The sequence below is a fragment of the Photobacterium sp. 270122K genome (assembly GCF_059941365.1).
Map to the genome: position 1 here is coordinate 114,326 of NZ_JBPOEN010000009.1, position 56,269 is coordinate 170,594.

Consider the following 56,269-nt stretch of genomic DNA (forward strand, 5'->3'; position numbering starts at 1 on the left):
GACATGAGCCGGACGGAAGTCGGCGACAGCGGCGCAACCAATAAAAATATCGCTCTGTGGGGCATGGGTATGCGCCGCTTGGAACATCTCTTCTGCGCTTTCAATGTCCACGCGCTCGACACCCGCGGGTGTGGCGAGATTCGTTGGGCCGCTGATCAAGATAACGTTCGCGCCTCGCTGTGCCGCTGCCGCCGCAATGGCGTAGCCCATCTTGCCGGAGCTGAGATTCGTCAGGTAGCGTACCGGATCAATCGCTTCGCGGGTCGGGCCTGCCGTAATGGTCAGTGTGATGCCCGCCAAGTCAGCCGGTTGGAAGAAGGCTTCGACCTGATGCACGAGCTGCATCGGCTCAAGCATACGACCCGGGCCGACATCGCCACAGGCCTGCTCGCCACTGGCCGGGCCCCAAATGGTGCACCCACGGCGGGCTAGCGTCGCGATATTGTCTTGTGTCGCGATGTTGCGGTACATCTGTTGGTTCATCGCAGGCGCGACTGCAATCGGTGCGTCGGTGGCTAAGCATAAGGTGGTGAGCAAGTCATTGCCCATGCCCGCTGCCATGCGTGCGATCAAATCGGCCGTCGCAGGGGCCAGCAACACCAAGTCAGCCCATTTGGCTAACTCAATGTGTCCCATCGAGGCTTCCGCCGCGGGATCCAATAAGCTGTCAGAGACCGGGCGACCCGAGACGGCTTGCATCGTAAGAGGGGTAATGAACTCTTTGGCGGCGTTGGTCATCACAACCTGCACTTGCGCGCCACGTTCAATCAGTCGGCGCGTGAGTTCGGCGCATTTGTAGGCGGCGATCCCACCGCTGATCCCAAGAAGTATTTTTTTCCCTGCCAGAGTCTGCATTGTTCTTGCCTGCTATCGATATCCGGAATATGAATGCGGCACACCTTACCATCAAAAAAAGGCGCTCACCAAAAGAAAGCATGCATCCTTGCGCCCGATCAAGCCTGAGATGAGCGGCATGATCGACGGCGACCAATCAGGTGAGGGTCTGTGATGTACGTGGCAGTTCGACGCATTATGTTGCGGTGCGAAGGGCGGTTTTTTTCGTGCTGGTTGCGATCTTGGGGGGGAAGGCTTGTTGATCATGCTCTCTGGGTATTAGCTGATTGCTATAAGGAGGGAGACATGTCACTCAAACTGTTACCGGAACAATCACGCCCCCGAGAAAAGTTATTAGCGCGGGGGGCAGGGGCACTCTCGGATGCGGAATTGCTGGCGATTTTTTTGCGCACCGGCATTACGGGGATGAATGCGATTGAGCTGGCCACGGATCTCTTGCACCAGTTTGGTTCGCTGCGGGCGTTATTGGCGGCCGACCAAACCGCGTTCTGTCAGTATAAAGGACTCGGGCCGGCCAAATTTGCCCAGTTGCAGGCGGTATTGGAGATGAGTCAGCGTCATTTAGAGGAAACCCTAAAAAAGGGGGATGCCTTAACCAGCCCGGATCATACCCGCCGTTATTTGTCGCAATTGTTGCGCGATCGCCATCGTGAAGCGTTTTATGTGCTGTTTCTCGATAACCAGCATCGGGTGCTTACCGGAGAGGTATTATTTGAAGGGACGATTGATGCGGCGAGCGTGTATCCGCGAGAAGTTGTAAAAAGATCACTGGAACTTAATGCAGCCGCGCTCATTTTAGCGCATAATCACCCGTCAGGCGTCGCTGAACCAAGTCAAGCTGATCGTCGAATTACCCAACGCATTAGTGATGCACTGGCGTTGGTCGATATTCGGGTTCTAGATCACTTTGTTGTCGGTGATGGAGAAATTACTTCATTCGCCGAGCGAGGATGGCTATAAAATAGCCAAAATTTGCCTAAAAAGTTGAGAAAGGACTGCTCGGGACTTGAGCAACTGGTTTTGACTTAGTATAATGCGCGACCTTTGATAGCTGTGGTTAGATGTGAAAAAATATTTTTTACATTGAATAAACCATGGTAGATATCGAGCTGAAACGATTTGGAGAAGACAGTAATGTCCCGAGTATGCCAAGTAACTGGCAAGCGTCCTGTAACGGGTAACAACCGTTCACACGCGCGCAATGCCACCAAGCGTCGTTTTCTGCCGAACCTGCAAACTCATCGTTTCTGGGTAGAAAGCGAAAAACGCTTCGTTAAACTACGTCTTACCGCTAAAGGTATGCGTATCATCGACAAGAAAGGCATTGATGTCGTTCTTGCAGAGATGCGTGTTCGCGGCGAGAACGTTTAAGAGGATTTGAAGAATGGCTAAAGGCATTCGTGAGAAGATCCGTCTAGTATCATCTGCTGGTACAGGCCACTTCTACACTACTGATAAAAACAAGCGTAACATGCCAGGCAAATTTGAGATCAAGAAATTTGATCCAGTAGTTCGCCAGCACGTTATGTACAAAGAAGCTAAAATCAAGTAATTGGTTTTATGTTTTTTTGATAAAAGCCCAGTTTATGCTGGGTTTTTTTATACCTAAAATTCCTCTTCACCTCTTCACCTCTTCACCTTCTTATTTTCAGCAACTCCCCCTGCTTTTTTCCTCTGACCATTAAGCGATTTTCTCACTATCTCGTATCTTGTTGTAACCATGCTATGATTTCCGCTCTGCTAACAGGAAGGGTATCGCCATGCGACTGTCACGTCGGGGATGGAACAATGTCATTATTTTTGCGGTGATTGCGTTTATCGCGATGATCCAATTACCCGAATGGGTGAAAAACCGTGCGACGTCCTCATCGTCATCCGCTGCTGACACGTCGACGGCGCTCACCCGTTTACTGCCCCTCGATGCCCAGCCTGAGCGGGTCGTCTTCCCGCAAACGACACTGACACACAGTGCATTAGGCTGGCAAGCTGCGCCGCTGGTGGCCTTGCCTGCACATACCTTGTTGTCGCATTGGTTAACGCTGGAAGGCACACCCGTGAGTGCGGATATCATGCAACAGCTAATGCCTCAGTTGTCGGCGCCTCGTCATGTCGAATTTGAGTTGGCAGGGCAACAGAGCGCCGTGTCGGTGACCGTTTATCAGTTGCCGCAGTTCTGGTTATTGCAAAACGGACAGGGCGAGTGGCTGGCCGTTTCCGTGGCGGAAGCGTACCTGTTTCCGTCTGCGACCCATTCATCAACTGTCAGTGAGTAAACCATGCCTGAATTACCGGAAGTCGAAGTGAGCCGCATGGGGATTACGCCGCATGTGTTGGATCAGCGTGTTACCCATGTGGTGGTGCGGAATCCGAAATTACGTTGGCCGATCCCTGAAGAACTGCATCTGATTGAGGGGCAGGTGATCCGCAGTGTGCGTCGTCGAGCGAAGTATTTGTTGCTGGATACCGATATTGGCACGGCCATCATTCATTTGGGGATGTCGGGTAGCCTGCGCGTGTTGCCCGCGGGGATCCCACCGGAGAAACATGATCACGTGGATCTCTGTTTGGCCAGTGGTGAGTTACTGCGTTACAACGATCCGCGCCGATTTGGGGCGTGGTTGTGGCAAGACAAAGACAGTGAACACAGCGTATTCGCCAAATTGGGGCCGGAACCGCTCAGTGATGATTTCAATGCTGAGTATCTGCAGCAAAAAGCGCAAGGTAAACGGACGGCGATCAAATCCTTCATTATGGACAATCACGTGGTGGTGGGGGTGGGAAATATTTATGCCAATGAATCGCTGTTTAGTGCAGGGATCCACCCGAAACGCGAAGCCGGTGACGTCTCTGCACAGCGTCTAGCGGTGTTGGTGGATGACATCAAAGCAGTGCTGGCGTTTGCCATTGAGCAAGGCGGCACCACGTTGAAAGACTTCAAAAATGCCGATGGTAAGCCGGGCTATTTCGCGCAAGAGCTGCAAGTGTATGGTAAGGCTGGGCAGCCCTGTCCACGCTGCGATAAGCCCTTGAGTGAGGCCAAAATCGGCCAACGCGCCAGTGTCTATTGCAGTGCTTGTCAGAAATAACAGCGCAATTACCTCGAGAGAAAAGCGAGGTGGATTCAGCGGCGCTTAACCCATAGCTCAATAATATTGATGCCGTTTTTCCTCTGCAAGCATACCCACCTCTCTGAGGCGGTGCTATGATCTTGTCATTGATGGTAATTTTTTGTGCTTTGAGTACATAGAGAAAGGTCGACCCCCATGATGAAATATCTGGTTACCGGCGCAGCTGGGTTCATTGGCAGTGCAGTTGTAGAACGTTTGTGTGCGATGGGACACGAAGTCGTCGGGATTGATAATCTCAACGATTACTACGAGGTGTCACTGAAGCAGGCGCGTCTGGCGCGTATCGCCCACCCACAGTTCACGTTCATTGAACTGGACTTGGCGGATCGTGATGGTATCGCGAACCTGTTTGCCGAGCAGCAGTTTACCCGTGTGATCCATTTAGCGGCACAAGCGGGCGTACGTTACTCCATTGATAACCCAATGGCGTATGCAGACAGTAACTTGGTGGGTCACCTGACGATTTTGGAAGGTTGTCGCCATCATAACATCGAGCATTTGGTGTATGCCTCTTCCAGCTCGGTATACGGCCTGAATCAGAAAATGCCGTTTGATACCGCAGATAGTGTCGATCACCCGATCTCACTGTACGCGGCGACCAAAAAGTCTAACGAGCTGATGGCACACACCTATTCTCACCTTTACGGTGTGCCAACCACCGGTTTGCGTTTCTTTACCGTGTACGGCCCGTGGGGACGTCCGGACATGGCGTTGTTCAAGTTCACTAACGCCATCATGGAAGGCAAAACTATTGATGTGTACAACAACGGTGACATGCGTCGTGACTTCACTTACATCGACGATATCGTAGAAGGCATACTCCGCATTCAGGCGGTGATCCCTGAGAAAAATAGCGATTGGACGGTGGAAACCGGTTCGCCAGCCACCAGTTCAGCACCGTACCGTGTGTATAACATTGGTCACGGTAGCCCAGTGAAATTAATGGACTTCATTGAAGCGCTGGAAGACGCACTAGGTATGGAAGCGAAGAAAAACTTCATGCCAATGCAGCCGGGTGACGTATATGCCACCTATGCCGATACGCAAGACTTGTTTGCGGCGACCGACTACCAACCCGCGGTGAAAGTGAAAGAAGGCGTGCAAGCCTTTGTGGACTGGTACCGCGCGTATTACCAGCGTTGATAGTGCGTTATTTCGCATGAGAAAAAGGAGGCTAATGCCTCCTTTTTTATGGGCGCTGGATTAGCGGCAAAAGTGACGTCGATGTTGGTATAACGTGCTTTATGGTAGTATTTGAAGGTTAAATTTATCCCGGAGAAAAAAATGAAACTGACTCTTCCTGAGTATGATCAGGCGCATGTACTGATTGTGGGCGATGTCATGTTGGATCGTTATTGGGGGGGGGCAACTGGCCGTATTTCCCCTGAAGCACCCGTGCCAGTTGTAAAAGTGGATCATATCGAAGAGCGTCCTGGTGGCGCGGCTAACGTGGCAATGAATATTGCATCACTTGGCGGTCATGCACATCTGATTGGTTTTACGGGGATTGATGAACCAGCGAAAGCGTTGTCAGAAAAACTTGGCTCCCTTGAGGTGCATTGTGATTTTGTAGCATTACCCAATTACCCGACTATCACGAAATTACGCGTGATGAGCCGTGGTCAGCAGATGATCCGCTTGGACTTTGAAGAAGGTTTTCATCAAGTACCGAGTAATATGATCTTGCCACGCATTGAGTCTGCTTTGCCTTCTGCTAGCGTGATGATTTTGTCGGATTACGCAAAAGGCGCGCTTGAGCATGTCCAGTTGATGATTCAGCAGGCGCGTCAGCAGGGTATCGCTGTACTTGTCGATCCGAAAGGCACCGATTTTGAACGTTATCGCGGTGCAACGTTGTTGACGCCTAACTTGTCAGAGTTCGAAGCCGTTGTGGGTATCGTTCGCTCTGACGAGGAGTTGGTGACGAAAGGACAAGCGTTGATCCAGCAGTATGATTTAAACGCGCTGTTGGTTACACGCAGTGAGCAGGGGATGACGTTGTTGCAGCGAGATCATGCTGAGCCCTTACACATGCCTACACAAGCAAAAGAAGTGTATGACGTTACTGGGGCTGGCGATACCGTGATTTCCGTTCTCGCCGCGTCTCTAGCTGCCGGTAAGCCATTAGCAGATGCATGTAAGTTAGCCAATGCCGCTGCAGGTGTTGTGGTTGGTAAACTGGGTACCTCGACGTTGTCGACGATTGAGTTAACAGATGCAATCCACGGTAGCCAAGACAGCGGATTTGGCGTAGTGACTGAGGCGCAATTGATACTCGCTGTTCAGGCAGCACGCGCCCGCGGTGAGCAGGTGGTGATGACCAATGGTTGCTTTGATATTTTACATGCAGGGCATGTGGCTTATTTAAATGAAGCGGCTAAATTAGGTGACCGACTGATTGTCGCGGTGAACTCGGACCGTTCCGTACAGGCGCTAAAAGGTCCAGGTCGCCCAGTGAACCCGGAAGATCGCCGTATGGCGGTGCTTGCGGGATTAGGGGCGGTGGATTGGGTGGTACCTTTTACGGAAGAAACGCCACAGCGACTGATTAGTGAAGTGTTGCCGACGATTTTGGTTAAAGGTGGGGACTATAAACCGGAAGATATCGCGGGTGGACAAGAGGTCATTGCTGCGGGTGGACGGGTTGAGGTCTTGCATTTTGTTGATGGTTGTTCGACGACAGAAATCATCCGTGCGATTAGGCAAAACCAAGAATAACAGCGGAGAAAAAGCCAGTGGTGACACTGGCTTTTTTGTGTTTAGGGTTATGGATTCAATTTAGCGTGTAAAGCATCAGTAATAACAGGATCGACAAACTGGCTCACATCCCCTTTGTGCAGGGCGACTTCTTTGACAATGGTAGAGGAGATAAAGGAGTTCTCTTCAGCCGGTGTCAGGAACACGGTTTCCAATTCTGGCATTAAGCGGCGGTTCATATTCGCGAGCTGAAATTCATATTCAAAGTCGGAGACCGCGCGTAGGCCCCGGACCAAGATGTTGGCTTGGTATTCTTTGGCAAAATCGACCAACAGGCCAGAGAAGCCAACTATCTCAACATTTGTTAGGTGTTGGGTGATCGCTTTGGCTAATGCCACTCGCTCTTCCAAATCAAACAAGGGTTTCTTACTGGGATTGAAGGCAATGCCAACCACCACATGATCAAACATGGCAGCAGCGCGTTCAATCAGATCAAGGTGACCATTGGTGATGGGATCAAAAGTGCCAGGATAAATTACACGTGTTGTCATAAGGAAAGGGATAGATAGTGATTGATGTTTTATATACTAACATAGTAGCTTATTAAAAATGAATCACATTAGAATTAGCAGAATGTACATGAAAAAGAACAAAGTAGTACTGCACATGAATCTGGCCTCCGGATTTGGAGGGGGCGAAGTGCAAACACTGAATTTAATTAAAAATATTTCAGAATTCCAACAGTTTATTTATGTGAAAAAAGGGAGCTTGTTTGAATCTGAGTGCCATCGCCAATGTGATGCCATTGACACAATATCACTTTATAAAGTTTTTAATTTGGCATGTAAATTGCGTTCTGATTTGATTATTCATGCGCATGACGGCAGAAGTGTACATCTTGCAAATTTGATGAAGTCACTCTTCGCATCCAAGGTTATTATTACTCGACGCATGGAGAAAAGAGTAAAAAATACATTTTTTTCGCGATTGCCATACTATCGTGCAGATAAACTAATTGGTGTAAGTCATGCAGTAAAAGATTCATTGGAATTCTCAAGAAAACAAACTTTAGTTATTCATGATTCATTTTCTAACCAGAAGGAAAATGATGCAGTGAATGATGACTTAAAAAAGTTCAAAGATAAGTTTGTTATTTCACATATTGCTAATTTATTACCAATTAAAAATCATGATATGACGATAAAAATTGCCAAAATATGTGAGAAAAAACATCCCAGTATTATTTTCTTACTGGTTGGTGATGGTAAAGAAAGAGATCGTTTAGAACAGTTGGCTGAAAGTGTGCCTAATGTTATTTTTTATGGGTTTACATCTTACGTCGGCTCAATATTAAAACATAGCAATTTACTTCTATTACCATCTCATAGCGAAGGGCTTGGATCAATTATTCTGGAAGGATATCAATATAATCTTCCTGTTATTGCCGCAAATGTGGGTGGTGTCTCAGATATTGTTGAGAATAACTGTACCGGCATTTTAATTACGCCTGGAGATACTGAGCAATATTTAATGGCGATTGACCGGTTTGTGAGTGATTCTGATTTTATGGCAAAATGCAAATCCAGAATCACTCAAGTTGTTAATCAATACTCACCAAAGGAAATTGCAGATAAATATATACGGGTTTATCATTTACTATGATGACTTTTCTCCCATAAGCATAAATGCTTGTTGAATGCAGAAAAAGAGGATAAAGCTGCAAGGATGAACCCAGCTTTTCCATTAAGGAATCCTCTTTTTATGAAATACATTTTAATAAAGCAACTTACTGCATGGGAAAAAGGAGAGAACAAGTTGGAGCGTTTCCCTCGTGAAAATCTATCTTCGCTCCATGATTTTGCATAACTGACCGACTTTGATAAGTAATGTGAAATATTATCGTATGGGTAATGAATAAGATCGCCGCCGAGAGGGATGATCTTGAAGTTATCCGTCATGACTTTCTCATGCACAAGAGCATTATTATACGTTGTCGATTGTGTTTTATAGAAACGAGCGACATTATCTGGGTACCAACCACAGTGACGAATCTCTGTATTTAAGAAGATACTTAATCGGTTAACCGTGTAGATCGTATCGTTTTGAGGTGCACGCAAAACCGTTTCAATCGATTGGCGTAATTCTGGCGTGACTTGCTCATCGGCATCGAGCCACAACACATAATCAGCTCGAATATACGCTTGTGCGCGTTGTCTTTGAGGACCAAAGCCTGGCCAATCTTCAGAGGTGTAAAACTTGTCAGTGTACTGGCGAGCAATGGTCTCGGTCTGATCGGTACTGCCAGAATCCAGGATCACGATTTCATCGACCCAATCTTTGACTGAGTCTAGACAAGACGCTAGATGCTGTTGTTCATTTTTTACAATCAGTGCCACACACAGTGTTGGCTTGGATGAAATACTCATAGTGTCTCGTCTATTTTCTCTTCTGAATAGGATGAGAAAGTGATGCCAGAAGATGATCGATCTGTGTACAGACAGCCTGTACCGTGATGTCTTGCATCAGTTCGCCGCCTTTTACCCGTGTGCCCCATGCCAGTTGAGAGACAGGCTTACCGTGCTGTTTTTCGGCATGTACGTGATACACATCCACCACATGCGCCTGACTATTGTAAGGGCCGGTGCGTGCCGGGTTACTGTGAGCGTATAAGCCAATGACCGGCGTGCCTTGGGTGGTGGCAATGTGTGCCGGACCGGAATCCGGCGCCAACACGATGCAGGCTTGCTTGCATAGGGCGACTAACTCAATCAGTGAAGTTTGCCCAATGAGGTTATGTACCGGCGTGTGGCAATGGGAAAGAATACGCTCACCGAGTTGTACTTCACGTGGTGCGGGTGAACCACACAGTACCACGTTCAGCCCTTGCTGATATGCGTAATCAGCTACTTGTGCATAGCGCTCGGGTAGCCAGTTACGTTCATCTTTACTGGCCGCAGGAGAGATGACAAGAGTGGGCGCGGTGATCTGTTCCTGCGCGAAGGCTAAGGCGTCAGCAGGCAAGGGAATATCCCAGTGGGGGGGGGCAAATGGCACGCCAAGATAGCGCGCAAATTCAGCCAGATTATCTAACACATGCGCGGTTTGTGTGTCAGGCAGTTTTTTATTGGTAAACAGCCATTGGCCTTCTTTCGCGCGTGCACGGGAAAAACCGACTTTATAGTGGGCGCGAATGCCGAATGATAAAAGACTGGCCCGTAAAGCGACCTGCATTAAGAGTAATGCATCAAATCGCTGGCCTTTGAGTGCTTGCCAAACGGATTGCATACCTTTCCAGCCGGCTTTTTTATCAAACACCACCACATCCACATTCGGCAGTGCCTGGATCAGTGGTGCTTCGACTTTGCCGACAATCCAGGTGATTTTGGTTTCCGGCCAGTGCTGTTGAATGGCCTGTACCACACTGATGGTATGGCAAACATCGCCAATCGCAGAGAGACGAAGGATGCAAAGGGAGGCCGGGGGTGTGGTAAATAAAGCCATAAACGTGCCTAATGAAAAAAGATAAGAGGAATTATGCAGTGCCCTCTAGCAATTGTAAAATAGCTTACGATCAGGATTGGAGAGACTGAAATGCAAGAAATTATTGAAAATAACCGCGCGATTTGGGTCGATCCACAATTGCTGGAGAGTGACAGGGCGCGGGATGCGTTTGATGCCGATTTTTGGCAGGCGCAATCTGCTATTATTGGCTCGGCACAAGGGCGAGGGACGACGTGGTTTGTGCGTGGCACGCAGTGTGATATGGCCTTACGTCACTACCGTCGTGGCGGGCTATTTGGCAAGGTCGTGAGTGATGCCTATTGGTTTACAGGGTGGAAACAGACTCGCAGCTACCAAGAAATGCAAATACTACAGCGGTTGGTTGAGGGTGGCGTGAATGTGCCGCGCCCTGTGGCTGCACAAGCAGTACGTTCAGGCCTGACGTATCAGGCGGATATCTTGGTTGAAAAAATCAATGGCAGTGAGGATCTTGTGGGCATATTACAGCGTCAGCCTATTGAAGCCGAACGCTGGCAGCAGATCGGTCAAATGATCCGTCGCATGCATGATTTGCAGGTCTGTCATACGGACTTAAATGCACACAACATTTTGTTAGATGCGCAACAACAGGTCTGGTTGATTGACTTTGATAAATGCTACCAACAGCAAGGCGAGCACTGGAAAGAGAAAAATTTAGCCCGTTTAAAGCGTTCTTTTATGAAAGAGGTGGGTCGTTTTCATATCCATTGGCAGGAAGCGGATTGGCAACTGCTGTGCCAAGGGTATGGCACAGCAGCGGTATAGCACTTAATGTGTCAGGTAGGGAGCGAGCCAGTGCAACGTTTTGTGGATGGCACCTTGGTTGTGTTTAACCACAGCTTCCCCTTGTTGGCCCATCTGTTGACGCTGTTCAGGCGCAGAAAATAACGCACAAATCTGTTCGCCAAGTTGTTGGCTATTTTGGCAAACCAACACGGCTCCCGCTTGGGAGAGTTGCTCGGTAATATCCGCAAAGTTGTAATAACTTGGACCTGTGAGCGTTGGCTTTGCCACCGCCGCGGGCTCCAACACGTTGTGCCCACCGACGCTATCACCTAACAGGCTGCCCCCAATGAAACAGACATCCGCGGCGGCAAGCATGATCAACATCTCGCCCATGGTATCGGCAAGGTAGATCTGTGTTGCGGGTGTCACGGTATCTTGAAGGCTGCGTCGGGCACAAATAAGCTGCCGCCGTTGGCAAAGGTGTGCGACCTGATCAAACCGTTCAGGGTGACGAGGGACAATGATCGCTATCACATCCGGATATTGCTGTTGGATGTGTTTATAGGCGTCCAACACGAGTTCATCTTCCCCTTTATGCGTGCTGGCAGCGATAAAAACAGGGCGTTGAGCACCTAATTGCTGACGCAAGACGTGTGCCGTATCGTGCAAAGACGCAGGAAGCGTTAAGTCGTATTTTATGGACCCTGTGATATGCACCTTGTCAGATGCTGCGCCAAGTGCAATAAAGCGTTCAGCATCATCCTGATGTAAACACAGGATCTTATCTAGAGGGGCTAACAGTTGCTGACTGAACGCGCGAGCACGCTGATAGCCTTGTGCAGAGCGTGCTGAGAGGCGTGCATTGATCACCACCGTGGGAATGCCGTGCTGTTTCACGGTGGTGAGGGTATTGAGCCACAGCTCTCTTTCTACGATGATAAAAAGTCGTGGCTGAATGGCTTTCAGAAAGCCGCGCACACACCAAGCAAAATCAATCGGCATGTAGCGGTGTTCCACGCCATTGCCTAATTTCATGATTTGCTCTGCCCCGGTACTCGTTGTGGTGGTCACCACAATCGGGATGTTAGGATACTGCTGCTGCAGCGCTTTGATCACAGGGATCACCGCAAGCGATTCTCCCACTGACGCCGCATGGATCCAAATAGGGTTAGTCGCAGACGACAGCGCCGGCGTGAGGCCCCAATGCTCTTTCCAGCGTGGCCCAAACGTCGGCTTTCCGGGTTTTTTACGGTATAAACCGAAGAGTAAAACCGGTGAAACTAACGTGAGCAGCAGCGTATAAAGGCAACGCATTAGCATGAGCTTGCCTGATGATGCTGTAAACGTTCGATCGCATCCAAAATACGTTGTGGCGCAAGGTCAACCAGGCATTTCTGGTGGCCAAGCGGGCATTCACGTTTAAAGCAGGGACGACATTCAATATCGGTATGCAAAATTTCAACGTGTTTGGCCAAAGGTGGCGTATAACCCGGTGTGGTTGAACCATACAATGCCACCACTTTACATCCGACGGCCGCTGACACATGCATCAACCCCGAATCGTTACTGACGACCGTATCGCAGGCCGCTAATAAATCGATCGCTTCAATAAGAGACGTACTGCCGGCGACGTTGTGGCAGTGTGCCTGAGCCTGCTCACTGAGCTTGGCTTTAATCTTGTCGGTGACTTCGCGATCTTTTTGTGAACCAAACAGCCAGACTTGGAAGCCTTGGTCGATCAGTTCCTGGGCTGCGGTGGCAAAATGCTCTTCAGGCCAGCGTTTGGCGGGGCCAAATTCGGCACCTGGACACAGGCCAATGGCGATACGGTCTGATGACAAACCGAATTTTTCCATCGCTTGCTGTTGATTGACTTTATCGACCTGTAAAGCAGGATGAGGCATATCCGTTAAACATCCGGAGCCGGTCATTTCCGCCGCAGGATGGGCGAGGGCGATGTAGCGTTCAATCATCAGATCAAAGGCTTTTTTGTTATTACGCAGATCGTTCAGAAGCCCGTAGCGCATTTCGCCTTTCCAGCCAATACGACAAGGAATACCACTGAAGAAGGGGATCAATGCGGATTTGGCTGAATTAGGCAGAATATACGCGCGATCGTACTGTTGGGTGCGTAACTGCTTGCCAAGCTGGTAGCGAGCGAGCAAGCTGACATCACCGTGGCCTAATGGCATTTCAATGGCTTGGTTGATTTCAACCATGCGTTCAAGGACGGGCTTACACCATCCCGGCGCCATCACATCAATCACCGCACCTGGGTGCATTTTTTTTAGTTCTGTGTAAAGACATTGTGACATAACCATGTCACCCACCCATGATGGACCTATGATGAGAATTTTCATAAAGCGACGTTATAAATGTTGTTAAGTCTCCATAGTTTACTAATTGGCCGATAAGTTTTCTTTGTTATTTTTGATTTTTTTCTGAGGAGAAGGGCAGAGAGTTGGGTTATTAGGGGGTAGAACGCCGCTCATGGGAAAAGTGCAGTACCTCATGAGGCGATGAGGTACTGCGGAGTGGTGCTAGCGTACTTGCAAGTTATGCGTTGCGAAACTCGTCGTATTCACTGGGAACGCCACAAAAAATGACGTCATCGCGTGCAATGAGGTGGTAGTGAATGGTTTTGCCTTGTTGAATCAGGTGATTGTAGAGTGGCGCAATATACAACTCGCCTTTTTCCCACTGAGACTGTGGCAAGTTGAGGTAATGTTCATACGCGGCCATAAAGTCGCAGCACTGAGCAAAATGGTACAAACCGGTACAGCATAGGTCTGAAATCGCACGTTTTTCAGCTGTTTCGATAACCTCGGTCGAATCTGACGAACGTGGTTTAGTAAAAGACCAGTTATCGCCGCTGCCTTGGAATACCTCTAAGTATCCCGCGCCCAGTTGGGTTAAGTCGGGATAGATAAAGCCTGGACGGAAGGTGTCAATGTTAAAGACAGTGATAGGCTGATCGTCAACCGGTAAATTTTGTAATCCCAGGTATACGGTTTCTGCCTGTCCACGGGTCTCTTCTTCGAGGGCCACAATGTGGAAGGACAAGATCCCGAGTTCGGTCGCTCGTTCTTTAACGAATGCCGGCGTGTCGTAGACATTGCGGACGATAAACACAAACGTCTCTGAGTGAAAGTAAGCACGGAAACTGTTGACCGCATGATCAAAAAGCGTCGCGCCTTTGGCTTCAAGCATGTATTTAGGCTGTGTGTAGCCCGCTTTGAAAAAACGAGAGCTTAGCCCCGCCATTGGAATAATGATCATTGTGTATATCCTACTAAGGTTTGATACAGTCGGAATGCATTGGCAAACAGTGCGTCTTGTCGTTGTTTGTCATCATCGTGCAGCGGTAGCATCGACAGGAACAGGTGAATTTGCATCGCATACAAATTCATTGGAGACAAATGACAGGTTTGGTTTACCGCTTCAACGAATAGTTGCTGAATGTCGCGCTGCTTTTCCAATCCAGCGATATCAAACTGAATGTTGTTATCCTGAATATTGACGTGATAATAGCCGGCAATGATCCAGTCATACATGCCTAAAACAGAATGACTCAGTTTGGCGACGTCATAACGGCTGTCACCAAAAATCGTCAGAACGTTATCGTGTGTTAAGCCACGCGGATCAATGGTCTTTATTCGGTTTGTTCTAAAATCATAGAGAATATTGCTGAAACAAAAATCACCATGCATGACAGTGTGAACGTCTTCATTTTGTGGTAACCATTGTTCGGTGGTTGCAAGGATCTCATTGATAGACACAGAAAGGTCATTAAATACCCATTTGTCATCCAATGAAAATTGTCGGTCATCACAAAAAATCATGAGTCTTTCTTTGGTTTTAGCACCAAATAAGTTATTCAAGGATGAGGCCGTATCATTGTCCGTGGCGTGATGTTGCTGACAATGTGCAATAAAGTTCAAACAACCACTAAAGATGTTTTTCCATACCATCGGTGGTAATTCAGAAAAAACATAGAGCTCATTAAGGGCAGTATGATGTAAATACTCTAATCGGTATTTGAATTTACCGTCATCATCATGACATCCCATAAATTGAGGGATGAAATTACGCATGGTTGCAGGTAAATGCTCAAACCAGTTCGCTTCTGCTTTTATTTTAATATTCTTGCTACTGGATTTTTCAATCCACTCAGGTGTAATGACAAGTTCATTAAACGCACGCTGTGTGGTGAATTTTGCTTTGGAGGTGTAATAGGTATTAACGTGACCAAAGTCCAGCCAGTTATCTGATTTTACAGTCTGTAGCCCAATTTCATTTTTATAGAGATTGAGCCCTTCTAGAAAATGCCAGTTTCTTTTTGTTAGGCATTTCATTAATTGACGCGGTTGACTGAACTTGAAGTACCCGGAGACTATCGGTGTATTTTGAGTCAGAGAAATTGAGGAATCAGAGAGCCACTCTTGCGCTGAGTGTTGGTTGATACGCGCCCAGTTGTAGCTATTTTCCACGTCAGAAACAGAGACGATATCATTCCCCGTTGGCAGTGGGGTAATGAGCGTGTCACCGAAGAGAACATGCAGGGGTTTATCTAGAGGGCTGTCAACCAAGTTAAGCGCAGCGACTAACGCAGCACCTAATGATAGGCCATCAGGTAAAGACAGTACCGTAATATCATTGTCCGCTAACCAGTCTGCATCCATCTGTGAGAGTGAGTAGGATTCTGGTAGAGAGAGATACTTTGTGACGCCCGCAGGGATCAAGGCATGTTGATGCTGGAACAAACGGCGATTTCCCAGCGGTAACAGGCTGGGAGGGATCGCACCAAATTCAGATTGTAGTTCGACACCGACATACGCTGCCGACATGATTAAGAACATTTCTTTTCCTTCGCTATAAGGGCGTTGATCTCTTCTAAGGAGAGAGAAGCAAATTCAGAAGGACGAATGGCACGATCATCAATATAGAAGCCTTCATGACCACACCACGGTTTCCCGATAATGATTTCATCATAAGGAACCTGATGCTTATCAAGCCATTCAACGATGATAGGGAGGGTGTGGATATTGATTTTGCCGACATTGCCTTCGTAGGTACGCATGTTACGTGCAGTACAGATGACAATTTCAAAGCCTTTTTCTCGGTATTCTACAAGTCGATCAATGACTTCTTGGTAAGGGCGTACCGCTCTGTAATCAGAGGTATTGGCTTCTGTCAGGGTTCCATCTAAGTCAACAATTAATCGTTTCATGTACAGACTATCCATATGATATATTGATACTTTATATGATAATACACAACAGATTGAGAATTAAGAAATTTGTCACGGTCGAGCGAATAGATGACTGAAATGGCAGTATGGATGAAATAGAAATAAATATTAGGATATCCATCTATTTATTATTACAGGTTTCTTAAAAATACAGTTTAATAAAGGTTTATTATGATTGAATTCAATGCTATTACAGTTGTTGTGCAAGGTCCTGTACATAGTTTTAATGGCCGTGAACAAGATGAAGGCATTACTCATCGTTGTCTCAATTCAGTGAGAAAGTACTTGCCCGGTGCACATGTCATTCTTTCTACGTGGAAAAACCAAGATCTATCAGGATTAGACTTTGATGAACTGGTGGAGTGTGACGATCCCGGTCAAAATAGTCGAAATATCAATATTGATGGTAATCCTCAAAAGTATAATAACCATCGGCAAATAGTCTCAACATTAGAGGGACTAAAACGGGTAAAGACACCGTATGCAGTCAAATTACGCAGTGATAACTATCTAGTGTCCAATGTATTCGTTGCTATGCAGCAAGCGTATCCGGCTCGATGTACTGAATATCAATTTTTAAAAGAACGTGTTGTCGTACCGAATATTTTTACACGTAAATTCGCAAAGGGGCACCGTGTCGCCTTTCATGTCAGTGATTTCTTTTATTTTGGATTAACCGAAGATCTACTGGCATTGTGGGACTTGCCGTTTGAGGATGATTTTGTTCCTACGACTGAGCAGAAATACAATCCGGGTTATCCTGACTACGTTGTTGATTGCACTCAGTGGTTTTTTCTCAAAGCACTACAAAAATTTGATGCAACGATTAATTTGAACAGCCTATTAGATAACAGCGCAGAGAAAATCGAGCAGTCTGAACAATGTTTAGCGAACAATTTGATTATCGCTGAGGCCAATGAAATTGGATTGGGGTTATGTTCGAAGTTTTTAGGTAAGGCGCGGGTGTCTCGTGCGAAGGGACGTTGTGCTCATTATCAGTATAAAGAGTGGCAGCAGTTATATCGTCAATATTGTGACAATGATTACAACCTTGATTTCCCTTTGCTTGCTCGTGCTCAATTACAATTTGAACGTTGCCGCTATGTGTATCCGTCGTATCTGGAAACGAAAATTAAGCTGATGCAGCGAGCGTTAAAAAAATAAGGCGAAAGCCTTATTTTTTTATGGATGCAAAAAAGGTGAGTTGCTGGCGGGTTGTCGCTTGTATCGAAAAATGTTCTTGCAAGCGTTGTTTCGCCGCGCTACCCATCTGATGGCGTAGGGACTCATCACGGACTAAGCGTGCAATTTTGTCTGCGAGGGCTTGTGCGTTATTGGTTTCAACGACATAACCGGATACGTTATCGGCTACTAATTCTTTGCTGCCCCCTGTTGTGGTCACAACCGAGGGTTTTCCCATCGCCATCGCTTCAATGATAGTTTTAGGTAAACCTTCTCCACTGATCGAGGGCTGGATTTGAATATCTGCCATGGCCATTAACTCGGGGACATCTTTGCGATAGCCAAGGAAATGGATACGCTCACTCATGCCGCTATCTTGCGCTAATTGTTTATTTTCAGGCGTATCCATGTCGCGTCCAACGAGGACGAGATGCAAGTGGGGAAGGGTGGCTAAATGCACCATCGCCGCTAGAAGTACATGTACCCCTTTGCTTTTACGGGCGTTGGCGACACAAATTAATACGGTATCGGCGTGAGATAGACCAAGTACGGAGCGATCAACAGGTTCTGCTTGGTACCACGCTAAATCATGCCCTTTGTAGATGGTTTGTACGTCTTCATTATCTAACCACACTTTTTCTCGAACGGATTGTGTAACAGCATCCGCAACGCACGAAATACCATCAATACGCGGGTGTAAATGTGTTAAGTAAGCCGAAGGGTCATGGCGGTAGATCCCACCAACGGTACCGCGGTATGAAACAAGGCGTGTTTTAGGGAAACCGACACAAGCAAACGCAGCATTGGGAATGGTTTTAGAGTTGAGCGCATACACGACATCGTAATGCTTACGACGCAGTTCTTGGCGAATATGTTTAATGGTTTTCCAACAGACTTTACGTGTTGGGTAGCAGTCAATGATGGTGATGCCGTTTTGTCTAAAACGTTCAATGTATTCAGCGTCACCTTGTGTCATGAGGGTGACATCATGGCCTTGGTTCACCATCTCAATGAACATCTCCGCTTCTGGGCGAACGCTGTTCCATGCGTCATGGTACGAGCTAAGCACAAGTATTCTCATGATGCTTTTCCTTGTTTAAGCATCAAACTGGATGCTAAAAAAATAACTGTGATGATCGAAAAGAAAATGATCCCGGAATTGTGCCGAAACATAGCTTGCGAGAGTTGATACCCAACCATCAAAATGATGCTGACGGCTCCGCATTGGTTGACGGCGGCAGCCAACGCGGTTTTTGCTTGCGCGAGGTTGCGGTGGAAGATCGAAAAAGGCACGGCGAATAAGAGAACTAAAGCGGTTATCCCCATGAGTCCTCGAACCGATAAGTCTTCAAGGTATTGATTGTGAGAGTGTACCGGGTAGCGTGAGATGGACTTATCGATAAATCCAAGATCACCCCAATGCTCACGGAGCTGTTGTCTGCCATCATACCCCGCGCCGAGAAGGGGATATTCTTGAAAAGTGTAGATCGCACTTTTCCATAACTCAAAACGGACGCCTAGCGAAGAGTTTTCATGCCCTTGATTATATTGAGCTATTTCACTGACGGCGGATTGTACGCGTGCATTCACTGTTGGAATTTGAGTAATCACAGCGCTGCTTAATAGGCAGAGTGGCACGATCGCGGTCAGCAACTGCTTATTCAGAGAGTGACGATTGGCCATGAGTAAATAGATTAATGCGAGTGGCAGGAAAATCCATCCACCGCGACTGGCTGATAATAAACTTGCTAAGACACCTAAGCTTGACGCGATGAATGCCACTGCACAGAGTTTCCACTGCTGCATCTTTGCATAATATATGGTAATGGCAACACTCATAACAGCAAGAGTCATGGCCATATTACCTGATTGAATGGGCATGTAACCAGAAAGGTACCATGTATCTAATCCGGTAAAGGCTCTCTCTAGATGCAGTCCATAAATGTGATAGATTGCGGTGATCCCTGCGCATGTTGAACCGAGTAAAATACCGGTAAATAGCCAGCTTATTTTAGGTGGATAGCGCAGCAAAAGAGCAAAAATAAGTAACGCCAATACAATGCGGCTTGGTTGATCGATTTTCGATAACTCATCGTGATGTAGTAGCGTTGATAACACATAACTGCCGAAATACAGGCCAAAAGTCGCGATGACCAGTTTGACTTCTGAGGTGATCTTGATTTTTTTCCATTGTGGAATAAAAAACAGTGAAGTGAGCAGAAGTAAACTTGCAGCCAAGTTGTAGCCTTTTCCGTAGGCGAGACACAGCAGGGGGAAACCTGCTGTTAGGATGGAAACAAGCATGATGCGTGATGCGTTAGATTTCAGCATGTTATTTTGGGGTCTCGTAGGGATTTGCTTCGCCATTCGGGCGGGTTTTAAGCAAACGTAAAATCCACATGTATTGCTCAGGGCGCGCCGTCACATAGTGTTCAATACATTGGTTCATTCTGCGTGCATCCTGCTCTTCTGTCTCAAGCGGGAAGGGGTCAAGTGGCGCTGAAATTTCTATCTCATACTGGCCTGTTTCACTGTTATAGATGGCGTACAGTGGCACTATCTTGGCGCGGCTCAGTTTGGCTAGGCGGCCCAAACCTGAAATGGTGGCTTTAGTGGTGGCAAAAAAGTCCACAAACACGCTGTGCTCAGGGCCTAAGTCTTCATCTGGCAAGTAATACCCCAGATATCCCTCACGGATGGATTTGATGAAGGGTTTGATGCCGCCGCTACGTTCGTATACACGACCGCCGTACTGTACGCGTTGATGATGCATGAGCCAGTCAGAGACTTCATTTTTTTGCTTCTTGGCCATGGCCGATACAGGCAAGCCACGTGAAGCCAATAAAATGGCTGGAATATCAATCGCCCAGGTGTGTGGCACCAATAAGATGGCACTTTCCCCCCGGGCTTTGAGATCCGTTAAGTGTTCTTCGCCGCGGATCACGGTGTTGTTTTCCAACCAGTCTTTACTGCGCAAACTTAGTGAGGCAAAGCCCATTAAAAAACTGCTTGCCGTGACGTAACTGTTCAACAGCATGGCTTCGCGCTCATCTTGGGTTCGATGAGGGAAACACATTTTCAGGTTGATGCGCGCTCGCTGATTAGCTTTATTGTTTAACTTCAATGCTTGTTTCGCAAAAGCATTTGCCAGTGCATGGCGCACACGATGTGGCAGTAGGCTGATCAGCGAGGCGATCAGAACCGCACACCAAGTACCCCAGTATTTGGGATGAAGAAAAACCCAGCTGAATGCTGGGTTATAGGCCTGTTTGTCGTAATGTTCGTTCATAACCCGCCTATTGTTTATTGATTCAAAATGGCCATGTACTCGGCGACGCCTTCAGCCACTGATTTGAAGGACTCGGTATAGCCTGCGGCACGGACTTTGGTGAGGTCCGCTTGGGTAAAGGTTTGATAACGTCCTTTTAAATGCTCAGGGAAAGGGATTTCCTCGACAGCGCCTTTGCCATGAAATGCGATCACGGCTTTGGCCACTTCACTGAAGGCTTCGGCGTTGCCCGTTCCGCAGTTAAAAATGCCGGAGATACCCTGTTGCCAGAACCATAGGTTTACTTTGCAGACATCACCGACGTAAACAAAATCGCGCTTCAGGCGGTCTGAACCTTCGAACAGTTTCGGGTTGTCACCTTGGCTGATTTGGGTATTCAGATGGAAGGCGACAGAGGCCATGCTGCCTTTGTGCTGTTCATGTGGGCCGTAGACATTGAAGTAGCGAAAGCCGGTGATTTGCGACAAGCGCTCACCGCGTTGTTCCGCCTCTTGCCACAAGCGGCGAACATAGTTATCAAATTGCTGCTTGGAATAGCCGTAAACGTTCAGTGCGCCTTCATACGGTTGTTCTTCAATGAAGTTATGGTCACGGCCGCCATACGTAGCAGCCGATGAGGCATACAAAAAGGGAATGCGGCAGGCTAGGCAGTAGTGCAGCAGCGTTTTAGAATACTCATAGTTGTTACGCATCATATACTTGCCGTCCCACTCCGTGGTGGATGAGCAAGCGCCCTCATGGAACACTGCGTCAACCTGACCGAAGTGATCACCTGCAGTGATACGGGCGATGAAATCATCTTTATCCATGTAATCCGCAATGTCGAGGTCTACCAAGTTGGCAAACTTGGTGCCATCTTTGAGGTTGTCTACCACCAAAATGTCGCGGTGACCTTGTGCATTGAGGGCTTTGACGATATTGCTGCCGATCATACCGGCGCCGCCAGTTACTATTATCATGGCTATTCCCGTGTTCAATGTGGGTGATGCGGCATAGATATGCCACGGTGAAGAATTATCGTTATGATAGTATGAACAGATTGCTCATGTCATGGGCTGAGAAGTGAGAAACAAATGAAGACCCGCGATAGAATTATTTTAGCTGCACTGGCGCTGTTCAATGAAAGCGGTGAGCCGAATATAACGACGAACCATATAGCTGCCCATCTCGGGATCAGTCCCGGCAATCTGTATTATCACTTCCGCAATAAGGAAGAGATTATACACAGTATTTTCGATCAATACGCGCAGGATCTCAGTATTCATTTTCAGCCCCTTGAGCAAACGCCGATCACGGCGGATAACCTGTTGGTCTATTTAGACTCGGTATTTATGCTGATGTGGCGCTATCGTTTCTTCTATGCCAACTTGCCTGATATCTTGCGTCGTGACCCTGCTTTGCAGCAAAAATATTTGGTCGCACAAGAAACCCTGCACGGCAATATCATGGTGATCATGAACAGTTTCCGCGACAGTGGTCTGTTGGACTTAGACGATAATGAGTTGCTGAATTTGGTAAGCAATTTGAAATTGGTTGCCTCGAGCTGGATTTTCTACCAAACCACGCAGGCGCCAGGCGCGACCATTACCAAAGCAGTGATTTATCAGGGGGTTTTGCAGATGTTGGGGATTGTGCGTCCGCTGACGACAGCGGCCGGTAAAACGCAAGTCTTGCAGCTTGAGGCGCACTATTGTACGCAGGTCGTACAAGCGCGAGCGGCGTCGGATTCTTCTGAATAACGCGGTCGATTTTGGTTCAACTCACTGGGTGTGATCAGCGGTGTGCCGTGTGCACTGGCGAGGGTTGCGGATGGGAAGGATACAGTGCGGACAGTTTCACTAACGAGATGTCAGCGTGCTGCTGCCGAGGGAGCCACTGTTGTAGCGTCTCTAGCGTGACGGGGTAGGGATGACCGATAGCAATGGCGTAACCGTGGCGTTTAGCCTGCTGTATTGCACGGCGTAATTGCTGGCGGATGAAGGGGGCATTGCGTTCGTGGTCGAGAAAAACATGTCGGTGTAATACCGCAACCTGATGCCGCGCGGCTTGTTCGTGCGCGATAGATCGCGGGGTCGTTCGGCTGTCTAAAAAATGCAGCCCTTGCTGAGCAAGCACTTCCATGACCCAGCCGGTGGCTTGAGCGTCTTGTGTCAATGCGCTGCCCATGTGGTTATTGATGGCGACAGCGTTAGGCAGTTGCTGTAAGGCGCGGCGCAATGTTGCCTGCAGCGTGGCTTTGTCCATATCGCACATCAGGGTACTGGGTTCTAAAGGGGCGGGGCGGCTGGGCTCCATCGGCATGTGCAGCAGAATATCCCGCTGTTGCTGTTTGGCGGCTTGATGGATCTGCGTGGCATACGGGGTATCCGGTAAAATCGCTACGCTGATCGCCGCGGGAAGCTGAGCCAGTGCATCCGGCATGGCTTGATAGCCTAGATCGTCGATCACGATGGCGAGTTTCGCCGCGTGTTTTTCTGTCGATTGCTTTTTCGTGTGTACGTCTGCGAGTACCGCAGGCGAGAGTTGCATCAGCAAGAAAAAAGAGAACCAGCGGGCTATCCATCGCGTCTCTGTCATTCGTGTTTGGTCATCCGTATCAGATCGTGGGGGAAGTCGGGGCGCTGGTTCAATGAGGGCTTAGCGCGTCAACCATGCACGGGGATTCGACGGGCTGCCTTTACGGCGGATCTCAAAGTAGAGCGAGGCCTGTGCTTGGCCACCACTGTCACCCACCAAGGCGATAGCATCATTGGTCTGCACATTGTCACCGACTTTTTTCAGCAGAGTTTGGTTGTAACCGTAAAAACTCATGTCACCTTTGCCGTGATCAATCACCAGCATCAGGCCGTAGCCACGTAGCCAGTCGGCGAACACCACTTTTCCCGGATAAATGGCTTTGACCTGGCTGCCAATCGGACTTTTTACCACCATGCCTTTCCAGCGCAGTTCCCCTTGTTGCGGGCTGCCGTAACTGTGTAACACGTCGCCTTTCACCGGCCATGGTAATTTGCCTTTGTGTTTGGCTAAGCCATCCATTGGGGCTTTGCGACGGGCGGCTTCTGCTGCGGCTTTTGCCGCCGCTTTGGCACGGGCGATCTCTTTGATCAGGCGCGATTCATTGTTTTTCAACTCCGTCAGGTATTGGCTGTCGTTTTGCAGTTGGCCTTTGATACTGGTAACTGTTTTCTGCCGTTGACGTCGCTTGCTCTCAAGTTGTTTTTTCTGCTGTTGTAACTGTGCCAGCAGCGTTTGCTGTTGCGTGCGTTGTTCGCTGAGTTGATGCTGCTTGAGCTGTAATTCGGTGGTTGTGGCCGCGAGCTCTTCAAGGGCTTGACTGCGGGCTTGACTGAGGCGTTCGGCGTAATGGGTGTAGCGATCCAAATCGCTACGGTTGTGATCACTTAGCAGTAACGCCAGTTGGCTCTGCTGGCCTTGGCGGTATTGGGTATTGAGTAACGCCTTGAGCATTTCCTGTTGGCCGAGTTGCACTTGGCGCAATTGGGCTTGTTGTTGTTCAAGGGTGCGAATGGAGTCGGTCAGTGATGCCGTACGCTTTTCTGCTTGGTGGATTGCTTTGGCGGTATCGGCAATGCCGGTTTCTTGTTGGCGCAATGCTTGTTGTAAGCTGTCGATTTTCTTTTTGTTGGCCGCCACTTGTTGCTGTTGACGCGTGATTTCCTGTTTTACTCCATCGAGCTGCCCTTGGTTGGCATGCGCAAAGGAAGGGAGTGTCAGGCTAGCAAACGACAGGCATAACAAAGCGCCAGTGCATAATGCACTGGCGCGGATCATTTGGTGTAGGTGTGTGATCATATCCCGCATGGGGAGATTATTTCAGATCAAACAGCACCTGACCAGTCATCTCTGTCGGGATTTCGATATCTGACAGCGCCAACATGGTCGGAGCAAGGTCAGACAGCTTACCGTTGTCTTTCAACGTCAATGCTTTGTTACCCACGTAGATCAACGGCACTGGCAAGTTCGTGTGTGCGGTGTGCACGCCGCCTGTCTCTGGGTTGATCATCATTTCTGCGTTACCGTGGTCAGCCGTGATCAGTAGCTGGCCATCCATTTCTTTAATGGCAGCAACCACTTGACCAATGCAGCTGTCTAGCGCTTCACACGCTTGTACCGCAGCATCGTAAACGCCCGTGTGGCCAACCATGTCGCCGTTCGGGTAGTTACAGATAATGGTGTCAAACTCACCGCTCTTGATGGCTGCAACCAGCTTCTCTGTCAGCTCTGGAGCACTCATCTCTGGCTGTAGGTCGTACGTGGCCACTTTTGGTGACGCGACTAGCTGACGAGATTCACCGTCAAACTCGTCTTCTACGCCGCCGTTGAAGAAGAATGTCACGTGCGCGTATTTCTCGGTTTCAGAGATACGTAGCTGCTTTTTGCCTTGCTTCGATAGCCACTCACCCAAGGTGTTATCCAGGCTTGCCGGGGCGAATGCTGTTGTTAGGTTGATGTCTGCGGCGTATTGCGTCAGCATCACAAAGTCAGCCAATTGCGGGAACTGTGCACGGGCAAAACCCGTGAAACCTGGCTCAAACGCGCGGGTGATTTGACGCGCGCGGTCAGCACGGTAGTTCATGAAGATCACGGCATCGCCATCTTCCATTGCCGCAACCGCTTGGCCTTCTGCACGGATTTCAGTGGCTTTCACGAACTCATCGTTTTCATCACGCGCATAAGCGGCGGTCAGACCTTCAACCGCGGTTGTTGCGGTGAATTCAGCTTTGGCTGCGGTGAGTAGGTCGTAAGCGACTTCAACGCGATCCCAGTTGTTGTCACGGTCCATGGCGTAGTAACGGCCAACCAATGACGCCACACGGCCTTTGCCGAGTGTTGTAAACAGGGCTTCAAAGCGTGCCAATGACGCTTCTGCGCTGCGTGGTGGCGTATCACGACCATCAAGGAAGCAATGCAGGTAAATTTTCTCAGCACCGCGTTGGGCGGCCATTTCAATGGCTGCTGCGATGTGATCTTCGTGGCTGTGGACACCGCCTGGTGACATCAGGCCAAGAATGTGAACAGCTTTGCCGGCGTTTACCGCGCTATCGATCGCGCCAACCAGTGCCGCGTTCTCAAAGAAGTCACCGTCACTGATAGACTTGGTGATGCGAGTCAGATCTTGATAGACCACACGGCCTGCGCCGATGTTGGTGTGACCCACTTCAGAGTTACCCATTTGGCCGTCTGGCAAGCCAACGTCCATGCCTGATGCTGAAATCAACGTGTTTGCTTCATGGGCAATCAACCCGTCCATCACTGGGGTGTTGGCGTTAGCAATTGCGTTATCGGCGTTGTCTTCGCGGTAACCCCAGCCATCAAGAATAACCAAAGCCAGTGGCTTTTTAGCAGACATATACTGTCCCTCATAAAGTTAGAAATCTGAGTATAATTTGGATCCATTACCTTAGCTGTCCGGACGTAGCGATGAGCTAAGGTAATGGCGTCGTACGTCCGTAATTTTACTACACTTTAGGCGGCAAATTGTAGGATCAGATCAAACAATGCTGTGAATGGATTGTTATCTACCTACAGAAATATATGCATTTCTTCGCCCGAGTGTAAGCCCTGAAGCACAGTTTTTTTGACTTTTTATGAGTGGCGAATTATTCGCAATCCCGCTTAAGGGGTAAACGAAATGCGGGGACAGGGAGTGAGCCGGAGCGCGGAATCATGGCATCTTGCTGTACAACGGGCTTGGCGCGGGTATACTCAGGAGCCTTAATTATGTGGAGTTTAGCCCCTGGTTACAGTTGGCTGATATTAGGAAAATAGAGCGAACATCATGCAGCAATACATCGATTTTGTAACAAGTAATCCTATCCTGGCATTGGTGTGGGTGGGTTTGGTTGTGGCCATCATTTCATCGTATGTGAAACAGAAAACCGCTGGCTACCAGATTGTCACCCCTAACGAAGCTACCGCGATGGCTAACCGTGAAGACGGTGTGTTTGTCGACATCCGCAGCCGTGATGAGTACCGCAATGGCCATATTGCCGGAGCACTTCACATTTTGCCGAGTCAAATCAAAGAACAAAATATGGGCGAGCTTGAAAACCATAAAAGCGCCCCAATCATTGTGGTATGTAAAACAGGTCAAACGGCACAACAAAGTGCGGATCTGTTGCACAAAGCCGGCTTTAGTAATGTTAACGTACTCAAAGATGGCCTGATTTCATGGAATGAAGCGAATCTACCGCTGATCCGCAGCAAATCAGGTAAAGGCAAAAAGTGATCAAGGCTTGCGTCGTACGCGAGAGTAATCCCGTCGACCAGTAACGGCGCGCCTAATTTTTTGTGCAGTTGTGATACATATCATGGTTGCGATATTGATAGGCTCACACGGTGAGCGTGAGAGAAAAAGGACTCTAAAATGGCTGAAGCAGCAAACAACGAAGCACAACAAAACTTCCAAATTCAACGTATTTTCCTAAAAGACGTTTCTTTTGAAGCGCCAAACTCACCACAGATGTTCCAGAAAGAGTGGAACCCTGATGTGAAACTGGATCTTGACACGCAAAGCCGTGAGCTAGGTGAAGGTGTTTACGAAGTCGTGCTTCGTCTGACTGTGACAGTGAAGAACGAAGAAGAAACGGCTTTCCTATGTGAAGTTCAGCAAGGCGGTATCTTCTCTGCTGCGGGTATGGAAGCACCACAATTGGCGCATTGCCTAGGCGCATTCTGCCCGAACATCCTGTTCCCTTACGCACGTGAAACGATTTCAAGCTTGGTGGTGAAGGGCACGTTCCCACAACTTAACCTTGCGCCAGTGAACTTTGATGCGTTGTTCATGAACTACCTTCAGAACCAAGCACAAGCGAACACTGAAGAAAGCACTGAAGCGTAATTTTTCGCGTAATACATATCGCGTTAAATCACATATCGCGTTAAATCAATAGGTACACCGTAATGAATCCAGGCAATAACAAAGCGATCAGTATGACGGTTCTTGGCGCAGGCTCTTATGGCACGTCGCTGGCAATCTCATTAGCGCGCAACGGGGCGAATGTGATCCTTTGGGGGCATGAGCCCGAGCATATGGCACAGCTTGAGCTCGACCGCGCCAATGACGCTTTTTTGCCCGGAGTCGCATTTCCTGATTCGTTGATTGTCTCTGCCGATCTTGAGCAAGCGGTACAAGCCAGCCGTGATCTGTTAGTGGTGGTGCCAAGCCATGTGTTTGGCCATGTTCTCACGAATGTGAAGCCCTTCTTGCGTGACGATTCTCGCGTGTGTTGGGCGACCAAAGGGCTTGAACCTGAAACGGGTCGTCTGCTGAAAGACGTGGCGGTAGAAGCATTGGGTGAAGCGGTACCGCTGGCGGTATTGTCTGGCCCGACGTTTGCGAAAGAGCTGGCTGCCGGTATGCCAACGGCGATTGCCGTGGCCTCGCCGAATGATGAATTCGTGCGTGATCTGCAAGAAAAAATCCACTGCAGCAAGACGTTCCGCGTCTACAGCAACAGTGATTTTATCGGCATGCAGTTGGGCGGCGCGGTCAAGAACGTGATTGCGATTGGTGCCGGCATGTCTGACGGGATCGGTTTTGGTGCCAATGCGCGCACCGCACTGATCACCCGCGGCTTGGCGGAAATGTGCCGTTTGGGTGCCGCGTTGGGCGCACAACCGGAAACCTTTATGGGGATGGCGGGCTTGGGTGACTTGGTGCTAACGTGCACCGATAACCAATCGCGTAATCGCCGTTTTGGTTTGGCATTAGGCCAAGGGCAAGATGTCGATACCGCACAAGCGGAGATCGGTCAGGTTGTTGAAGGTTATCGCAACACCAAAGAAGTGTGGGTACTCTCACAACGAATGGGGGTTGAAATGCCTATCACCGAGCAAATTTATCAGGTGCTTTACCTGGGTAAAGATGCACGGGAAGCGGCCAAAGACTTGCTCGCTCGCGAGAAGAAAGTCGAATAACGGCGTACCGGCAACCTCCGGGTTGTCCATTTCCTTTGACGCGAATAACAACGTGGGCTATTTAGTCCGCGTTGTTTTTTTTTCTGGGCGCGTTAGAGTTATAGCTGAGTCAATCACAACGATAAGCAGACCGAGGGTGATGTGAGGGAATGTCAACAACATGCCGTTTGGCAATCAATTAAGCAGGAAGCACGACAGCAGTCGGAGCAAGAGCCGATGCTGGCGAGCTTTTACCATGCGACGATCATCAAGCATGACAATTTGGCGGCGGCGTTAAGTTATATCCTGGCTAACAAGCTGGCGACCCCATCCATGCCTGCGATGGCGGTGCGAGAGGTGGTTGAAGAAGCCTTCGCTGCTGACTGTTATATTACCGAATCGGCCGCCTGTGATATTCGCGCGGTGGTGGAGCGTGATCCTGCCGTCGACATGTATTCCATTCCCTTGCTGTATCTCAAAGGGTTCCATGCCCTGCAGGGGTATCGGGTCGCCAACTGGCTGTGGAAACAAAACCGTGTCGCGCTGGCGGTGTACCTGCAAAACCAGATCTCGGTTGCGTGTCAGGTGGATGTGCATCCGGCCGCGAAAATTGGTCAAGGGATCATGTTTGACCATGCCACCGGCATTGTGATCGGTGAAACTGCCGTGATTGAAAACGACGTATCAATCCTGCAGGACGTGACGCTGGGCGGTACCGGTAAAGCCGGAGGGGATCGTCACCCTAAAATCCGCGAAGGCGTAATGATTGGTGCGGGCGCCAAAGTGCTGGGCAATATCGAAGTGGGCGAGGGGGCGAAGATCGGTTCGTGCTCTGTCGTACTCAATCCGGTACCGCCACACACCACGGTCGCGGGCGTGCCAGCAAAAATAGTGGGCCGTCCGAACAGTGAAAAGCCGTCGATGGACATGGATCAGCAGTTCAACGGCACCAGCCAGACGTTTACCGCCGGTGATGGCATCTAACGGCTAATTGACCGTATTATCACGAAAAAAAGCGAGAGGGTTGTCTCTCGCTTTTTTTGTGTCTGTATGATGCCGTCAGTGGCAACGCAGCGGTAATAGTAACGTTATACCGCGCCGTTGAAGCCCAGTTGACGCCACGCTTCATAACCAATGATCGCGGCGGCATTGGACAGATTTAGGCTGCGGCTGTCCGGGTGCATAGGAATACGCAGGCGTTGTTCCAGCGGCAGGCTGGCAATGAACTCGGCAGGCAAGCCACGGGTTTCCGGGCCAAACAGCAACACATCCCCTTCTTGGAACTGGGCATTGGTGTGGTAGTTGGTGGTTTTGGTGGTGCACGCGAAGAGGCGACGATCCCCAATGTGGGCCAGAAATGCCGCAAAGTCTTTATGGCGATGGACGTGCGCCAGATCGTGATAATCCAGCCCTGCGCGGCGTAGTTTTTTCTCTTCCAGATCAAAACCAAGTGGCTCAATCAGATGCAGGTTGGCGCCGCAGTTGGCACACAAGCGAATAATGTTACCCGTGTTAGGGGCGATTTCCGGTTCATACAGGGCAATATCAAACATCGTTTAAGCCTTCTCGCAGACAGTGCTTGGGGAAATAGGGCGTTAGGGTAGCCAAAAAACGTGAGTACGTCGATGGGAGCATAGACGTACGCATGTTATCCGTCTCTGCGGCGGGGGAATGGATGTTAATCAAAAGCGAAAGATGCGATACTCCAATGATAAAAGGGCAATGTTTCACATTGTTAACCTCAACGACTGCAAACATGAATAGGGAGATTGTTGTTGCGCAGCCTATAAAATGATTTTCTGTAAGCCGCTATGCCATACCTTAAACGCTCAAAAAACTACCCGTTTATTCCCCGTTTCATATTGTTTCTTTTCCTCTTGTTAGCTTTCTTTTTTCTGATTGTGTATTACCACAGTCAAGTGCGTTTTCAGGCCTATAAAGACAAGGTGCTGGTGCAGCAGGAGTTGTCTCTGGCCGCGCAAAAACACTATATCCATAATGCCATGCAAACGGTGGTGCGTGATGCGGCTTTCATTGCCGATATGGCAACACTCAGCCATGTCTACGCCCTTTATGCCAACGAGGCGTTAACGCCGATTGAGCAGGCGACGTTACGCAATTTTGAGTTGGATGTGCAAGCCTTTAGCCAGCGCAGTGGTATGTATGATCAGGTGCGTTTTATTGATGTCAAAGGCCACGAGCGCTTACGGGTCAATTACAGCGAGGATCATGCCTACCGAGTGGCAGCGTCAAAACTGCAGAATAAAGCAGGGCGTTATTATGTGCAGGAAGGGCTGCACCTGATCCCCGGGGACGTGTATATCTCTCCGCTGGATCTCAACGTTGAACATGGGGTGATTGAATTACCGCGCAAGCCGATGATCCGCATCGTGGTGCCGATTTATAACGCAATGAACCTGCGGGTCGGGATCGTGGTATTAAACTACCTGGCGCAATACATGATTGATGAGCTGCGCCTGTTTCACCGCGATAACAGTATTGAATACATGTTGGTGAACCACAAAGGCCAGTTTTTGTATCACAGTCATAAACCGGCGTATGAATTTGCCTTCATGTTTGGCCACAATGCGTTGACCGTGGATCAGGTCTACTCAGGGGTGTCTGAGACGATTTACGGCAAGCAAGATCTGCAACTGGATAGTGACGAAGGCATTTACACGATCTCCACTATCGGCGCGGTAGATCGTATCAATCCGTATTGCTTTGATGGTCAGCACGTCACCGAGAATACCTCGACATCTTGGCGTTTGGTGTCGTTTGTCCCCAATCCGGCGCGGCATTTTTTAGCGCTGTATATGGCAGACAATACCGTGATTTTACTGTTTGTTACTGGCCTGATGGTGTTATTGGCGTATGTGGCCGCAAGTTACTGCCGAGCGAAACACGGTGAAGCGCATAATTTGTATGTGATGGCCCATTGGGATGATCTCACTCAATTGCATAATCGCTTATCGTTCTTCAAGCACGGTCGTGCTTTGCTGGCAGAGAAGCGCCATGCCAATGAGCCGGCAGGGTTGTTATTTATTGATTTGGATGATTTTAAACAAATAAATGATACCTATGGTCATCAGGCTGGCGACAATGTATTACGCCATGTCGCGGCTTGCATGCGCAAGACTTTTGGCGAGCAGGCACTGTTGTGCCGCTTAGGGGGCGATGAGTTTGCAGTTATCGTGTCTGGTGCCGGTAACATCGCTGCGATTGATGGCCATGTGAGGGCATTTTTTGAGGCGTTGCACGATCCCATTTGGCAGACCGCTCAAGGGATCGCGGTATCCACCAGTATCGGGGGCGCGCTGTTCCCTGCATGTGGCGATAATCTAACGGAATTGATGCATCAAGCGGATCTGGCGATGTATTGTACCAAACGGGCAGGGAAAGGGGGATTTGTGTGGCTGACTCACCCGAAGGACGCGTAATGCGACTTCGGGTGAGGCTGATTACCCGCTAAGCGGTAAGGCAATGGTGACCATCAACCCACCTAGTGGACTGCGGCTAGCGTTGATGGTGCCGGAGTGCTGGCGGATCGCGCTGTCGGTGATCGCCAGTCCCAGTCCCGTGCCCCCGCTGCTGCGATCACGGGCGGTGGAGACGCGATAGAACGGCCGGAAAATATCACCAAGTTCCGGTTCTGGTACCCCTTCGCCGTTATCTTCTACCGTGATAGTGAGTTGCGTATCACTCGGTGTGAACGTCACACGAATGGTGTCATCGCCATATTTAATCGCATTACGAATGACATTCTCCAGTGCACTGATCAGCAGGTTAGGATTACCACTGATCGGCCACGGCGACAGGGGGGTGTAATGCAGGTTTTTACCGCATTGTTCCGCTTCAAAGCTGGCATCTTCCAGCATCTCATACCACAGTGTGTGTGCATCTGAACATGCGCGTTGTTCATGGCTGTTGACCTGCATACGCGAGAGCTCAAGTAATTCACTGATCATCGCTTCCAGTCGTTCCGCTTCGGTATCAATGCGGGTGAGCTCTTTGCTTTCCCCTTGCTTACGCTGTGCCAGAGCCGTGGCCATACGCAGGCGGGTTAACGGCGAGCGCAATTCATGGGATATGTCAGAGAGTAACCGCTGCTGACCGCTGACCATGTTATTTATGGCACCGACCATCTGGTTGAAACTGGCACCGGCTTGCTGAAACTCGCGTGGGCCGGATTCCAGCTTCGGATCGACCTCGAATTCCCCTTTCGCAACGCGTTCGGCGGCTTGCTGTAAGTGCCGTGCAGGGCGTGACACGGCCCAGGCGAGCCACAGTAATAACGGTGTACTCACCAGCATGGTAAACAGCAGCAGTTGCAGCGGCTTATCCAAAATACGGATGAAAAATGGCGGTGGCTCACGCCAGAACCGGCCGACGTACATCAATAAGGTGTCGTTTTGGTAGGTGACCGTAAACGGGCCGGCCATCATCCAGCGGCCATAGAGTTTTTGTCTTGGGCTGCTTGGGCTGTCTGCCATGGTGATGAAATTGCGTAAGGCCTTATTACGCCCTTGAGGCGCAATGATTTCGCCTTCTGTAGTGGTGAAATAGAGTTGGTGGCCTTTGTGTCTGTCATGTTCGGTAAAGCGCTTTAACCGTTTTTTCAGTGGGCCATCGGTTTGTGCGAGCTCATTGGCAATTTCGTTTGCCCCTTCCTGCAAGCGCTGCAGTTGTGGTTCTGGGATCGTATGTTGGGTACGCGGATCCAGATTCGGCAACAAGATCAGGCTGAGTACCACGATCATCAAGGTGAGCCAAAACACCGCAAAAATACGGCCATAGAGGCTGGAAAACTGCGGCAATTTCATTAGGCATCCTCAACCAGCAAGTAGCCTTTGCCCCGCAAGGTTTTGATCCAGGTTTTGCCGTCATCACGAGCAGGCAGCTTCTTACGCAGGTTCGACACATGCATATCAATGGCGCGATCGAAGGGAGCAAGGCGCTTGCCGAGCACTTCAAGACTCAGTTCATTTTTGGCGATGATTTTGCCCGGATGCTGAATGAAATAGCTGAGGAGGGCCAATTCGGTGCCCGTCATCTCGATCGGTTGCCCCTGACACAGCACTTCTTGCCGGCCGGGGTAGATTTCTATCTCTTGGTAGCGCAAGCATTCCGGCCCACTCTTGTGGGCTTGGTTGGCCACTTGGGTGCGGCGTAATACCGCGCGCATGCGGGCTAACAGTTCGCGATCACTGAAGGGTTTAGGCAGGTAATCATCGGCGCCTAACTCTAAGCCGAGCACGCGGTCAATCTCTTCGCCTTTGGCGGTGAGCATTAATACCGGTGTGACGTGCTTTTCCCGCAAACGGCGGAGCATTTCCGTCCCGTTCATGATCGGCATCATGACATCGAGCAAGATCAGATCCACGCTCTCATCCACCTTGGCTAAGCCTTGTTCGCCATTGTTGGCTTCGATCACCTCAAACCCTTCCAGTTCGAGAATATCCGTCAATAGAGCGGTGAGTTCCGTATCATCATCAACAAGCAGAATTTTGGCCATGCGGGCACCTTTATAATCATCGTGTAGGCTTAAGTATCCCTAAAGCGTTGGAGTACGCCAAGCAAAAGCCACCTAGCTTTACGCTATTTTACGTTCCCTCGACAGCCCTTTACCTTGTAGACGGTAAGCTTACTCCATACCCACAACGTTACGCTGATAAAGCAACCTGGAGACGAACACCATGACCTCATTGAAAAAGACCTTGGCCCTTGTGATTGCATTGCCGTTGGCACTCGGTTCCGCCTCTGCATTGGCTTACGGTGGCGGTAAACACCACAAAGATGGTGGTAAGCACGGCTGTGGCATGCAAGATCGCAGCATGTTCCGCGCCTTAGATTTGACCGATGCCCAGAAAGACGAAATGAAGGCGTTGCGTCAAGCCAACCGTGAAGCGATGCACAGCGATAAAGTGGCGCATCGCAGCGACATGCAGGCACAGCATCAGAAAATGCAGCAATTGGTTTTGGCGGATAACTTCGATGAAGCTGCAGTCCGTGATCTTGCGAAGACAATGAGTGAGCAGCAGATCGATCGTCGCGTGGCCATGTTGAAGCAACGCCATGCCATGATGCAGATCCTGACCCCTGAGCAGAAGACCCAATACCAAGCGCTAAAAGCAGAGCGTATGGAAAAATGTCAGGCAAAAATGGCGGAAAAACACGCCAACTGAGTAGGCTCACTGCAACGCAGACATGATGGCTGCCACATTTTGTGGCGGCTTTTTTTTTGTTAATTTGTCGAAATAATGGGTAATAAATCACCCAATGCGTTTTTTTTTGTTATTAATTTACATCCTAAAAAAGCTATACTTCGGCATATTGCCCAGTCAGTGCAGCCTCGCGGCGTGATTATCAAGGATGAATGCAGTATCGCCCATGGTTATCCCCTTGGCTTCGCCTTACTGGAGGCGCTGGTGCCACGATATAGACGTGTACCATAGCGTTGATCTATCCGATCCGCTGTGTGTAAAGATGGCATCAGCCAGTTGCGACCGGTTTCGATTCAGATCACCGGTGATCCCTTTGGCGAGGAATCTTTGACCCGCCCGTGCAGTCTCAGGGGATCGTGATGTGAATCAACAAAATTTTTTATCAAAATTGTAATACTCCTACATTAGTAGGAAAGTTACAGTTTTCACAGGCACAGGCCATAAACGGTTTGTGGTGCCAGGCGGGGAACCTTGGCAACCTGTGTCGGATTTGAATTTTCAATTCCCAACGTCAGAGGGTAACCATGATTAAGAAGATTGGTGTATTGACCAGTGGTGGTGACGCACCTGGTATGAACGCGGCAGTTCGCGGTGTTGTGCGTATGGCATTGTCAGAAGGTATCGAAGTTTACGGTATCTACGATGGCTACCAAGGCCTGCATCAGAACCGTATCGCTAAATTGGATCGTCAGAGTGTATCTGATGTGATCAACAAAGGCGGTACATTCCTGGGTTCAGCACGTTTTCCTGAGTTCAAAGAAGAACATGTGCGCGAACAAGCGATCGAAAACCTGAAGCTACACGGCATTGATGCATTGGTCGTGATCGGCGGTGACGGTTCATACATGGGTGCGAAGAAGTTGACTGAAATGGGCTACCCATGTATCGGTCTGCCGGGCACTATCGATAACGATGTAGCAGGGACGGATTACACTATCGGTTACCTGACTGCGATGAATACTGTGATTGACGCGATTGACCGTCTACGTGACACGTCATCGTCTCACCAGCGTATTTCTATCGTAGAAGTCATGGGTCGCCACTGTGGTGATTTGACCCTGATGTCTGCGATTGCAGGTGGCTGTGAGTACATCATCACCCCAGAAACGGGCCTAGATAAAGAAAACCTGCTTGAGAAAATCAAGGAAGGTATCGATAAGGGCAAGAAGCACGCGATCATTGCGATCACTGAGCTGATGACAGACGTGAACGAGCTGGCGAAGTACATCGAAGATGAGACTGGCCGTGAAACCCGTGCAACCGTATTGGGGCACATTCAGCGTGGTGGTCAGCCAACAGCGTTTGACCGTATCCTAGCGTCTCGCATGGGTGCTTACGCGGTTGAGCTATTGATGGAAGGCCATGGTGGTCGTTGTGTGGGTATCCAGAATGAGCAAATGGTTCATCACGATATCATCGATGCGATTGAAAACATGCGTCGTCCAGTGCGTAAAGAGCTTTACGAATTGGCGTACAAACTGTTCTAAGTTTGCTGCCTAATTGATAAAAAAAGCCGACGCGATAGTCGGCTTTTTTGTGCACAAAAAAGGCCACCTCGCGGTGACCTTCTTCAATGACCATCAAGTGTGATGATTATTTTTTCGCTTCAGCGGCTGCTTTAGCGATCGCTGCAAAGCTTGCTGCGTCAAGTGCTGCACCGCCGACTAGCGCGCCGTCGATGTCAGGTTGTGCAAAGTAAGCCGCTGCGTTTTCTGGCTTAACAGAACCGCCGTACTGGATCACAACGTTCTTTGCTACGTCTTCGCTCTTCTCTGCGATGTGCGCACGGATTGCTGCGTGGATACGCTGTGCATCGTCAGCTGTTGCTGCTTTGCCCGTACCGATAGCCCAGATTGGTTCGTAAGCGATGATTGCACCGTTTAGCGCTTCAACGCCTTGGGTGTTGATCACTGCGTCAAGTTGACGTGCACATACTGCAACGGTTTCGCCCGCTTCGTTTTGTGCTTCAGACTCACCGATACACAGTACAGGTGTTAGGCCGTGCTCTTTTAGGAACGCGAACTTCTGTGCCACGAATTCGTCAGACTCGTTGTGGTACTCACGACGCTCAGAGTGGCCGATGATGATGTGGCTTGCACCGAAATCTTTCAGCATTACTGGAGAGATATCGCCAGTGAATGCGCCGTTTGCGTTCACGTCAACGTTCTGTGCACCAAGGATGATTTTGCTTTCCGCTTTACCGATTAGCTGCTCAGCAAGGTCTAGGTACATGGCTGGTGGCGCGATAGCTACGTCAACACCTTCTACACCGTTCAATTCAGCATCTAGGCCTTTAATTAGGTTAGATACCATTTCCTTGCTGCCGTTTAGCTTCCAGTTACCCATAACCACAGGATGGCGCATAGCTTTTCTCCAAATCAATTTGATGTAATAAATGAATACCTAATAGCGTAACGTGCTGAGCGGCGAAGAATTGTGACCGAAGGCACACGCAGATCGCTATGCTGTGAAGTATCGCTGTAACTATATAACAATTTTGGAAGTTAATTTACTGTCCGAAATCATTTCTCTGTCTGGTTGTACCTTTTTCATCGCAAAAAGTGAACCGCTGCGCGGAAATATTTTTCATCGGGGGGGATCTGGCTGACAGGGGGACGGCATGAATAGGGTGATGCAGGCAGAAAAAACACCATGGCCTTTTGGTTTGTCGAAATAGTATCCGTTATTGTAGGGTAATACAGGCAAAATAAGAGAAAGCACAGGGAGAATGTGAGATGCCAAATTTAGTGATGGAATACGCGGAACCGGTGGCTGAACGGGTGAATATTCCCGGCTTGCTGGCGGATTTACATCAGGTGTTGCTAGCCAGTGGTGTGTTTGTGCCGGATACGGTGAAATCGCGGGGCTATTCTTGTCAAACGTGGTTGGTAGGGGAAGGCGCCGACATTGATACCTTTATTCATGTGCAATTGAGCCTGCTGGCCGGACGTGATGCCGCGGTGAAGCGTGAGTTATCCCGCGCATTAATGGCCGTGCTGGAGCAACACGCGACGGCGGTGACCAGCTTGACCATTGATGTGCGTGATATGGATCGTGATTGCTTTTTGAAAGTCAGTCAGTGAAACCGCCAGTGTGGTTAGTTGTGTTCGCTATCGTCTGACGGTACCGGGCGATGGCAGGGTGACACAAACGGGTGAATGTCTGCCTGTTGTGCCGTAAGGGCGTCCGGCGTAGTGACGGCCAATGCAAAGCGTTTGAGTTGCTGCTGAAGTTCAGCCATCAGCAGCATGTTGGTATGGTTTGGATTACGCCCGCGGGCAATCACATGATTGATATGACTGAGTTGAGCTTGCAGACGCGGTTTCATCGCGGCGTTGGCACGCGCGATGATCTGCTCGCTCAGGCGCAGACGCAGGGCTTCCAGCGCCTCGGGATCATTTTCCGCCATGGCTTTCAAGGTATCAAAATCGGGCAGTGCGGTATCGGGGTGATCGTTGTTGGGCGTATTGTCCATCGCTTTCTCCCTCGTATCGGGTGGCCTTGGGCTTGCTTACCAGTAATGCTCCATGGTGATCTGGCCGGGTTGGCGGCGCAGGTTTTTTTGAAACCCTCGGGCTTCCAGTGCGGCTTTGGTGTCTTTTACCATCTCTGGGTTGCCGCATAGCATGATGTGGCTACGCTCGGGTTCCAGCGACAGGCCGACGTGGCGTTCGAGCATACCGTCGGCAATGGCTTGCGGGATCCGACCGGGCAAAGCGGGGGGCGCTGGCTCACGGCTCACGAACGGTTGCACGACCAATTGGTCGGGGTAGCGTTCTTGCAGTTGATTGATTTCCGCTTGATAGCTGAGGTCCGCCGAAAAGCGTACGGCATGGCTGAGCACGATTTTACGAAATCGCTTCCACACGGTGGGTTCACGCAATATCGACAGGTAAGGCCCAATCGCGGTGCCGGTGGCGAGCAGCCAGAGATGCTCACTGTCGGGAATTTCATTGAGGATGAAAAAGCCATTGGCACGGGCGGATATAAAGACTTTATCCCCCGCTTCCAGAGCATGAAGGCGAGGCGAGAGTATGCCATCGGCGACCCGGGTGGCATAGATTTCAATCTGAGCGCTAGTGGGTGGATTGACAAACGAGTAGGCACGCTGGATCATTTTTCCGTCAATTTCCAGCCCCAACTTGGTGAACTGACCGGCCTTGAAGGGTTCAATGTTGGCCTCTAGGACAAGGCTAAATAAATCGTGGTTCCAGTGTCGGTTTGTGATCACCTTAGCGGGAATCCAGTCAGCCATAATGCTCTCCTCGTTATGATTTTATTATGCGATACGCACAGCGCCTCTCTCCGGCGATAATGTGTTCCTTGCGTTCTACGTGATACTCCTCGCCCAGCAGTTGCTGGAAGACCGTGAGTTCAGATTGGCAGAGTGATGGGCAACGGTGGGCGGCGTGGCAAATCGGGCAGTGGTTTTCAATGAAAAGAAACCCTTCGCCGTGTTGTTGGTAGTCTGCCATGTAACCTTCCTGTTCCCTGAGTGTAGTCAGGATCTGCAGTTTTTCTTCTAAATTCGCCGCCCCAGCCAGTTTGTCTTGATAGTGAGTCAGGGTGTGGGTTTCACGGCGTGCAATCACTTGTTGCAGGCCGTCATGACCAAACAGCGTTTCAACAGAATCGAGGGTTTGGATCAGCAAATCATCATGCCGATTGGCAAACTGCTTGTGCCCGTTTGGGGTCAAAAACCAGTGACGGGTCGGACGACCGACTTTAACTTTGACGTCCTTAAAACTGACCAATCCATCGGCCTCCAGCCCTTGCAGATGCTGACGCACCCCCATACTGGTGAGCTGGAATGTTTCGGCTAAGCGCTTGGCCGTTAAGGGGCCTTCTCGCTTGAGCTGATACAGGATTCTGTCAATGGTTTTCATGCTGCTGTCTCTGTTGTGCTGTTGCGGAAAAAATCACCGTTACTTAATTATTATGTAACCAGCTAAATAAATAAAGCAACTGCTTTACAAAGTCGATGATAATTTGAGGGAGAAATGACGCGTGCGCGAATGCTTGTGAGAGGGGCGGTACGTTGACAGGGAGGAGTGACAGAAAAACAACAGGCGCCATGACGGCGCCTGATGTGAAGAGCTTATGGCCTGCTGGCCTCGGCGAACCTTACAGAATGTGACCGACGATGGCGGCATCTTTACGGTCGAGGTAGTGCGTCGACTTGATGCGGCGGATGGTGCGGCATTTACCGCGGATCAGCAGGGTTTCAGTGGTCGCGATGTTGCCTTGGCGGTGAATACCCTCAAGCAGGTCACCTTTGGTGATCCCGGTGCCGGCAAAAATCACGTTGTCGCTCTGCGCCATGTCTTCCATGCGCAGCACGGTATTTGGCGTAATGCCCATTTCATGGCAGCGATCAATTTCGATCTGACCCAAACGGCGGTTTTCTTCGGTGTCGCCTTTCACTTCGTGACGTGGGATCAGACGGCCGTGCATGTCACCGCCCAATGCGCGGATCGCAGCGGCAGAGACAACGCCTTCCGGTGCGCCGCCGATGCAGTACATGACATCCACTTCGCTGTCTGGCATGCAGGTTAAGATAGATGCGGCCACATCCCCATCCGGGAACGCAAACACACGTACGCCCATCGCTTGCATGTCAGCAATGATGTCATCATGACGCGGTTTAGCCAGTGTCGTCACGACCAAGTCAGACAGGGGTTTACCCAGTGCTGCGGCAATGTTTTCAAGGTTTTCTGTTAGTGGCTTGGCCAAATCGATCACGCCTTTGGCCATCGGGCCCACGACCAATTTTTCCATGTACATGTCAGGGGCTTTCAGGAACGAGCCTTTTTCACCAGCCGCCAATACGGCCAGGGCGTTATTCTGGCCCATGGCCGTCATACGCGTGCCTTCGATAGGATCGACCGCGATGTCGACCGCATCACCACCCATACCGACTTTTTCGCCGATATAAAGCATCGGCGCTTCATCGATTTCACCTTCACCGATGACGATCTCACCTTCAATCTCAGTTTGGTTGAGCAGGGTACGCATCACTTCAACGGCGGCGCCATCTGCTGCGTTTTTATCACCGCGGCCAAGCCATTTATAGCCAGCCAGCGCGGCACCTTCTGTGACACGGGAAAATGCCATCGCCAAATCGCGTTTCATGGTAACTCCAGAAATAGAAATCAGTGGGCTTGGGGCGGCAGGGAGGCATCCATTCTGCTGCCCGCTCGATCTGGCGGCGATTCTAGCATAGCTGGCGGTGAAACGTTTGCGTTAAAACAAGATTGGTTCCTATGGGGCGTGTTTTTGCGGCACGAAGACGGTAGGTGAGAGCGAAAAAAGGCCTGCAACAGCAGGCCTTAACGTGTGATGGATGAGAGAGGGAGAAGACGGGTTAGATGTCTTGGATTAGATATCTTCTTCCACCGCCCAGCCTTTGGCGCATTCAACGGCACGTTTCCAACCACGGTAACGGCGACTCCGTTTACCGTCATCGGCACATGGCAGGAATTTACGGTCAATTTCTGCTTTGCCTTGCAGCTCATCAATACTGCCCCAGAAGCCGACCGCCAGACCCGCCAAGTAACCCGATCCCAATGCGGTGACTTCGGTCACTACGGGACGGTGTACTTCGGTGTTCAGGATGTCAGACTGGAACTGCATCAGGAAGTTGTTGGCCACCGCACCGCCATCGACACGTAGCGACGCCAGCTCAATGGTGGAATCGGCTTGCATGGCATCCAGTACGTCACGGGTTTGGTACGCGACACTTTCCAGTGTGGCACGGATGATGTGGTTCGAGTTTACGCCGCGGGTCAGGCCCACAATTGCGCCACGGGCATACGGATCCCAGTAAGGTGCGCCCAAGCCCGTGAAGGCCGGTACCACATACACGCCGTTCGCACTGCCGACTTTCTCTGCAAAGTATTCAGAGTCTTTGGCATCGTCCAGCAACTTCACTTCATCACGTAGCCATTGGATGGACGCGCCTCCCATGAAGACAGCGCCTTCAAGGGCATACGCCACTTCCCCTTTCGGGCCACAGGCAAGCGTCGTCAGCAGGCCGTTATTGGATTTCACTTTTTCTTTGCCGGTGTTCATCAGCAAGAAACAGCCCGTGCCGTAGGTGTTTTTCGCCTGGCCGGCTTCCACACACATTTGGCCAAACAGCGCCGCTTGCTGATCGCCCGCAATGCCCGCGATAGGAATACGGGTACCGCCTTTACCCCCGATGTTGGTCTGGCCGTATACTTCAGACGATGATTTCACTTCCGGCATCATCGATAGCGGAATATCGAGCGCTTTCAGCAGTTTCTCATCCCACTGCAGGGTGTTGATGTTAAATACCATGGTGCGAGAGGCGTTGGTGTAGTCCGTGACGTGTACACGGCCTTGGGTCATCTTCCAGATCAACCAGGTATCGACGGTACCGAACAACAGGTTACCGGCTTCTGCTTCTTCGCGTGCGCCTTCAACGTTATCGAGGATCCATTTGATCTTGGTGCCAGAGAAATACGGATCCACCACTAAACCAGTGTTTTCACGGATGTACTCTTCTAAACCGGCTTCTTTTAACGTTTCACAGGTATCCGCGGTACGGCGGCACTGCCACACAATCGCATTGTGAACCGGCTTGCCGGTGTGTTTGTTCCACACAATGGTGGTTTCACGTTGGTTGGTAATACCAATTGCCGCCACTTGATCCGAGCGGATCCCGGCTTTGGCCAATACTTCAACCAGCGTGGAGCTTTGGGTGGCATAAATTTCGAGAGGATCGTGTTCTACCCAGCCCGCTTTCGGGTAAATTTGGGTGAATTCACGTTGTGACGAGCACACAATGTTCGCGTTGTGATCAAGCACGACAGCGCGTGAGCTCGTGGTGCCCTGATCAAGTGCAACAATGTACTTTTGCTCTGTAGTCATGACGGTTTCCTCTAATTGTCATTGTATAAGGGTAGTAGAGTCGTTTGTTCTTCGTTTTGTTGTTATAGCGTGTGATCAGGCGTTGGCGGTTTCGTTATCGCCGGTCTTTTCACACTGGTTTGGCAACGTACAGTTATTGCCAGGCAGGTACAGGCCGATGGCTTTCGGGTACAACCAGCCACCAAATGCCGCACCCAAAATAGGCGCCATGATCGGGACTATCATGTAAGGGATGTCTTTACCGCCGGTGAGCGCCATGTCGCCCCAACCTGCAAGGAAAGCAAAGAATTTCGGGCCGAAGTCACGTGCCGGGTTCATCGCAAAGCCGGTCAGTGGACCCAGTGCGCCACCAATGACGGCAATCAACACACCGATCAACAGCGGTCCCATTGCGCCACGTGGTGCCCCGTTTTTACCGTCACCAATCGCCAGAATGGCAAACATCAGCACCGCGGTGATCACAAACTCCACGGCGAAAGCGCCCATGAAAGACAAGGCTGCGTGCGGGTAGGTGGAGAAGATCCCGGCGGTTGCCAAGCTCTCGACTGAACCACGAACAATGTTATTGGCCGCTTCGTAATCACTGAACAGGTTGCTGTACAGGCCGTAAATCAATGCGGCGCTGGCGAAGGCCCCCAGTACTTGGGCGGCAATATAAGGTAAGACTTTCTGTTTATCAAAACCGTGAAAAAGGGCGAGGGCAATAGTGACGGCGGGATTGATATGGGCGCCAGAAACGCCAGCGGTACAGTAAATCGCGATGGCCACACCGAGGCCCCACATAATACTGATCTCCCATTGGCCGAAGTCGGCGCCGGTTAAGACCATGGCGGCGACGCAGCCGACGCCAAAGAAAATCAACAATCCGGTACCGAGGAACTCAGCGAGGCATTCACCGAGCAAAGCATGCTGTTTTGAGTGGGTCATGGTTCAGTCCTTTTGTCTTAATATCGTAGGGAGGTGTTGCTGTTATCATCGTTATGGGCGCTAATTTACGCGAACTCCCAAAGAATGACATTGAGCAGGTCACAAAATGTGCGTTCGCTCATTGGTGTCTTTTTTAAATTGAGCGTTCGCGCAAATTTTTCCGTGCTACGGTCTGGGAGCGAGGGGGGATCTGAGAGGGAAAAGGGCTGTCAGCCCCGGATTGGGAAGGCTAAAAGAGAAGGATTGTCGTCAACGTGCAGATATAAAAAATCCGACCCAAATAGGCCGGATATATGCCAAGGTGGCAAAACCTTGGATAACTCCAAGTAGAGATACGATCAGGACAAAAATTAGCACGAGGGCAAAGAATTAACCTCGATTTTGATCGCAAATTTCTTCAATCTCTTTCTGTGAAAGCCTTCTTTACCTCATGCTTTGAAAAGTAAAATTTTACTTCTTTGGATGGCCGCGCTAGACGAAGGCAAAATTTTCATCAAATTTGAGCAAAATTTCCCCATTTACAGCAAAGCATGGTATTTGTAGGTGTCAGAAGGCGATGGCCTCGTTATTATAAGACGTAATGAATCGTAAACGTGCCTGTGGGAACTTGCCTTAACGGTTAGGGCAAACAGATAGGCTGAATACAGGTGGACAATATGTCATTAGAAATGTTGGAAAAGCTGGAAGCCAAAGTACAAATGGCTGTTGATACAATTTCTTTGCTGCAAATGGAAATTGACGAACTAAAAGAACAAAACGAGACGTTGCTGACGGAAACACAAGAGCTACGCTCTGGTCGTGCAGCATTGTCTGAAGATAACGACAAGCTACGTAATGACCATGAAGCATGGCAAGAGCGCGTTCGCGCATTGCTAGGCAAAATGGAACACGTTGAGTAAGCCTTCGACGTTGTCAGCGGGCCTTGCGAAAGCCGCCTGCAAAAAAACAGAGCCCATGGGCTCTGTTTTTTTATGCCTGTGTGTTGAGATCCGGTAAGACCGCTTAGTCGATATCGAGCGGCTCTGGGGAGAGGATCACCCCGGTATTGTCGGCATACAGGTGATCTTCAGGCAAGAAGGTGACCCCACCAAAGTTAACCGCTACATCCACTTCGCCGATACCTTGTTCATCGGCCCCGACCGGGATGGACGCCATGGCATGAATGCCGATATCCAGCTCATCCAGTTCGTCGACATGGCGAACACAGCCATACACGATGATCCCTTCCCATGCGTTGTGGGCCGCCCGTTGTGCCAACTCGGCGTCAATGAGTGCGCGGCGCAGTGATCCCCCGCCATCAATCAACAGGATGCGTCCCGCCCCCGGTTCGTTCAGCACTGTGCTGATTAACCCGTTGTCTTCAAAACATTTAATGGTGGTGATTTGGCCGCCAAACGAGTTACGACCGCCGTAAGAGCTGAACATGGGTTCCACGACATCGATCTGGTCGAGGTAGATGTCGCAGAGTTCGGACGTGTTGTATTCCATAAGCGCGCTTCTTCTTGTGACAATTGAAAAGGGATCGCTATGACGCCGGTCTGGTTGATACCCAACGAATAAGCGTTAACTGGTTGAAGTATAATCAGCAAGAGGGAGCAGATACAAGGCGAAGACGGGGATTGTCATCGCCTTGTTGTGTCGCACGGTCAGGACGCGGCCAAGACCATGCCAGCGGCGAACAAGAGGTTGGTCAGCAAGGCACACTTCACCATGGTCGCCATCATCGGACGCAATGCGGCGCCATCGGTGGATTGCATCACTTGTTTGCCGTGCTTAAACAACAGTGGGGCACTCAAGATGAACAGCCAGCCAAACGGGGAGTGAATTTCCAGCGCGGCAAACAGCGCCAGACAGATCACGCTGCCGATCAATAAGAACAGGTGGTATTTGCGGCCCCATTCCGGTCCCATGCGTACCGCTAATGTCAGCTTGCCACAAGCGCGGTCGTTATCAATATCACGCAGGTTATTGATGTTCAGTACGCCCACGGCGAGCAGGCCACAGGCGGTGGCTGGCAGCATGATGATGGAGTCAATTTGCCCTGCTTGCAGGTAATACGTGCCTGCAACGCCCAGCCAACCGAAGAACATCAAGACCGATAAATCGCCCAAGCCGCGGTAACCGTAGGGTTTGTTGCCCACGGTATAGGCGATAGAGGCGAGAATGGCCATGACGCCCAGCAGCATAAAGCCAAGCATGTCGTGCAAATTGTTGGTGGCCAGTAAGATCAGGCTCAGACCACTGATGATGGTCAGCACGATATTCAGCACCATGGCTTTGCGCATGGCATTGGGCGTGACTAGCCCCGATTGGATCGCACGTTGAGGCCCTAAACGTTGGTCGTTATCGGTGCCTTTGACGGCATCGCCGTAGTCGTTAGCAAGGTTAGAGAGAATTTGAAGTAAAAGCGCGGTCAACAGGGCAAGACCTGCGATCACGGCAGAAAAGCTGCCTTGCCATCCTGCTACTGCACTGCCGCATACGATAGAGGCGATGGCCAACGGCAGGGTTTTAGGCCGTGCAGCATCGAGCCAAATGGCGAGAGAAGATGATTTCATAGTGTGGACTTTTGCCAGTGAACGAGTGTGGAAGACCATTATTATGGCGTAACTGACGTAATGGGCAACTTTATCGCCCGATAGTTTGCTTGAGAACAAAAAAACGGCACGCAAGCGTGCCGTTGATAGCATTGGGTTTACACTCTGGTTACAGAATGAAACGGCTCAGATCTTCGTCTTCCACCAATTCACCCAGACGCGCGTTCACGTAAGCGTCATCGATCTCGATTTTATCGCCGGACTTTTCGGTCGCATCAAACGACAACTCTTCCATCAGACGCTCCATCACGGTGTGCAGACGACGGGCACCGATGTTCTCGGTACGCTCGTTCACCTGCCAAGCCGCTTCGGCCAGTTTGTCGATACCGCTTTCAGTAAACTCGATGTTGACAGATTCGGTGGCCATCAAGGCTTTGTACTGCTCGGTCAGTGAGGCGTTTGGCTCGGTCAGGATGCGCTTGAAGTCACCACTGGTCAGGGCTTCTAGTTCAACGCGGATCGGCAGACGGCCTTGCAGCTCAGGGATCAGATCCGATGGCTTCGCCACCTGGAATGCGCCGGATGCCACAAACAGGATGTGGTCGGTTTTCACCATGCCGTGCTTGGTGGAGACAGTGCTGCCTTCGACCAGCGGTAGCAGGTCACGCTGTACGCCTTCACGAGATACGTCTGGGCCTGACGATTCGCCACGCTTACAGATTTTGTCGATTTCATCCAAGAACACAATACCGTTGTTTTCAACGGCAAAAATTGCCTGCTCTTTCAATTCTTCGTGATTCACCAGCTTGGCGGCTTCTTCTTCGGTTACCGCTTTCATCGCGTCTTTGATTTTCATCTTGCGCTTTTTGGTGGTGTTACCAGCCAGATTCTGGAACATGCCCTGAAGCTGGTTGGTCATCTCTTCCATGCCCGGCGGTGCCATGATCTCTACGCCCATTTGCGAGGCGGCGACATCGATGTCGATCTCTTTGTCATCGAGCTTGCCTTCACGCAGTTTCTTGCGGAAAGACTGACGGGTGGTGGAGTTTTGGTCGGCTTCTTCGTTCTGGCCCCAAGCGTCGCGCGCCGGTGGCAGCAGAATATCTAAAATGCGTTCTTCCGCTTGCTCTTCCGCACGGAAGCGCACTTTTTCCGTGGCCTGCTGATGGGTCATCTTGATCGCCACATCCGTTAAATCACGGATGATGGTTTCCACTTCTTTACCCACATAACCGACTTCGGTGAACTTGGTGGCTTCAACTTTGATGAACGGCGCGTTAGCCAGTTTGGCCAAGCGACGGGCGATTTCGGTTTTACCGACACCGGTCGGGCCGATCATCAGGATATTTTTCGGGGTCACTTCCACACGCAACTCTTCAGGGAGCTGCATACGGCGCCAGCGGTTACGCAGGGCAATGGCCACGGCACGTTTGGCTTTGTCTTGACCGATAATGTGACGGTCAAGTTCATGGACGATTTCGCGAGGCGTCATTTCAGACATGGCCGTTTCCTTCTCGAGTCTCTAATTCTTCAATGGTGTGGTGGTGGTTAGTGAAGACACAGATATCGCCCGCAATGTTGAGGGATTTTTCTGCGATTTCACGTGCGCTAAGATCGGTATTTTCCAATAGCGCAATGGCAGCGGCTTGGGCAAAGTTGCCGCCGGAGCCGATCGCGATCAGATCGTTCTCAGGCTGTACCACATCACCATTACCGGTGATGATCAGTGAACCCGTTTCATCGGCGACAGCCAATAGGGCTTCCAATTTGCGTAGCATACGGTCAGTACGCCAGTCTTTCGCCAGTTCCACCGCTGCTTTTAGCAGGTGGCCCTGATGCATTTCCAGCTTGCGCTCGAAACGTTCAAATAGAGTGAAGGCATCAGCTGTGCCGCCAGCAAAGCCTGCAAGTACTTTGTTGTTATACAAACGGCGCACTTTGCGAGCGTTACCTTTCATCACGGTGTTGCCCAGTGAAACTTGGCCATCACCTGCGATAACGACTTTACCGTTTCGACGAACAGATACGATAGTGGTCACGGTGTTACCTCTTTGAGTCTTGCCCAGCGAATACTGGGATCTGTATTACCCATTAATCTGGGGTTGGGGGGAGGCGGTTTCAAGGGGAAGAAAAAGAAAAGGATGCCGAAGCATCCTTTACGCATGAGGGCGCGGGGCCTAGTGGCCTGATAAATCGGGTTATTCCCAGTACCAGATGGCACACGGTTCAATCCCGACACGGCGCAGCTGGTTACGATCGCTCTCGGCTTTCCGCTTTTGCGGATACGGACCAAGGATGACGCGGTACCAGACGCCTTTTTCGCCTTGGCTGATCTTGATCTGGCTGGTCAGCCCTTGGAAGGCAATCATGGCTTTGCGCTCATCCGCCTGCGTTTTGCTGCGGTAGGCGCCACACTGCATCAAGTAAGGACGGGTAGGGGCTTGTTCTTTCTTCTCTTCTACCTGCACTTCTTTATTTTCCAGCGCTTCAATATAACGCCATTTTTCTTCCGGTTTGGGCGGTAACGTCACCGCTTTCGCTGGAGGCGTTGGGGTCGCTTTGGGCGCACGGGTAACGGGAGTATCAACCGAGGTTGGCGTTGGTGTGACCGGCGTGGGCGTGCTGGAAATATAATAGAGGCCGAAACAAAACGCCCCGACGCAGCACGCCGCAATGATCGTGCTCTTCAGGGGAAAACCACGTTGCGGTGCAGGGGCCTTTCGGTTAGCCGTTTTTTTCGCTGCACGGCCGCGTTTTACATAATCTTTGGTAGCCACGATGATGATGGGTCAATCAATGAATAGGGGGGCCTATGTTACAAAGTTGCGCCATCACTGGCTATAGCTGGGGGCGGTTCTGTGTCAGAAGTCAGTGAAATTTGAGGGGGATATTGTGAGCTTATGCGCAAAACATAAGCTCATGTATCCATTGTGGATCAATTGGCGGGTGGCGCGGCACTTTCTCGGATCACCAATTTCGCATCGAGCAGGCGTGAGCCAGAGGCGATATCTTTGCCCCTGAGGATGTCGAGTAACATCATCATGGACTGGCGGCCGATTTCATAGCGCGGCTGAGACACGGTGGTCAACGGGGGATCGCAATATTCCGCAAACTGAATGTCATCAAACCCGACAATGGAAATATCCTGCGGGACGCGGAAACCCAGACGCTTGGCTTGCTGCATGGCACCGATCGCCATGACATCGTTATGGCACAGCAGGGCCGTGGGTGGCTCAGGCAGTGACAATAACGCGGTGACCGCACGTGCACCACCGGCAAAGGTGAAATCACTTCTGGCGGTATAGGCTGGATTGAGCTCCACGCCGGCACGGCGCAGGGCTTGCTGGTAACCTTGAATACGGAATTGGCACAAGGTCGCGCCTTCCGGTCCGGCAATTTGAGCAATGCGCTTGTGGCCCATTTGGGTCAAGTAGTTCACGGCTTCAAAGGCGGCAGTCAGGTTGTCGATATGTACAGTGGGTAGTTCAAGCTCGGGGGCAAATTCACAGGCCATGACCATTGGCGGCAGGTTTTTCTGTTCCGGTTTGCTGACATCGAACGGGAGATCGGTGCCAAGCAGGAGCATGCCGTCCGCTTGTTTGGTGAAAACGAGATTAACGAATGAATTTTCGCGGGTTTTTTGTTGCCCACTGTCACCAAGCAAGACCAGGTAGCCGTGCTCCATCGCTGCTTCCTCTATCCCGCGAATGATCTCTGTAAAGTACGGATCACAGATATCGGGGACAATGGTGACGATGGTTTTTGATTCGTTGCGACGAAGATTCCTAGCCAGTGAATTGGGTGAATAGCCAGCATCCATGACAGCTTGCTCAACCTTCTTCCGAGTTGAGGCCGACACTTTCTCCGGGTTCATCAAGGCACGGGAAACCGTGGCCGTTGAGACGCCGGCGAGCTGGGCAACATCCTTCATTGTCGCCATAGTTACTGTTCCTCTCTATTATAATTCTCTCTTAACCGCTGAAGGATCATGGCCAAATCGGGGCTGATACCTGAAACAGCGAGCATGCTATTGTAGGCGGTATGCCGGTGATTAAACATGCTTAGAACAACATAAATTACATCCCTCACGTGATTTGTATCGCATTGTTCATTTTAAGTTAAATCCTGCGGTTCCACATCGATCGACCAGCGGATTTTCTTCGCCAGTGGCAGCAATTGGATTGCCGGTTTTGCAATGCTGATCCACTGCTGCAGGGTCTTTCTGCTCGGCGCTTGCAGCAACAGTTGCCAGCGATAACGTCCCGCGCGGCGAGCAAGTGGCGCGGGGTTCGGCCCCATCACCATAGTCTCATTGTCATACACCGGACTGGTTTCCAAAATTCCCCGTACTTGCTGGAAAAACTGTTCGACCAAGGCATTGTCGTTGGCTTCAGCGCGCAACAGGGCCAAATACGTGAACGGCGGTAGCCAGGCTTGTTTGCGTTCCGTCAGTGCCCCTTGGGCAAAGTGATCGTAACCCTTATAGAGCAACGCCTGCAGCAGGGCATGTTCCGGATGGTGGGTTTGCAGTACCACTTCCCCCGGTTTGCTGGCGCGTCCTGCACGGCCAGCAACCTGCGTAAACAGTTGGGCGAGGCGTTCAGGCGCGCGAAAATCGTTACAGAACAGGGCGCTGTCGACATCAAGCAGGGCTACCAAGGTCACGTCTGGGAAATGGTGGCCTTTGGCGAGCATCTGCGTGCCAATCAAAATTTGGTATTCGTTGTTACGAATGGCTTCGAGGTAGCTTTCCAAGCTGCCTTTGCGGCGGGTGCTGTCGCGGTCAATACGCACCGTGCGGTAGTCCGGAAACAGGGTAGCCAGTTGCTGCTCTAACTGCTCAGTACCAACGCCTACCGCATTCAGTTGGGTGGATCCACATTGGCCACATTGCAGCATCATCGGCCGCTGGGTCGCACAGTGATGGCAACGCAATTCGCCACTTTGCTGGTGGAAGGTGTAATAGGCATCGCAACGTTTACACTCGGCCAGCCAGCCACATTCGTGGCAGATCACCGCCGGCGAAAAACCGCGGCGGTTAAGGAATAACATGACCTGATTGCCGGCCTGTAAATGGCTACGCATACGGGCGATCAACGGGGCAGATAAGCCGGCTTCCAAGTACAGCCCTTTGACATCCAGTACGCCATGGCGGGCGGGCTTGGCGTGACCAGCACGTTGCGACAAAGTCAGGTGATGGTACTTGCCGCTTTTGGCATTGTGCAGGGTTTCTAATGCTGGCGTGGCAGAGCCTAATACAATCGGAATGCGTTCCTGACTGGCGCGCATCACGGCCAAATCGCGGGCATGGTAGCGTAGGCTGTCCTGTTGTTTGTACGAGCCGTCGTGTTCTTCATCGACAATGATGACCCCCAGATTCGCAAACGGGGTGAACAAGGCTGAACGGGTACCAATGATGATCCCCGCTTGATTGTCGCGTCCGGCAAGCCATGCCACCATGCGTTCGGTGTCGTTTAAGCCTGAGTGAATAGTTTGGAGCGGCACATTGAAGCGACGACGGAAGCGGTTGATGGTTTGCGGTGTCAGGCCAATTTCCGGCACCAAGATCAAGGCTTGCTTGCCTGCCGCCAAGATCGGTTCGAGTACATTGAGGTAGACCTCGGTTTTTCCCGAACCGGTCACCCCTTCCAACAAATAACAGCCAAAGGCATCTTGTGCGTTTACCGCAGCCACGGCCACTGCCTGTTCTTCATTCAGACGGGGCTTTTCTTCGGTGACGGCAAAATCGGGCAGCCAAGGACGCAAGGCTTGTTGCTCTATGACGCTTTCAATCCAGCCTTTCTTCGCCAACGTGGTGAGGGTGGCGGCAGTGATGTCTTCGGCCAGTAAGGCTTCATGGCTCACTTTTCCTCGGCGCAGTGCCTGCAATACTTGTTGCTGACGCGGGGCGTTTTTCAGCGTGGTTGCCGCCTGCTCTTGCCCGCTGGCGGTGAGTTGCCAGACTTTTAAACTCGCGGGTGACGCTTCACGGCCTTTGCGTAGCAGGGCGGGCATGGCGTTGGCCAAGGTATCGCCCAGCGGGTATTGGTAAAAGCTGCTGGCCCAGGTCAGTAGGTTGAATAATGGCTTAGGCCACAAGGGGGCACTGTCGAGGACCGCTGTGATCGGCTTGAGCTGCTCGCGTGGGAAATCGGAGTGATCGGTCAGCGTGATCACCACGCCTACTAAGTGTTGACGGCCAAACGGCACCTTAACTCGCCCGCCCATTACAGGATGCTGGCCGGCTTTGATCAGGTAATCAAATTGTTTGTCGAGAGGGACAGGCAGTGCCACACGGGCGATGTTGGGCGTCATATTAAACCGCGAAATGAGCAGGAACTAAGAGAGGGCAGTGTACCTCGGCAAAGGGCCTGCGGCAAAGGCGTGACTAAAGCGGTGAGGATTTGTTGATTTTGGCAATATGATTGATTACTATACGCCGCCTAATTTGGTGTATTGGAAATTGCCAATACACTGACTATTTTTTAATGACGTGTGGTGCCCGGCTTAGGATCGGGAGAGCGACACGGCCTTACTTTTGAGGTTATCCCATGAAACAAGGTATTCACCCAGAGTACTCTCCAGTAAACGCACGTTGTTCTTGTGGCAACACTTTCGTCTTCAACTCTACTATGACTAAAGACGTTAACCTAGACGTGTGTGACAAATGTCACCCATTCTACACTGGTAAGCAGCGTGTAGTTAGCTCTGGTGGCCGTATCGACAAATTCAACAAGCGTTTTGGTGCTCTTACTACTAAGTAATTGCCCGCTTGAGTGTCGTAAAGAAGGAACGCAATTGCGTTCCTTTTTTTATGCCTGCGATTTGTCGGCCTTGTGGGCGGCAGTGGGTATCGTGTATCGGTGCTTCTCGACAGACAGGCACAAAAAAACCAGCCTTAGGCTGGTTTTTTTGTTTGCATCGCTTGGTGAAGACTTATTCGTTAATGTCTTCGTATTTGATGCCCATTTCTTCCATCAGGCTTTTGGCCTCAGCGGGCAGATCATCCGGGCGATCTTTGCGGATGTCATCATCCGTTGGCAGCGGCTGGCCGGTGTAGGCGTGCAGGAAAGCTTCACACAATAGCTCGCTGTTGGTGGCGTGGCGTAAGTTATTGACCTGACGGCGTGTACGCTCATCAGTCAGGATTTTTAGCACCTTCAGTGGGATCGAAACCGTGATCTTTTTTACTTGTTCGTTTTTCTTTCCGTGTTCCGCGTATGGACTGATGTATTCGCCATTCCACTCTGCCATTGTTAACCTTCTCAGCGATGTTAGATTGAAGAAATAGTAATAGACCTGAATTCTAGCGGGATTTACCGCTACAAGCAAAGACATATAGACGTCTGGAAGTGTTGACGTCTTTTGTGAATGTGGTTATGTTGTTGCATAATCGTTATTCATCATCGGGTTCACCCTACAAGGATAGTAAATATGAGTGACCAGAAGCTTGCTACCGTTGCCGTTCGCGCCGGCATCGATTCGGATACACAATTTAATGCGGTGGTACCGCCACTGTATCTGACCTCGACATACAGCTTCCCCCAGTTGGGTGAGGTGCCTACATTTGACTATTCTCGTTCCGGTAACCCGACGCGCAATACCTTGGCGGATGCCCTGGCGACCTTGGAAGGGGGCGCCGGTGGGGTGGTGACCAACTGTGGTACCGCCGCGATGAACTTGCTGGTGTCTGCGTTATTAGGTCCGGATGATTTGATTGTCGCGCCGCATGACTGTTATGGCGGCACGTACCGTCTGTTTGATACTCGCGCCCAAAAAGGCGACTTCAAGGTCTGCTTTGTTGATCAGACCGATCCCCTCGCATTGGCGGACGCATTGGCGAAAAAACCCAAGCTGGTGTGGGTCGAAACCCCGTCGAATCCGCTGTTACGCATTGTCGATGTTGCTGAGTTATGTGCCGCTGCCCATCAAGCCGGTGCATTAGTGGCGGTGGATAATACGTTCTTATCGCCAATCCTCCAACAACCACTTGCGCTTGGTGCCGATTTTGTTGTCCATTCTACCACTAAGTACATTAACGGCCATTCCGATGTGCTCGGCGGCGTGCTGATCGCTAAGACACAGGCGCACGCTGAAACCTTGGCGTGGTGGGCGAACTGTATCGGTGCGACCGGTGCCCCGTTTGATGCCTACCTGACATTGCGCGGGTTGCGCACTCTGGCCCCTCGCATGCGCATGCATGAAGAGAACAGCGCCCAGATTTTAGCGTACCTTCAGCAGCAGCCGTTAGTGGGCACGCTTTACCATCCGAGCCAGCCTGATCATCCCGGCCATGACATCGCCCTGAAGCAACAAAAAGGCTTTGGCGCGATGCTGAGTTTTGAAATTAACGGCAGCATGGCCCAGTTGGAAACGTTTGTGCGTGAGCTGAAGTGTTTCTCGTTGGCGGAATCCTTGGGCGGCACGGAAAGCCTGATTTGCCATCCGGCCAGTATGACTCACCGTGCGATGTCGGATGACGCGCAGGCCGAAGCGGGTTTGAACACCTCGTTACTCCGGTTGTCGGTTGGATTAGAAGATCCGAGTGATTTGATTGCAGACTTGGCGCAGGCCTTTGCACAGGCAGAGAAGGTGGCAGTATGACGGCGATAAGCGGACGGCAATTACATAAATTCGGTGGCAGCAGTTTGGCCGATCCCGCCTGTTATTTACGGGTGGTGACGATCCTGCGTGAGTATTCGGGGGCGAATGACTTGGTGGTGGTCTCTGCTGCGGGCAAGACGACCAATCAGTTGATTGAGTGGGTGTTGCAGCTGGAGAAAGACGGCCGACAAGCCCATGAAACCCTGCAAGCTATCCGCGCGTTTCAGCAGCAACTCATCGAAAGCTTGCTGGACGGCGAAGCGGCGGATGCCTTACTGACACAATTACATTTTGAACTCGGTGAGCTGGCGCGTTGGGGGGAAAGCCCATTGTGCGAGGCGCAAGTGGCGAGCGTGCTGGGTCACGGTGAAGTCTGGTCAGCCCGTTTACTGGCCGCGCTACTGACCCAACAACAATTGCCCGCAACCAGTGTCGATTCACGGTTATTCTTGCGAGCAGAACGCGCCGCGCAGCCGGAAGTGGATCGCGGTCAGTCTTGGCCCTTGCTGCAAGAGCGGCTTGCTCAGCACAATCAGCACCGTGTTGTGATCACCGGTTTCATGGCGCGTAATCAAGCGGGTGAGACGGTTTTATTGGGCCGTAATGGCTCGGACTATTCTGCCACGGTGATCGGCGCGTTGGCGGATGTCACGCGCGTGACGATCTGGAGTGATGTGGCCGGTGTCTACAGTGCCGATCCCCGTAAAGTGGAAGATGCGTGTTTACTGCCGCTATTGCGCTTAGACGAAGCCAGTGAACTGGCCCGTTTAGCTGCGCCGGTGCTGCACAGCCGTACCTTGCAGCCGGTGGCACAAAGTGCGATTGATCTGACGTTGCGTTGTAGCCATGAGCCAGAATCCGGTTCAACCCGGGTTGAACGTGTGTTGGCGTCCGGCCGTGGGGCGAAAATCATTACGTCGTTGGATGACGTGTGCTTGATCGCGCTGACGATCCCCCGTTCACACGACATGGCATTGGTGGAAGCCGAGTTAGAACGTATTTTATCGCGCGCCCAATTGCAGCCGCTGGCGCAGAGTGTGGAAGCCGATAAAGGCCGGATCCAACTGGCCTATACCGGTGAAGTGGTCAACAGTGTGCTGGCTCTGTTGCAAGACAGCGGTGTCGCGGCGGAATTGCGTTTACGTGATGGTTTTTCGTTGGTGGCGGCCGTGGGGGCGGGTGTAGTGAACAATGCCATTCATTGCTACGGCTTTTATCAGCAGCTAAAAGGCCTGCCGGTGGAATTCATGGCCGAATCGCGCTCTGGGTTGAGTCTGGTGGCGGTACTGCGCAAGGCCGATACCGATCGCCTGTTGCCGCGTATTCACCAAAGTTTATTCCAAGCCCAAAAACGGATTGGTTTGGTGCTGTGTGGCAAAGGTAACATTGGCAGCCGTTGGTTGAGCTTGTATGACAGCCAGCGCGTGGCGTTAGAGAAGCGCCATGGCATGAGTTTTACCTTGATTGGGGTGGTCGACAGCAGCCGATTGTGGATT

57 protein-coding genes (2 of these 57 cut by a window edge) are annotated in these 56,269 nt (G+C 50.6%); 23 read left to right on the forward strand and 34 right to left on the reverse strand.

Annotated features, from left to right (window positions below):
• On the reverse strand, positions 1-855 hold the 5' portion of the coding sequence (coaBC, locus tag ACSF8W_RS16695; RefSeq protein WP_500848333.1) for a bifunctional phosphopantothenoylcysteine decarboxylase/phosphopantothenate--cysteine ligase CoaBC. 360 nt of this gene lie to the left of the window's left edge; the window shows 855 of its 1,215 coding nt (coding positions 1-855); the start codon lies at positions 853-855; its stop codon lies beyond the left edge, outside the window.
• 285 nt (positions 856-1,140) lie between these two features.
• Between coaBC and radC the strand changes: the two genes are divergently transcribed.
• The 7 genes from radC to hldE all read left to right on the forward strand — a co-directional run bounded on the left by radC (position 1,141) and on the right by hldE (position 6,701).
• Positions 1,141-1,815: a RadC family protein gene (gene radC / locus ACSF8W_RS16700; RefSeq protein WP_500848334.1), complete on the forward strand. Its 675-nt coding sequence runs from the start codon at positions 1,141-1,143 to the stop codon at positions 1,813-1,815.
• A gap of 174 nt (positions 1,816-1,989) precedes the next feature.
• Positions 1,990-2,226, forward strand: coding sequence for a 50S ribosomal protein L28 (gene rpmB, locus ACSF8W_RS16705; protein WP_036789338.1), 237 nt, complete (start codon positions 1,990-1,992; stop codon positions 2,224-2,226).
• Positions 2,227-2,239: 13 nt separating this feature from the next.
• Positions 2,240-2,407: a 50S ribosomal protein L33 gene (gene rpmG / locus ACSF8W_RS16710; protein ID WP_002535344.1), complete on the forward strand. Its 168-nt coding sequence runs from the start codon at positions 2,240-2,242 to the stop codon at positions 2,405-2,407.
• Positions 2,408-2,615: 208 nt separating this feature from the next.
• Positions 2,616-3,128, forward strand: a complete 513-nt coding sequence (locus tag ACSF8W_RS16715) for a hypothetical protein (protein WP_500848335.1) — start codon at positions 2,616-2,618, stop codon at positions 3,126-3,128.
• Positions 3,129-3,131: 3 nt separating this feature from the next.
• A complete protein-coding gene (mutM, locus tag ACSF8W_RS16720; RefSeq protein WP_500848336.1) occupies positions 3,132-3,941 on the forward strand; it encodes a bifunctional DNA-formamidopyrimidine glycosylase/DNA-(apurinic or apyrimidinic site) lyase in 810 nt (269 codons plus the stop codon).
• 180 nt (positions 3,942-4,121) lie between these two features.
• Positions 4,122-5,126 carry an NAD-dependent epimerase gene (locus ACSF8W_RS16725; RefSeq protein ID WP_500848439.1) on the forward strand — a complete coding sequence of 335 codons (1,005 nt, stop codon included), beginning with the start codon at positions 4,122-4,124 and terminating at the stop codon, positions 5,124-5,126.
• A gap of 141 nt (positions 5,127-5,267) precedes the next feature.
• The gene (gene hldE / locus ACSF8W_RS16730) at positions 5,268-6,701 is read left to right on the forward strand and encodes a bifunctional D-glycero-beta-D-manno-heptose-7-phosphate kinase/D-glycero-beta-D-manno-heptose 1-phosphate adenylyltransferase HldE (protein WP_500848337.1); all 1,434 of its coding nucleotides are present in this window, start codon (positions 5,268-5,270) and stop codon (positions 6,699-6,701) included.
• Between the two features lie 47 nt (positions 6,702-6,748).
• Here hldE and coaD read toward each other — a convergent pair whose 3' ends face one another.
• Positions 6,749-7,231 carry a pantetheine-phosphate adenylyltransferase gene (coaD, locus tag ACSF8W_RS16735; RefSeq protein WP_500848338.1) on the reverse strand — a complete coding sequence of 161 codons (483 nt, stop codon included), beginning with the start codon at positions 7,229-7,231 and terminating at the stop codon, positions 6,749-6,751.
• Between the two features lie 88 nt (positions 7,232-7,319).
• Here coaD and ACSF8W_RS16740 point away from each other — a divergent pair, with 88 nt between their 5' ends.
• On the forward strand, positions 7,320-8,342 hold the full coding sequence (locus ACSF8W_RS16740) for a glycosyltransferase family 4 protein (RefSeq protein ID WP_500848339.1): 1,023 nt from the start codon (positions 7,320-7,322) through the stop codon (positions 8,340-8,342).
• Here the strand turns inward: ACSF8W_RS16740 and ACSF8W_RS16745 are convergent.
• Positions 8,330-9,106, reverse strand: a complete 777-nt coding sequence (locus ACSF8W_RS16745) for a glycosyltransferase family 2 protein (protein ID WP_500848340.1) — start codon at positions 9,104-9,106, stop codon at positions 8,330-8,332. The genes ACSF8W_RS16740 and ACSF8W_RS16745 overlap by 13 nt on opposite strands.
• Positions 9,107-9,116: 10 nt before the next feature.
• Positions 9,117-10,181, reverse strand: a complete 1,065-nt coding sequence (locus ACSF8W_RS16750; protein ID WP_500848341.1) for a glycosyltransferase family 9 protein — start codon at positions 10,179-10,181, stop codon at positions 9,117-9,119.
• Positions 10,182-10,271: 90 nt separating this feature from the next.
• Between ACSF8W_RS16750 and ACSF8W_RS16755 the strand changes: the two genes are divergently transcribed.
• Entirely contained in the window at positions 10,272-10,985 is a 714-nt protein-coding gene (locus ACSF8W_RS16755; RefSeq protein WP_500848342.1) for a 3-deoxy-D-manno-octulosonic acid kinase, read from the forward strand.
• A 3-nt stretch (positions 10,986-10,988) separates the two neighbouring features.
• On the opposite strand, the gene waaA is transcribed toward ACSF8W_RS16755, so the two are convergent.
• The 5 genes from waaA to ACSF8W_RS16780 form a co-directional block, all read right to left on the reverse strand.
• Positions 10,989-12,266, reverse strand: coding sequence for a lipid IV(A) 3-deoxy-D-manno-octulosonic acid transferase (gene waaA, locus ACSF8W_RS16760; protein ID WP_500848343.1), 1,278 nt, complete (start codon positions 12,264-12,266; stop codon positions 10,989-10,991).
• The gene (gene waaF, locus ACSF8W_RS16765) at positions 12,260-13,306 is read right to left on the reverse strand and encodes a lipopolysaccharide heptosyltransferase II (protein ID WP_500848344.1); all 1,047 of its coding nucleotides are present in this window, start codon (positions 13,304-13,306) and stop codon (positions 12,260-12,262) included. The genes waaA and waaF overlap by 7 nt, the downstream gene beginning before the upstream one ends.
• A gap of 196 nt (positions 13,307-13,502) precedes the next feature.
• Positions 13,503-14,225: a glycosyltransferase family 2 protein gene (locus ACSF8W_RS16770; protein WP_500848345.1), complete on the reverse strand. Its 723-nt coding sequence runs from the start codon at positions 14,223-14,225 to the stop codon at positions 13,503-13,505.
• On the reverse strand, positions 14,222-15,805 hold the full coding sequence (locus tag ACSF8W_RS16775) for a capsular biosynthesis protein (RefSeq protein ID WP_500848346.1): 1,584 nt from the start codon (positions 15,803-15,805) through the stop codon (positions 14,222-14,224). The genes ACSF8W_RS16770 and ACSF8W_RS16775 overlap by 4 nt, the downstream gene beginning before the upstream one ends.
• Positions 15,796-16,176, reverse strand: a complete 381-nt coding sequence (locus ACSF8W_RS16780) for an HAD-IIIC family phosphatase (RefSeq protein WP_500848347.1) — start codon at positions 16,174-16,176, stop codon at positions 15,796-15,798. The genes ACSF8W_RS16775 and ACSF8W_RS16780 overlap by 10 nt, the downstream gene beginning before the upstream one ends.
• Before the next feature lie 192 nt (positions 16,177-16,368).
• On the opposite strand from ACSF8W_RS16780, the gene ACSF8W_RS16785 reads away from it, so the two are divergent.
• Positions 16,369-17,361, forward strand: a complete 993-nt coding sequence (locus ACSF8W_RS16785) for a WavE lipopolysaccharide synthesis family protein (protein ID WP_500848348.1) — start codon at positions 16,369-16,371, stop codon at positions 17,359-17,361.
• Positions 17,362-17,371: 10 nt separating this feature from the next.
• Here ACSF8W_RS16785 and ACSF8W_RS16790 read toward each other — a convergent pair whose 3' ends face one another.
• The 4 genes from ACSF8W_RS16790 to rfaD are packed head-to-tail and all read right to left on the reverse strand — an operon-like array spanning position 17,372 to position 21,627.
• Positions 17,372-18,460: a glycosyltransferase family 4 protein gene (locus tag ACSF8W_RS16790; RefSeq protein ID WP_500848349.1), complete on the reverse strand. Its 1,089-nt coding sequence runs from the start codon at positions 18,458-18,460 to the stop codon at positions 17,372-17,374.
• Positions 18,457-19,710 carry an O-antigen ligase family protein gene (locus tag ACSF8W_RS16795; RefSeq protein WP_500848350.1) on the reverse strand — a complete coding sequence of 418 codons (1,254 nt, stop codon included), beginning with the start codon at positions 19,708-19,710 and terminating at the stop codon, positions 18,457-18,459. The genes ACSF8W_RS16790 and ACSF8W_RS16795 overlap by 4 nt, the downstream gene beginning before the upstream one ends.
• A gap of 1 nt (position 19,711) precedes the next feature.
• A complete protein-coding gene (gene lpxM / locus ACSF8W_RS16800; protein ID WP_500848351.1) occupies positions 19,712-20,668 on the reverse strand; it encodes a lauroyl-Kdo(2)-lipid IV(A) myristoyltransferase in 957 nt (318 codons plus the stop codon).
• Positions 20,669-20,682: 14 nt separating this feature from the next.
• Positions 20,683-21,627 (reverse strand): ADP-glyceromanno-heptose 6-epimerase, encoded by a 945-nt coding sequence (gene rfaD / locus ACSF8W_RS16805; protein WP_500848352.1) that lies wholly within the window; start codon positions 21,625-21,627, stop codon positions 20,683-20,685.
• A gap of 114 nt (positions 21,628-21,741) precedes the next feature.
• Between rfaD and ACSF8W_RS16810 the strand changes: the two genes are divergently transcribed.
• Positions 21,742-22,407, forward strand: a complete 666-nt coding sequence (locus tag ACSF8W_RS16810) for a TetR/AcrR family transcriptional regulator (protein ID WP_500848353.1) — start codon at positions 21,742-21,744, stop codon at positions 22,405-22,407.
• 34 nt (positions 22,408-22,441) lie between these two features.
• Here the strand turns inward: ACSF8W_RS16810 and ACSF8W_RS16815 are convergent, their stop codons facing one another.
• The 3 genes from ACSF8W_RS16815 to gpmM are packed head-to-tail and all read right to left on the reverse strand — an operon-like array spanning position 22,442 to position 26,039.
• A complete protein-coding gene (locus ACSF8W_RS16815; protein WP_500848354.1) occupies positions 22,442-23,245 on the reverse strand; it encodes a divergent polysaccharide deacetylase family protein in 804 nt (267 codons plus the stop codon).
• Positions 23,246-23,305: 60 nt separating this feature from the next.
• Positions 23,306-24,481 carry a peptidoglycan DD-metalloendopeptidase family protein gene (locus ACSF8W_RS16820; protein ID WP_500848355.1) on the reverse strand — a complete coding sequence of 392 codons (1,176 nt, stop codon included), beginning with the start codon at positions 24,479-24,481 and terminating at the stop codon, positions 23,306-23,308.
• A gap of 16 nt (positions 24,482-24,497) precedes the next feature.
• Entirely contained in the window at positions 24,498-26,039 is a 1,542-nt protein-coding gene (gene gpmM, locus ACSF8W_RS16825; RefSeq protein WP_500848356.1) for a 2,3-bisphosphoglycerate-independent phosphoglycerate mutase, read from the reverse strand.
• A 429-nt stretch (positions 26,040-26,468) separates the two neighbouring features.
• Here gpmM and ACSF8W_RS16830 point away from each other — a divergent pair, with 429 nt between their 5' ends.
• From ACSF8W_RS16830 to cysE, 4 genes are all read left to right on the forward strand, one after another.
• Complete coding sequence (locus tag ACSF8W_RS16830) at positions 26,469-26,918, forward strand: rhodanese-like domain-containing protein (RefSeq protein WP_428475943.1); 450 nt, start codon at positions 26,469-26,471, stop codon at positions 26,916-26,918.
• Positions 26,919-27,056: 138 nt separating this feature from the next.
• Positions 27,057-27,530, forward strand: a complete 474-nt coding sequence (gene secB, locus ACSF8W_RS16835; protein ID WP_500848357.1) for a protein-export chaperone SecB — start codon at positions 27,057-27,059, stop codon at positions 27,528-27,530.
• A 62-nt stretch (positions 27,531-27,592) separates the two neighbouring features.
• Positions 27,593-28,609, forward strand: a complete 1,017-nt coding sequence (gene gpsA, locus ACSF8W_RS16840) for an NAD(P)H-dependent glycerol-3-phosphate dehydrogenase (protein ID WP_500848358.1) — start codon at positions 27,593-27,595, stop codon at positions 28,607-28,609.
• A 141-nt stretch (positions 28,610-28,750) separates the two neighbouring features.
• Positions 28,751-29,572: a serine O-acetyltransferase gene (cysE, locus tag ACSF8W_RS16845; RefSeq protein WP_500848359.1), complete on the forward strand. Its 822-nt coding sequence runs from the start codon at positions 28,751-28,753 to the stop codon at positions 29,570-29,572.
• A 104-nt stretch (positions 29,573-29,676) separates the two neighbouring features.
• On the opposite strand, the gene trmL is transcribed toward cysE, so the two are convergent.
• The gene (trmL, locus tag ACSF8W_RS16850; protein WP_500848360.1) at positions 29,677-30,141 is read right to left on the reverse strand and encodes a tRNA (uridine(34)/cytosine(34)/5-carboxymethylaminomethyluridine(34)-2'-O)-methyltransferase TrmL; all 465 of its coding nucleotides are present in this window, start codon (positions 30,139-30,141) and stop codon (positions 29,677-29,679) included.
• A 258-nt stretch (positions 30,142-30,399) separates the two neighbouring features.
• On the opposite strand from trmL, the gene ACSF8W_RS16855 reads away from it, so the two are divergent.
• The gene (locus tag ACSF8W_RS16855; RefSeq protein WP_500848361.1) at positions 30,400-32,028 is read left to right on the forward strand and encodes a sensor domain-containing diguanylate cyclase; all 1,629 of its coding nucleotides are present in this window, start codon (positions 30,400-30,402) and stop codon (positions 32,026-32,028) included.
• Between the two features lie 21 nt (positions 32,029-32,049).
• Here ACSF8W_RS16855 and cpxA read toward each other — a convergent pair whose 3' ends face one another.
• Both cpxA and ACSF8W_RS16865 read right to left on the reverse strand, forming a co-directional pair.
• Positions 32,050-33,411, reverse strand: coding sequence for an envelope stress sensor histidine kinase CpxA (cpxA, locus tag ACSF8W_RS16860; protein WP_500848362.1), 1,362 nt, complete (start codon positions 33,409-33,411; stop codon positions 32,050-32,052).
• On the reverse strand, positions 33,411-34,103 hold the full coding sequence (locus ACSF8W_RS16865) for a response regulator (RefSeq protein ID WP_500848363.1): 693 nt from the start codon (positions 34,101-34,103) through the stop codon (positions 33,411-33,413). Before ACSF8W_RS16865 ends, cpxA begins: the two co-directional genes overlap by 1 nt.
• A gap of 181 nt (positions 34,104-34,284) precedes the next feature.
• Between ACSF8W_RS16865 and ACSF8W_RS16870 the strand changes: the two genes are divergently transcribed.
• Both ACSF8W_RS16870 and pfkA read left to right on the forward strand, forming a co-directional pair.
• Entirely contained in the window at positions 34,285-34,773 is a 489-nt protein-coding gene (locus tag ACSF8W_RS16870) for a CpxP family protein (RefSeq protein WP_500848364.1), read from the forward strand.
• A gap of 563 nt (positions 34,774-35,336) precedes the next feature.
• Entirely contained in the window at positions 35,337-36,299 is a 963-nt protein-coding gene (gene pfkA, locus ACSF8W_RS16875; RefSeq protein ID WP_428475952.1) for a 6-phosphofructokinase, read from the forward strand.
• 106 nt (positions 36,300-36,405) lie between these two features.
• Here the strand turns inward: pfkA and tpiA are convergent, their stop codons facing one another.
• On the reverse strand, positions 36,406-37,176 hold the full coding sequence (tpiA, locus tag ACSF8W_RS16880; RefSeq protein WP_500848365.1) for a triose-phosphate isomerase: 771 nt from the start codon (positions 37,174-37,176) through the stop codon (positions 36,406-36,408).
• Positions 37,177-37,547: 371 nt separating this feature from the next.
• Between tpiA and ACSF8W_RS16885 the strand changes: the two genes are divergently transcribed.
• Positions 37,548-37,895 carry a 5-carboxymethyl-2-hydroxymuconate Delta-isomerase gene (locus ACSF8W_RS16885; RefSeq protein ID WP_500848366.1) on the forward strand — a complete coding sequence of 116 codons (348 nt, stop codon included), beginning with the start codon at positions 37,548-37,550 and terminating at the stop codon, positions 37,893-37,895.
• 14 nt (positions 37,896-37,909) lie between these two features.
• Here the strand turns inward: ACSF8W_RS16885 and ACSF8W_RS16890 are convergent, their stop codons facing one another.
• The 6 genes from ACSF8W_RS16890 to ACSF8W_RS16915 form a co-directional block, all read right to left on the reverse strand.
• On the reverse strand, positions 37,910-38,287 hold the full coding sequence (locus tag ACSF8W_RS16890) for a DUF3135 domain-containing protein (RefSeq protein WP_500848367.1): 378 nt from the start codon (positions 38,285-38,287) through the stop codon (positions 37,910-37,912).
• Between the two features lie 36 nt (positions 38,288-38,323).
• Positions 38,324-39,067 carry a ferredoxin--NADP reductase gene (locus ACSF8W_RS16895; RefSeq protein WP_500848368.1) on the reverse strand — a complete coding sequence of 248 codons (744 nt, stop codon included), beginning with the start codon at positions 39,065-39,067 and terminating at the stop codon, positions 38,324-38,326.
• Positions 39,068-39,080: 13 nt separating this feature from the next.
• The gene (locus ACSF8W_RS16900; RefSeq protein ID WP_500848369.1) at positions 39,081-39,698 is read right to left on the reverse strand and encodes a helix-turn-helix transcriptional regulator; all 618 of its coding nucleotides are present in this window, start codon (positions 39,696-39,698) and stop codon (positions 39,081-39,083) included.
• A gap of 238 nt (positions 39,699-39,936) precedes the next feature.
• Complete coding sequence (glpX, locus tag ACSF8W_RS16905) at positions 39,937-40,944, reverse strand: class II fructose-bisphosphatase (protein ID WP_500848370.1); 1,008 nt, start codon at positions 40,942-40,944, stop codon at positions 39,937-39,939.
• Between the two features lie 246 nt (positions 40,945-41,190).
• The gene (gene glpK, locus ACSF8W_RS16910; RefSeq protein WP_500848371.1) at positions 41,191-42,705 is read right to left on the reverse strand and encodes a glycerol kinase GlpK; all 1,515 of its coding nucleotides are present in this window, start codon (positions 42,703-42,705) and stop codon (positions 41,191-41,193) included.
• Between the two features lie 75 nt (positions 42,706-42,780).
• Complete coding sequence (locus tag ACSF8W_RS16915; protein ID WP_500848372.1) at positions 42,781-43,632, reverse strand: MIP/aquaporin family protein; 852 nt, start codon at positions 43,630-43,632, stop codon at positions 42,781-42,783.
• Positions 43,633-44,288: 656 nt separating this feature from the next.
• On the opposite strand from ACSF8W_RS16915, the gene zapB reads away from it, so the two are divergent.
• A complete protein-coding gene (gene zapB, locus ACSF8W_RS16920; RefSeq protein ID WP_500848373.1) occupies positions 44,289-44,531 on the forward strand; it encodes a cell division protein ZapB in 243 nt (80 codons plus the stop codon).
• 103 nt (positions 44,532-44,634) lie between these two features.
• On the opposite strand, the gene rraA is transcribed toward zapB, so the two are convergent.
• The 7 genes from rraA to priA form a co-directional block, all read right to left on the reverse strand.
• Positions 44,635-45,120, reverse strand: coding sequence for a ribonuclease E activity regulator RraA (gene rraA, locus ACSF8W_RS16925; RefSeq protein WP_500848374.1), 486 nt, complete (start codon positions 45,118-45,120; stop codon positions 44,635-44,637).
• A gap of 158 nt (positions 45,121-45,278) precedes the next feature.
• Complete coding sequence (locus ACSF8W_RS16930; protein ID WP_500848375.1) at positions 45,279-46,190, reverse strand: 1,4-dihydroxy-2-naphthoate polyprenyltransferase; 912 nt, start codon at positions 46,188-46,190, stop codon at positions 45,279-45,281.
• Positions 46,191-46,338: 148 nt separating this feature from the next.
• Positions 46,339-47,670 carry an ATP-dependent protease ATPase subunit HslU gene (hslU, locus tag ACSF8W_RS16935; protein WP_500848376.1) on the reverse strand — a complete coding sequence of 444 codons (1,332 nt, stop codon included), beginning with the start codon at positions 47,668-47,670 and terminating at the stop codon, positions 46,339-46,341.
• Entirely contained in the window at positions 47,663-48,208 is a 546-nt protein-coding gene (gene hslV, locus ACSF8W_RS16940; protein ID WP_428475965.1) for an ATP-dependent protease subunit HslV, read from the reverse strand. The genes hslU and hslV overlap by 8 nt, the downstream gene beginning before the upstream one ends.
• 159 nt (positions 48,209-48,367) lie before the next feature.
• Positions 48,368-48,946 (reverse strand): SPOR domain-containing protein, encoded by a 579-nt coding sequence (locus ACSF8W_RS16945; protein WP_500848377.1) that lies wholly within the window; start codon positions 48,944-48,946, stop codon positions 48,368-48,370.
• 158 nt (positions 48,947-49,104) lie between these two features.
• The gene (gene cytR, locus ACSF8W_RS16950; protein WP_500848378.1) at positions 49,105-50,109 is read right to left on the reverse strand and encodes a DNA-binding transcriptional regulator CytR; all 1,005 of its coding nucleotides are present in this window, start codon (positions 50,107-50,109) and stop codon (positions 49,105-49,107) included.
• Positions 50,110-50,282: 173 nt separating this feature from the next.
• The gene (gene priA, locus ACSF8W_RS16955; protein WP_500848379.1) at positions 50,283-52,484 is read right to left on the reverse strand and encodes a primosomal protein N'; all 2,202 of its coding nucleotides are present in this window, start codon (positions 52,482-52,484) and stop codon (positions 50,283-50,285) included.
• 236 nt (positions 52,485-52,720) lie between these two features.
• Between priA and rpmE the strand changes: the two genes are divergently transcribed.
• A complete protein-coding gene (gene rpmE, locus ACSF8W_RS16960; RefSeq protein ID WP_428475969.1) occupies positions 52,721-52,933 on the forward strand; it encodes a 50S ribosomal protein L31 in 213 nt (70 codons plus the stop codon).
• Positions 52,934-53,105: 172 nt separating this feature from the next.
• Here rpmE and metJ read toward each other — a convergent pair whose 3' ends face one another.
• On the reverse strand, positions 53,106-53,423 hold the full coding sequence (gene metJ, locus ACSF8W_RS16965; protein WP_047875497.1) for a met regulon transcriptional regulator MetJ: 318 nt from the start codon (positions 53,421-53,423) through the stop codon (positions 53,106-53,108).
• Positions 53,424-53,603: 180 nt separating this feature from the next.
• On the opposite strand from metJ, the gene ACSF8W_RS16970 reads away from it, so the two are divergent.
• Together ACSF8W_RS16970 and ACSF8W_RS16975 are read left to right on the forward strand one after the other, a co-directional pair.
• The gene (locus ACSF8W_RS16970; RefSeq protein WP_500848380.1) at positions 53,604-54,773 is read left to right on the forward strand and encodes an O-succinylhomoserine (thiol)-lyase; all 1,170 of its coding nucleotides are present in this window, start codon (positions 53,604-53,606) and stop codon (positions 54,771-54,773) included.
• Positions 54,770-56,269, forward strand: the 5' portion of a protein-coding gene (locus ACSF8W_RS16975; RefSeq protein ID WP_500848381.1) for a bifunctional aspartate kinase/homoserine dehydrogenase II. The gene runs 918 nt beyond the window's last position; only the first 1,500 of its 2,418 coding nucleotides appear in the window; it begins with the start codon at positions 54,770-54,772; its stop codon lies beyond the right edge, outside the window. The genes ACSF8W_RS16970 and ACSF8W_RS16975 overlap by 4 nt, the downstream gene beginning before the upstream one ends.

Bases quoted from the DNA above. Each gene is read 5' to 3' on its own strand.
- radC (WP_500848334.1), top strand. From the start codon at position 1,141: ATGTCACTCAAACTGTTACCGGAACAATCACGCCCCCGAGAAAAGTTA.
- rpmB (WP_036789338.1), top strand. From the start codon at position 1,990: ATGTCCCGAGTATGCCAAGTAACTGGCAAGCGTCCTGTAACGGGTAAC.
- rpmG (WP_002535344.1), top strand. From the start codon at position 2,240: ATGGCTAAAGGCATTCGTGAGAAGATCCGTCTAGTATCATCTGCTGGT.
- ACSF8W_RS16715 (WP_500848335.1), top strand. From the start codon at position 2,616: ATGCGACTGTCACGTCGGGGATGGAACAATGTCATTATTTTTGCGGTG.
- mutM (WP_500848336.1), top strand. From the start codon at position 3,132: ATGCCTGAATTACCGGAAGTCGAAGTGAGCCGCATGGGGATTACGCCG.
- ACSF8W_RS16725 (WP_500848439.1), top strand. From the start codon at position 4,122: ATGAAATATCTGGTTACCGGCGCAGCTGGGTTCATTGGCAGTGCAGTT.
- hldE (WP_500848337.1), top strand. From the start codon at position 5,268: ATGAAACTGACTCTTCCTGAGTATGATCAGGCGCATGTACTGATTGTG.
- coaD (WP_500848338.1), bottom strand. From the start codon at position 7,231: ATGACAACACGTGTAATTTATCCTGGCACTTTTGATCCCATCACCAAT.
- ACSF8W_RS16740 (WP_500848339.1), top strand. From the start codon at position 7,320: ATGAAAAAGAACAAAGTAGTACTGCACATGAATCTGGCCTCCGGATTT.
- ACSF8W_RS16745 (WP_500848340.1), bottom strand. From the start codon at position 9,106: ATGAGTATTTCATCCAAGCCAACACTGTGTGTGGCACTGATTGTAAAA.
- ACSF8W_RS16750 (WP_500848341.1), bottom strand. From the start codon at position 10,181: ATGGCTTTATTTACCACACCCCCGGCCTCCCTTTGCATCCTTCGTCTC.
- ACSF8W_RS16755 (WP_500848342.1), top strand. From the start codon at position 10,272: ATGCAAGAAATTATTGAAAATAACCGCGCGATTTGGGTCGATCCACAA.
- waaA (WP_500848343.1), bottom strand. From the start codon at position 12,266: ATGCTAATGCGTTGCCTTTATACGCTGCTGCTCACGTTAGTTTCACCG.
- waaF (WP_500848344.1), bottom strand. From the start codon at position 13,306: ATGAAAATTCTCATCATAGGTCCATCATGGGTGGGTGACATGGTTATG.
- ACSF8W_RS16770 (WP_500848345.1), bottom strand. From the start codon at position 14,225: ATGATCATTATTCCAATGGCGGGGCTAAGCTCTCGTTTTTTCAAAGCG.
- ACSF8W_RS16775 (WP_500848346.1), bottom strand. From the start codon at position 15,805: ATGTTCTTAATCATGTCGGCAGCGTATGTCGGTGTCGAACTACAATCT.
- ACSF8W_RS16780 (WP_500848347.1), bottom strand. From the start codon at position 16,176: ATGAAACGATTAATTGTTGACTTAGATGGAACCCTGACAGAAGCCAAT.
- ACSF8W_RS16785 (WP_500848348.1), top strand. From the start codon at position 16,369: ATGATTGAATTCAATGCTATTACAGTTGTTGTGCAAGGTCCTGTACAT.
- ACSF8W_RS16790 (WP_500848349.1), bottom strand. From the start codon at position 18,460: ATGAGAATACTTGTGCTTAGCTCGTACCATGACGCATGGAACAGCGTT.
- ACSF8W_RS16795 (WP_500848350.1), bottom strand. From the start codon at position 19,710: ATGCTGAAATCTAACGCATCACGCATCATGCTTGTTTCCATCCTAACA.
- lpxM (WP_500848351.1), bottom strand. From the start codon at position 20,668: ATGAACGAACATTACGACAAACAGGCCTATAACCCAGCATTCAGCTGG.
- rfaD (WP_500848352.1), bottom strand. From the start codon at position 21,627: ATGATAATAGTAACTGGCGGCGCCGGTATGATCGGCAGCAATATCGTC.
- ACSF8W_RS16810 (WP_500848353.1), top strand. From the start codon at position 21,742: ATGAAGACCCGCGATAGAATTATTTTAGCTGCACTGGCGCTGTTCAAT.
- ACSF8W_RS16815 (WP_500848354.1), bottom strand. From the start codon at position 23,245: ATGACAGAGACGCGATGGATAGCCCGCTGGTTCTCTTTTTTCTTGCTG.
- ACSF8W_RS16820 (WP_500848355.1), bottom strand. From the start codon at position 24,481: ATGATCACACACCTACACCAAATGATCCGCGCCAGTGCATTATGCACT.
- gpmM (WP_500848356.1), bottom strand. From the start codon at position 26,039: ATGTCTGCTAAAAAGCCACTGGCTTTGGTTATTCTTGATGGCTGGGGT.
- ACSF8W_RS16830 (WP_428475943.1), top strand. From the start codon at position 26,469: ATGCAGCAATACATCGATTTTGTAACAAGTAATCCTATCCTGGCATTG.
- secB (WP_500848357.1), top strand. From the start codon at position 27,057: ATGGCTGAAGCAGCAAACAACGAAGCACAACAAAACTTCCAAATTCAA.
- gpsA (WP_500848358.1), top strand. From the start codon at position 27,593: ATGAATCCAGGCAATAACAAAGCGATCAGTATGACGGTTCTTGGCGCA.
- trmL (WP_500848360.1), bottom strand. From the start codon at position 30,141: ATGTTTGATATTGCCCTGTATGAACCGGAAATCGCCCCTAACACGGGT.
- ACSF8W_RS16855 (WP_500848361.1), top strand. From the start codon at position 30,400: ATGCCATACCTTAAACGCTCAAAAAACTACCCGTTTATTCCCCGTTTC.
- cpxA (WP_500848362.1), bottom strand. From the start codon at position 33,411: ATGAAATTGCCGCAGTTTTCCAGCCTCTATGGCCGTATTTTTGCGGTG.
- ACSF8W_RS16865 (WP_500848363.1), bottom strand. From the start codon at position 34,103: ATGGCCAAAATTCTGCTTGTTGATGATGATACGGAACTCACCGCTCTA.
- ACSF8W_RS16870 (WP_500848364.1), top strand. From the start codon at position 34,285: ATGACCTCATTGAAAAAGACCTTGGCCCTTGTGATTGCATTGCCGTTG.
- pfkA (WP_428475952.1), top strand. From the start codon at position 35,337: ATGATTAAGAAGATTGGTGTATTGACCAGTGGTGGTGACGCACCTGGT.
- tpiA (WP_500848365.1), bottom strand. From the start codon at position 37,176: ATGCGCCATCCTGTGGTTATGGGTAACTGGAAGCTAAACGGCAGCAAG.
- ACSF8W_RS16885 (WP_500848366.1), top strand. From the start codon at position 37,548: ATGCCAAATTTAGTGATGGAATACGCGGAACCGGTGGCTGAACGGGTG.
- ACSF8W_RS16890 (WP_500848367.1), bottom strand. From the start codon at position 38,287: ATGGACAATACGCCCAACAACGATCACCCCGATACCGCACTGCCCGAT.
- ACSF8W_RS16895 (WP_500848368.1), bottom strand. From the start codon at position 39,067: ATGGCTGACTGGATTCCCGCTAAGGTGATCACAAACCGACACTGGAAC.
- ACSF8W_RS16900 (WP_500848369.1), bottom strand. From the start codon at position 39,698: ATGAAAACCATTGACAGAATCCTGTATCAGCTCAAGCGAGAAGGCCCC.
- glpX (WP_500848370.1), bottom strand. From the start codon at position 40,944: ATGAAACGCGATTTGGCGATGGCATTTTCCCGTGTCACAGAAGGTGCC.
- glpK (WP_500848371.1), bottom strand. From the start codon at position 42,705: ATGACTACAGAGCAAAAGTACATTGTTGCACTTGATCAGGGCACCACG.
- ACSF8W_RS16915 (WP_500848372.1), bottom strand. From the start codon at position 43,632: ATGACCCACTCAAAACAGCATGCTTTGCTCGGTGAATGCCTCGCTGAG.
- zapB (WP_500848373.1), top strand. From the start codon at position 44,289: ATGTCATTAGAAATGTTGGAAAAGCTGGAAGCCAAAGTACAAATGGCT.
- rraA (WP_500848374.1), bottom strand. From the start codon at position 45,120: ATGGAATACAACACGTCCGAACTCTGCGACATCTACCTCGACCAGATC.
- ACSF8W_RS16930 (WP_500848375.1), bottom strand. From the start codon at position 46,190: ATGAAATCATCTTCTCTCGCCATTTGGCTCGATGCTGCACGGCCTAAA.
- hslU (WP_500848376.1), bottom strand. From the start codon at position 47,670: ATGTCTGAAATGACGCCTCGCGAAATCGTCCATGAACTTGACCGTCAC.
- cytR (WP_500848378.1), bottom strand. From the start codon at position 50,109: ATGGCGACAATGAAGGATGTTGCCCAGCTCGCCGGCGTCTCAACGGCC.
- priA (WP_500848379.1), bottom strand. From the start codon at position 52,484: ATGACGCCCAACATCGCCCGTGTGGCACTGCCTGTCCCTCTCGACAAA.
- rpmE (WP_428475969.1), top strand. From the start codon at position 52,721: ATGAAACAAGGTATTCACCCAGAGTACTCTCCAGTAAACGCACGTTGT.
- metJ (WP_047875497.1), bottom strand. From the start codon at position 53,423: ATGGCAGAGTGGAATGGCGAATACATCAGTCCATACGCGGAACACGGA.
- ACSF8W_RS16970 (WP_500848380.1), top strand. From the start codon at position 53,604: ATGAGTGACCAGAAGCTTGCTACCGTTGCCGTTCGCGCCGGCATCGAT.